The following is a 54,146-nucleotide window of genomic DNA, read 5'->3' on the forward strand; positions in this document are numbered from 1 at the left end:
GCGCGGCGGCGCGAACCGCCTCACCGGCTGGGTGCGCTGAGCGCCCGCCCGCCACGACACCGCGACGACACCACTCTGGAGCCAAGAATGCCGACCTTCCCCGCACCCCAACCCGTCCCGGTCATCGTGGACGTGCCCTTCGGCAACCTGCACGTCGTCGCCGGGGAGCGTGAGGACATCGTCGTCACGGTCCTGCCCGCCGACCCGGCCAAGTCCGGCTCCGTCCGCGCCGCCGAGGAGACCCGTGTCGAACGCGAGGGCGACGCCGTGACCATCACCTACCCGTCCGCGTGGAAGCAGTACGTCCGCCCGTTCGCGTCGGGCTCCGCCCTGGTCACCATTGAGCTCCCCGCCGGCTCGGACCTGAGCGGCAAGGCCGGCACGCTGTTCGCGGAGGGCAGGCTCGGCGACGTCAGCCTCACCCTCAACGGCGGCGAGGCCCGGATCGAGGAGGCCGCGCGCCTCGACCTCAAGGTCTCGGCCGGGGATGTCGTCGTCGGGCGCGTCACCGGCCCGGTGGTCATCAAGGCGAGCGCCGGCGCCGTGCGCATCACCGAGGTCGCCGGCGACGGCACGATCAAGGCCAGCAACGGCGCCACCGCCATCGGCGACGTCACGGGCTCCGTGGAGGTCGTGGGCGCCCACGCCGAGATCGCCGTGGGCCGCGTGCGCGGCGCCCTCACCGCCAAGTCCGCCCACGCAGGCATCCGCGTCGCCAACGTCGAGTCCGGCACTGTCACGCTCGCCACGGGCTACGGCGCCATCGAGATCGGCGTGCCGGAGGGCACCGCGGCCTGGCTGGACGTCACCTCGGAGCATGGCGCCGTCCGCAACCAGCTCACACCCACCGACGGCCCCACCGACGGCGAGGCCACCGCCGAGATCCATGCCAGCACCGCCTACGGCGACATCATCGTCCGCCGCCCCTGACGGACGCCCCAGAGCCGCACCCCAAGCGCCCGAGCACTGCGAGAAGGAGACCACCATGACCAGCGACCTCGCTATCGACGTGCGCGGCCTGCGCAAGTCCTTCGGTGACCAGACGGTGCTCGACGGCGTGGACCTCGCCGTCCGGGCCGGCTCCATCACCGCGCTGCTCGGCCCCAACGGCGCCGGCAAGACCACGATCGTGGGCTTGCTGTCCACACTGCTCAAGATCGACGCCGGCACGGCCCGGGTCGCCGGGCACGATGTCGTCGCGCAGCCCGAGGCGGTGCGCGCCGCCATCGGCGTCACCGGCCAGACATCGGCCGTCGACGACCTGCTCACCGGGGTGGAGAACCTGCGCCTCATGGCCTCGCTGCACCACCTGGGCCGCCGGCCAGGGCGTGAGCGCGTCGACGCGCTGCTCGCGCAGTTCGGCCTCACCGACGCCGCCCGCAAACCGGTGTCGACCTGGTCGGGCGGCATGCGGCGCAAGCTCGACCTGGCGATGACGCTCGTCGGCAACCCCGCCGTCGTCTTCCTCGACGAGCCCACCACGGGCCTGGACCCGCGCAGCCGCCGCACCCTGTGGGACGAGGTGCGCGCCCTCGCGGCGGCGGGCACGACGATCCTGCTCACCACGCAGTACCTCGAGGAGGCCGACCGGCTCGCCGACCGCGTCGCCGTGCTCGACGGCGGGCGCATCGTCGCCGAGGGCACGTCCGTCGAGCTCAAGTCCGCGCATGACGCGGGCTCGCTCGACGACGTGTTCCTGCGCCTCACCGAGCCCGCCGCCGAACTGCCCGCCGAGACCGCACCGAAGGAGCTGGCCTGATGACCACCGTCACGATCGCGCCCACCGGGGCCGCCTCGGGCGCCCGCCCACTGGCCGACACTGCCGCCATGCTGCGCCGCAACCTGCTACGCGCGGTGCGGTACCCGGGTCTGACGAGCTTCACCGTCGCCATCCCGGTCATCCTGCTGCTGTTGTTCGTCTTCGTGTTCGGCGGGGCCTTCGGCGCCGGGGTGGCGCCTGGTGTGACTCCCGGCGCGGATGGGCGGGCGGCCTACCTGGACTACATCACCCCGGCCATCCTGCTGTTCGCTGTGGTGGGCGCGGCGCAGAGCGTGGCGATCTCCGCCTCGATGGACGCCACCAGCGGCATCATGGCCCGGTTCAAGACGATGGCCATCTCGCCCGGCTCGGTGCTGGGCGGGCCGGTGCTGGGCACCGTGGTCCAGGCGCTCATCGCCGTCGTCGTGGTGCTCGGCCTGGCGATGGCGCTCGGCTACCGGCCGGACGCCGGGCCGGCGGGCTGGCTGGCGCTGGCCGGGCTCGTCGCGCTGGTGGCCTTCGCCTTCAGCTGGCTCTGCGTGGCGATGGGGCTCTCGGCCAAGTCGGTGGAGACGGCCTCGAACACCCCGATGATCCTCACGGCGCTGCCGTTCCTGGGCAGCGGATTCGTTCCGGTGGAGACCATGCCGGCGGGGGTGCGCTGGTTCGCCGAGTACCAGCCGCTCACCCCGATCATCGAGACGACGCGCGCGCTGCTCACCGGCGCCGCCCTGGATGGGGCGACGACGGCGCTGACGCTGGGGTGGTGCGTGGTCATCACCGGCCTGGGGTATGCCTGGGCCCGGTCGCTGTACCGCCGCGAGCGCCGCTGAGCCGTCTGACCCGGGCTACTGGCAATAGTGTGTGACACACACTAATGTCGTCGACATGGGTGAGCCAGGGGGTTTCGAGACGCACCGCCAAGAACTGCGTCGCGGCACCGTGGTGCTCGCGTGCCTGCGGATCCTGCGCACACCCGGATACGGCTACGGGCTGCTCGAAGACCTCTCCGCGCGCGGCTTCGAGATCGACGCGAGCACCCTGTACCCCCTGCTGCGCCGACTCGAGAAGCAGGGCTGCCTGACCAGCGAGTGGGACACCGGAGAGGCCCGGCCGCGCAAGTTCTACCGCACCTCCGCAGCGGGGGACCGCCTCGCCGACACCCTGACCGCCGAATGGCGCGCCCTGGCCCAGGCCATCGACGCGCTGGCTGGCTGACCCGGAGAGCCGAGATGACCCCCGAGCCGATCACCCACGACGCGTACACCGACCGCTACGTCGAGGCGGCGACGGCATCGCTGCCCGCCGACCAGCGCGCCGACCACGCCGACGAGTTGCGATCGTCCATCCGCGACCAGATCGACGCCCGCGTCGAGCAAGGCGACGAGCCAGCCGCCGCCGAGGTGGCGGTGCTCAACAGCCTCGGCGACCCAGCCGTCCTCGCCGCTGGCTACGCCGCCCAGCCGCTGCGCCTGCTCGGCCCGCGGTGGTACCCGACGTGGCGGCGAGTCCTGCGGGTCATCCTCTGGAGCACCCTGCCATTCGTGGCGCTGGGGGTGGCGATCAGCCTTGTCGTCGAGGGCAAGCCCTTCTGGCCGGCCGTCGGGCAGGTGGCCGGCATCACGCTCACCACGGCAGCCTGGATCTTCACCATCACCACGCTCGTCTTCGTCAGGCTGGACCGGGCCGACGCGCCCGTGGGGCCGTGGACGGTCGACTCCCTCCCGGCCCGCGACCCGCATGAGGGGATCCCGTCCGGCCGTGCCGAGCGGGCCGTGGGCATCGTCGCGGTGGCCCTGGCCGTGATCGGCCTCGTCGTCGCCACCATCCCGTGGGACGTCCCAGAGGCCGGGCGGATGTCAGTGCTGGACCCGGCGCTGCTGCCCTGGAGCGTGATCCTCGGCCTGGCGCTCGTCATCGCCGGGGCGCTCGTCACCGCACGGGCGCGGGCGCTCGGGCGGTGGACCACCGGCGCCGCCGCACTGAACGCGGTGATCGCGACGGTGTGGGCGGTGCTCGTCATCGGCCTGACGGCGGGCGGGCGGCTCTTCGACCCGGCCTTCGTCGACTTCCTCGGCCTCGACCTCGACGCGCAGCGGGTGAGCGCGGTGTGCTTGGTGGCGGGCGTGGTCGCGCTCGCCGGATGGGCGATCGTGGACGGGTTCCGCAGGGCCCGCCGCCGCTGAGTGCCCGGAGGCCACCTGGCCAGCAGCATCCTGCGTGTGCTTGGGGTCGAGCTCGAACTCAGCCCCGCCACCGACCTCGACGCCGTCAGGGCCGGGCGGTATGCCCTGGGTGACGACGTCGAGCTCACTCCCGGGGCTGGTGACTGGCTTGAGCGTTGGCAGCGCATCAGGATCGTCGGCCCTGAGCGGCGTGCGTTGCCCGGACGCCGTGCCGACGTCGCTTTCCGCGCCGCGCGTCTGGCCCGGCTGACCTCCCGGCCGGGCGCTGTCGACTACACGCCCCGCGTGTGGGCGGGGTCGTGGTCGCTGACATCACCCAGGTCGTCATCGATTCGCCCGAAGCGCAGAAGGTTGTGAATCACAGCGCTAGTTGGCGGTGTTCCGGCAGAGGTCCTTGACGGGGCCTCATGCGCTCGGCGCCTGATCGCCGAGGTTGTTCTGGTGCACGGGAGGGCTGGGGTCAGGCGTCGAGGTGCGCCAGGAGCGTGGGGATGAAGTGGCGATGGTGGTGGAAGACGCCGCCGTGGCCTGATTCCGGGTAGATGACGAGGGTGCTGTCGGGGATGCGGGCGTGCATGTCGCGGGACAGTGCGGTGGGGACCATGCGGTCGTGGTCGCCGTTGGCGATCAGCGTCGGCGCCGTGATCACGGCAAGGTCCTGCGGCTGCTGGCGGCCCCAGGCCTTGATGCTGGTGATCTGGCGACGGAATGCGGTCAGGGTGATGGGGTCGTTGCGGTCCATCACGCGTTCGCGGATCCTTGCGAGGTAGTCCTTCGCGGCGGCCTTACCTGCGGGCGTGCGGGGGAAGAAGAGGAGCTCTTTGACGTCGGTGCGGGCGAGCGCGGCGCGGACCATGTCGACGTAGATGTAGGCGGCGCCGGTGGGGTGGTCGATCCCGGCGCCGCCCGCTGGCCCGGTGCCGGTGAGGACGAGTCTCCGCACGAGTCCGGGATCGTCGAGGGCGACTTGTTGCGCGACGAACCCGCCGAGCGAGAAGCCGAGCAGGTCGATCCTGGTGAGGCCGAGCGCAGCGACGAACGCGCGCGCGGCGTCGGCCATGCCCTGGACGGTCAGGGGGACGGCGCCGGTCGATCCGCCCACTCCGGGTAGGTCCACGGCGATGACGCGGCGACCGGCGGCCAGGGCGTCGACGACGCGCGGGTCCCACTCGTCGAGGGTGGCGCTCAGGTGGGTGAGGAGTAGGACCGGTGTCCCTGCGTTGGCGCCGAGCTCGCGGTAGGCGAGGGTGTTGCCGGCGACGCCCAGGTGGAGGGTGGGGGCGGTGACCCAGGTCGTGGCGCGTGCTGCGCCGCCGACGGTCTCGCGGGTGCGATGGCTCGTCGGGATGGCGGGTGTGTCAGGCATGGTTGGCGCCCTCCGCGGGGGTCGTGGTGACGAGGATCTTGCCGCGAGTTCGACCAGCGAGGAGTTGGTCGAGTGCGGCCAGGGTGTCGTCAAACGGCAGGACGCGGTCGACGACCGGACGCAGGACGCCGTCATCGACGAGCCCGGCAGTCGCGGCCAGGGCTTCGCCGTCGGGCTGGATGAACAGGAATCGGTAGCGCACGCCGAGGCGCCGGGCCTGCCGCCGCAGGCGGAGGCTGAGGACGGCGAGTACGGCCTTGACGACCCGTCCCGCGCCGGCTTGATCGGCCAGGTGCGGGTCGGGCGTCCCGGCGATGCCGACGACGAGGCCGCCGCGACGCAGGACGCGGAGGGAGCGGGTGGTGATGTCGCCGCCCTGGGTGTCGACAACGATGTCGACGGGGGTGTCGGCGAGCCGGTCGACGAAGTCCTCGCTGCGGTAGTCGATGACAATCTCGGCGCCCAGAGCTCTGACGGCGGCGGCGCTATCGGCCGATGCAGTCGTGGCGACGGTGGCGCCCAGGTGCTTGGCGAGCTGGATCACGGCCGAGCCGACCCCACCGGCCCCGCCGTGCACGAGGACGGTCTGCCCCGGCTGGATCTGACCGAGGGTGACGAGCGCCTGCCATGCGGTCAGGGCGACGACGGGCAGGGCAGCGGCGTCGACGAGAGGGATGCTCGACGGGGCGGGCGCCAGGGCGGCGGCGTCGACGGCGACGACCTCGGCCCAGGTGCCCATTCCCACGACGCCCGTGTAGCCGTACACCCGGTCACCGGGGCCGAAGCCGGTCACGCCCTCGCCGACGGCGATGACCTCGCCGGAGAGTTCTCCACCCATGACCTTGGGCAGGTCGAGGGGGAAGACGGCCTTGAACTCGCCGGTGCGGGTGCGCTCGTCGGCGTGATTGACCCCGGACGCGGCCATCCGCACAAGGACCTCGTGCGGGGCGGGCGTCGGCTCGGGCATCTCGACCGCCCGGAGCGGCTTTCCGTACGTCTCCAGGATGAAGGCCTGCATCGTGCCTCCTCGGGCCGACCGATGCCAGCCAAGTAGTTGCATTGTGTTACTGCTCGATTCCAGCGTAGGGTGAGTGATCACGAAGTGCAACTACCCGGATGGAGGGCGATGATCTCCGAACCGCGATCGTCGTGCCCGATCAATCGCAGCCTGGAACTGCTCGGCGATCGGTGGAGCCTGCTGATCTTGCGTGACATCGCCTTGCACGACCGGCGGTCCTTCCGCGAACTGCTCACCGGCAGTCAGGAGGGCATCAGTGCGCCTGTCTTGTCACGCCGCCTGGCCGACCTCGTCGATCAGGGCCTCCTGACGAAGGCCGAGACCACCCGTGGCAAGCAGGGCAGATACTCGCTCACTGAACGCGGACTGGCGACGATGCCGCTGCTCGTCGAGCTCGCACACCTGGGAGGGCGACTCGACCCTTCCACCCGCGCCCATGCGCCCGACATCGGCGATGCCCCCAGCGCGATCGAAGCGGCCGTCTCCGCCCTGCGCGCGGCGCACATCGGCGCCTGACGCGCGGCAGCGTCTGTGCCGGCCATACAGAGCAACGGATCGATCACAGCTGATCGAACGCATCCAGAAGGCATCTGAGGTGGCCCGCATCATGGATCGGGAGTCGACACAGCTTGGGCCCACGCGTGTGCCGCAGCTGGTTGTCCCCGAGGTGAAGAAGAGGCGCAAGAAACAGAGTCAGCCGGACGGCGCGGCCTAGCCGACGCGGGCCAGCCGCCGCTCGCGCCGGGCAGCCTGCTCGGCCGGGTCGGGCACCGGCGCCGCGTCGAGCAGGGTGCGCGTGTAGTCGTGGGCCGGGTCGAGCAGCACCTGGCTGCGCCCGCCGAGCTCGACGATGCGGCCGCGGTGCATCACGGCGACGCGGTCGGCGAGCTCGTCGACGACTGCCAGGTCGTGGCTGACGAACAGGCACGCGAAGCGCAGCCGCTGCTGGATCTCCCGGAACAGCTCCAGCACGGTGGCCTGCACCGACACGTCCAGGGCCGAGGTGGGCTCGTCGGCGATGAGCAGCTCGGGGTCCAGGGCGATGGCGCGGGCGATGGCGACGCGCTGGCGTTGGCCGCCGGAGAGCTCGTGGGCGTAGCGGGTGGCCCAGGCGGCGGGCAGCTCCACGCTGTCCAGCAGGGACGCGACGCGCTGGGTGAGCGCCTCGCCGCGCAGCCCGGCGTGCACGCGCAGCGGCTCGCCGATGGACTCGCCGATCGTGTACCGGGGGTTCATCGACGAGGCGGGGTTCTGGAACACGACGCCGATGCGGCGGCGGGCCTTGCGCTCGGCGGCGCGGCTGCCGGCGCCGAGCCGCACGCCCACCACGTCGACAGTGCCGGAGGTCAGCGGCGCCAGGCCCAGCGCGCAGCGCCCCAGCGTCGACTTGCCCGATCCGGACTCGCCCACCAGGCCCAACATCTCGCCGGGCTGGATGTGCAGGGTGACGCCGTCCACGGCCCGCACGGGGCGGCCGCGCTGGCTGCGGTACTCGACGACCAGGTCCTCGACGGACAGCACGGGGCGCTCGCGGGCGTCCGCGGCGGACTCGCGCTCCGGGGCGCCGATGCGCGGCACCGCGGCGAGCAGCGTCTGGGTGTACGCGGCCTGCGGCGCCGAGAAGAGCGCTTGCACGGGGGCGGACTCCACGGCCTCGCCGTCGCGCATCACCACGACCCGATCCGCGAGGTCCGCGACGACTCCCATGTCGTGGGTGATGAGCACGATCGCGGCGGAGGTGCGGGCCCGCAGGCGGCGCAGCACGTCGAGCACCTCCTGCTGGACTGTCACGTCCAGCGCGGTGGTGGGCTCGTCGGCGACCAGCACCTCCGGGTCGCAGGCCAGGGCCATCGCGATCATCACGCGCTGGCACTGCCCGCCGGAGAGCTGGTGCGGGTAGAACTTCAGGCGCTCCGCCGGATCGGGCAGCTCGACCATGCGCAGCAGCTCGATGGCGCGCTCGCGGCGTTCGGCGCGCGTCAGGTGCGGCAGGTGGCGGCGCAGCATCTCGCGCAGCTGGAAGCCGATGGTGAAGACGGGGTCCAGGGCGCCGACGGGGTCCTGGAAGATCATCGCGATGCGCCGCCCGCGCACGCCGGACAGGGCGCCCGGGGCCATCGCCAGCAGATCCTCGCCGCCGAGCAGCGCACTGCCGGTGACCGTCGTGTTGCGGGGCAGCAGGCCCAGCAGCGCCATCGAGCTGACGGACTTGCCGGAGCCGGACTCGCCGACGATGGCCAGCACCTCGCCCGGCATCAGGTCGTAGCTCAGGCCCCGCACGGCGTGCACGTCGGGGGAGCGGCCGCCGTCCACCCGGAACGTGACGTCGAGGTCCCGCACGGACAGCACGGGCGCGGCGGGGGTCGTCTCGGTCACGGCTCTCCTCGGGTGGGCGCGGGCGCGGCGTCGGCGCTGTCCTCGTCGTCGGGGAGCGCGTCGCGGTACGCCTCCCAGTCGGCGAGCATCTTGCGGTGGTAGCCCGCCAGCCACGTCATGTAGTTGCGGGCGTTGGTGAGCCGGCGGCGGGGCGGGTGGTCGTCGTCGGAGTCGAGCGTCGCGAAGCCGGTGGTGATCGCGTCGGAGAGCCGCACCAGGTAGGCGCGCTCCCCGGCGAGGAAGCCGCCCCAGATGTCGTCCTCGACGCGGAAGTAGTGGCTGCGGTCGCCGGGGATCATGTGCCGCTTGAGGAAGCCCGCGTCGCAGAGCCGCCGGGTGGACGTGGACACTGCGCCGGCGCTCGCGCGCAGCAGCGAGCCGATCTGCGCGCTCGACAGGTACGGCACGTCGATGATCATCAGCAGCCCGATGACCCTGCCCTCCATGCGGGTGCTGTGCATCCCCTCCCAGGCGAGCCCGAACTCCTCGACGAAGCGTTGTGACGCCTCGTCGAGGGTGGGCTGCTGGGAGGTCGCGGAGGGTGTCGTCTCTGTCACACGCTCACCTTAGAAGTGGCGACATGCAGCATGGAGGGCCGTCGCCGCAGGAACTCCTCGACCGGCCAGCTCGTCATCCCGCCGAAGCGCACCGACGCGATGGAGCCGTCGGCCGCGCGCTCCAGGCGCACCAACTCGCCGGAGCCGCCGAAGCCGGTCTGGGGATGGATGCGCAGCGTGTCGGGGCCGACGACCTCGAGCTCCTCGAAGGCGCCCAGCGGATCGGCCAGAGAGGGACGCAGCGCGACGACGCGCCCACCGAGCACCGTGAGGTCGAGCAGTCCCCACAGGTTCGCGAAGCGGCCGGTGTACGACTCCAGCGGGGGCAGGCCGTCGGGGTGGGCGGCCGGGGTGTGGCCGGGGCGCGGGGCGAGGGCCGCGTCGATGAGCTTGACCAGGGCGGTGGCGATCTGGTCGGCCGGGCCGTCCACCGCGTTGGTCAGGACGCTCACCACGAGCTTGTCCTTCGGGTCGATGTAGGTGCGCGTGATGTGGCCCGGGTAGCCGCCCGAGTGCCCGATCATCGGCCGGTCGCCGACCTTGCGGACCTCCATGCCGACCCCGTACCGGCCGACCTCCTCGCCGTACGCGGACACCACCGACTCGAGCCGCTGCATGAGCCGCTTGGAGTCGTCGCTGAGCAGGCGGGTGTCGCCGAACCAGTGCGCGGCGCCGTACTCGGTGAGCTCGGACGCGGTGGAGTAGAAGCCCGTGGCGGCGGCCATCACGCGGGTGTCCACATGCTCGATGACGTCGCGCTCGTTCGTGCCGAACAGCAGCGCGGTGTGCCCGGCGGCGTACTCGTCGGCCCGCGCCGGGTCGTACTCGGCGCCCGTGCGGGTCAGGCCCAGCGGCTCGACGATGTGCGTGCGCGTGTACTCGTCGAAGGTCTGCCCGCTGACCGCCTCGATCGCGAGGCCCAGCAGCGAGTACCCGACGTTCGAGTAGTGGAAGTGCTCGTTGCGGGCGTAGATCCGGCCGTCGGCCACGATGTCCGCGATGAGGGTCGCGCGGTCCGGGAACGGGTACTCGAGCTGCCAGAAGTCGGCGTGCACGCCGTCCCGGATCACGCCCGACTGGTGGCCCAGCAGCTCGCGGATGGTCGCGGCGGCGATGGGGGAGCCGCCCTCGACGAGCTCGGGGACGTACTGGCCGATGGGGTCGTCGAGCCGGATCTTGCCCGCCTCCACGAGCTGCATCACCGAGGTGCCCGCGAACGTCTTGGAGTGCGACGCGATGCGGAACAGGTGGTCGGTGCGCAGCGGGGTCCCCGTGACGGCGTCCGCGACGCCGACGGCGAGGTCGAGCACGAGCTCGTCGCCCGAGCGGATCGCGACCTGCACGCCGGGCACCCGCTGGTGCAGGGCCTGCGCCTCGACGAACTGGGCGAGGTACCCGGCGGCGGCGCGGATCGTCTCGGTCTGGGTCATGGGAAGCACGCTCCGGGGGTTCGGGGTGGGGGCCGGCCGGCTGTGGTCAGCGGCCCTTGGGGTCGAGGGTGTCGCGCAGGATGTCGCCGAGGGTGATCATCGCCAGCACCGTCACGGTGAGGAACAGGCTAGGGAAGATCAGCATGTGCGGGGCCGTTTGGAAGTAGGCCTGTGCGCTGGACAGTTGCAGCCCCCACGAGATCGACGGGGCTCGCAGCCCCAGGCCGAGGAACGTCAGGGTCGACTCCGAGACGATCACCGCCCCGACGCTGATGGTGGCGACGGCCAGCACCGGGCCGATCGAGTTGGGCAGCACGTACCGGGTGATGATGCGGGCGTCCGACAGGCCCATCGCGCGGGCGGCGTCCACATAGTCGGCGCCCCGCACCGAGCGCACCGAGCTGCGCACCAGGCGGGCCATCGTCGGCCAGGAGAACAGCGCGAGGACCAGCGCGACGGTGACGGTGGAGCGCGAGCCGACACTCGTCAGCACGACGACGGCGCCCAGCAGGAACGGGAACCCGAGGAACACGTCGGTCAGCCGCGAGATGAGCCGGTCCGCCCAGCCGCCGCGGTACCCGGCGAGGGTGCCGAGCACCAGGGAGACGGCCAGCGCGACCCCGGTGCACAGCAGCCCCACGCTCAGGGAGTTCCGCGTGCCGAAGATGACGTTCGCGTACACGTCACAGCCCTGCAGGTCGGTGCCGAACACGTGCTCGCCGCCCGGGCGCAGGGCGCTGTCGGTCAGCTGGCACGCGCGCGGGTCGGGTTGGCCGAACCAGCCGGCGAAGAACGACGGGAACAGCGCGATGAGGCCCAGCACGCCCAGCACCGACGAGCAAATCCAGAACAGCGGCCGACGGCGCAGCGTGCGCCACACCGAGCGGTGCGCGCCGTGCTCGACGGGCTCGGCGGGCTCAGCAGTGGGGGCCGCCGTCTCGGTGGCGGCGACGAGCTCACTCATGGCGGATCCTCGGGTCGAGCACCGTGTGCAGCAGGTCGACGATCATGTTCGTCACCAGGAACACGATGATGAGCGCGGTGGACACCCCCACGACAGTGGGGCCCTCATGCGCGCGGATGGCCTGGAAGAGCATCTGCCCGACGCCGGGCAGGTTGAACACGCCCTCGATGACGACGGTGCCGCCCAGCAGGTAGCCGAGGTCGATCGCCAGGTAGGTGAGCACCGGGATCGCGGAGTTGCGCATGACGTGCACCCCGACCACCTGGCGGCGCGGCAGGCCCTTGGCCCACAGCGTGCGCACGTAGTCGGAGTGCAGCGCGTCGACCACGGAGCCGCGCATCAGCCGGGCCACAGACGCCAGCCCGAAGATCGCCACGCAGAACGCGGGCAGCAGGTACGCGGTGGGCCAGCCGGTGGACGTGCCCGCCACCGGGAACCAGCCGAGCTTGACGCCGAACACGAGCTGCGCGGACACGGCCACTACGAACACCGGGATCGACGAGGCGAGGATGGTGCCCGCGAGCACCAGGTTGTCGCCGATGCGGCCGCGGCGCAGGCCGGCGAAGAGGCCGAGCGCGATGCCCAGCACCACCTCGATGCCCCAGGCCGTGAGCGCCAGCGTGGCCGTCACGGGCCATCGGGCCGCCATCTTCTCCCCGACGGACTGGCCGGTGAAGTTGGTGCCCAGGTCGCCCTGCAGCAGGCCGCCCATGTAGTGCAGGTACTGCTGCCACACCGGCAGGTCCAGGTGGTACCTCTCCCGCAGCGCCGCCACGACGTTCGCCGGCAGGGGGCGATCGCCGCCCAGGGCCGCGATCGGGTCACCGGGGAGGGTGAACACCATCGCGTAGATGATGAACGTGACCCCCACGAACACCAGCGCCAGCTCGGCGAACCGGCGCGTGAGGTGCCGCGCGGCAGTCATCCGGCGTCCTCCTCGCGGGCCGCCAGGCAGCGGGCCAAGGCCAGCGCGGCGCCGAGCTGCACGCCGACCAGCCGGTTCACGTCCAGCACCTCGAGGCCTTCGACGGCGTCCGCCTCGGCGGTCCAGGCGTCGTACACCTCCGCCATCCGCTCGCGCAGCCGCCGCACGCGCGCTGTCGCGGTGCCGGCTGCCACCTCGGCGTCGAGCGCGCGCAGCAGCATGCCGCCGTAGCGCAGCCGGAAGCAGCGCACCAGGTCGTCGTTGCTGAACACCTCGGCGACGGTGGCGGGCCTGTCGCACTCGGGCCGCTCGGCGCGCATCCGCTCATGGCCGCCGATCACGGACATCATCGGCACGAACGCCTCGCTGGCCCGCAGGAACGGGCTGCGGATGGTGAGGTCTGGGGCGGCCTCGTCGAGGATGCCCCCGAGCACGGCGCCCATCTCTTCCAGCCCGGCGGCCTTGGCCAGCACCACGTCCCGGTAGGCCGTGTCAGTGGCGGTGTCGTCGTCGGCAGCGGGGTGCGACCAGTAGGGCAGCTCCGCCACCAGCGAGACGGTGCCGTGCCTCGACGCGTACGCGCTGGACGACTCCCCGCCCACCGACCCCGTGGGGTCGACGCCGAGCTCCTCGAGGTAGTCGTACTCCCCGGCGGTGGACAGCATGCCGAACACGGCGGGCGCGATGGCCTGCAGCGCGGGGGACTCCGGCTCACCGGTGTCCAGCGGCAGGCCCAGCCCGGCCGGGATGGCGTGCAGGGCCTCGACGGCGCCGGGCACGTCCTCGCTGAGGTAGTAGTAGACGCCGCCCAGCTCCGCGTTGTGCAGCGACACCATCATCTGCGGCTTGACCTCGTCGATCACCCGCATGAGCGCCTGCGTCTCGGGGAGCACCTGGTCGAACCAGGCGTCCTTGTGCGCGAAGGGGAAGGTCCACTCGACCTGCTCATTGGGCGCCGGGCGGTAGAACTGGCGCGCGTACACGGTGCGCCGCGTCGGGTCGCCGTACCAGCCCTCGTTGAGCCGGGTGCCGTCGGGGTCGATGCACGGGATCAGGTGCCAGGTGGCGTCGAAGGACTCGCGCAGCGCGTCGTCGTCGCACAGCAGCGCCGCCAGGTGCTGGAGCATCCGGAAGCCGATGGGCTCGTTCGGGTGCACGCCGGCGAACAGCAGGTGCTGTCGGCGCCCGTGGCCGATGCTGACCATCGGGATCGGCTCGCCGAGCCGCGAGGTGCCGATGCGCCGTGACGAGGCGATGCCCGGATGCGCCGCGACGAGGTCGTCGAAGGACGCCAGGAGCGCGTCGACGGTGGGGAAGTCGTGCATGGGGGGGACCTGGTGGGTCCGCCCGAGGATGTCCTCGAGCGAACCCACCGCGGTGGTGCTGGTGCTCATGGTGCTCAGGCGCCCTCTGCCAGGATCGTCTGCGAGTAGTTCGGGTTGCCCGCGGCGGAGGTGTTGAGCTTCGCGACGCGCTCCGAGGTGACGAACGAGTAGGCCTCGAAGAAGAGCGGCGGAGCGGGGAACTCCTCCATGATCCGCTCCTGGACCACGGCGTAGGCCGACGCGGCCTCGGCGCCGTCGACCTGCGCGTCGGCGGCGGCGATCAGGTCGGCGACCTCGGGGTCGTACCAGGGGATGCAGTTGGTGCAGCCGCCACCCTCGACGAAGAAGACGCGCAGGGTGTTCTGCTGGCTCGGGTACAGGGCGCCCCAGCGGGAGAAGTACGGGCCGGTGGCCAGGCCGTTGAGGCGCGTCTCGTAGAACTCGGCCCAGTCGGTGCTGGGCGTGGCCACGGCGTCGACGCCCAGGTTCTGCCGGAGCTGGTTAGCGATGGCCGTGTACAGCTCGTCGAGGCCGACGCCGCCCGGGTAGTAGACGTTCATCGAGCCGGTGAAGCCGCCGGCCTCGGTGAGCAGGGCCTTGGCCTTCTCCGGCTGGTACTCGCACAACTCGCCGCAGATGCCCACCGGGGTGCCGGGCTCGATCGCGGGGGTGAAGGCTGTGGCGGGGGTGAAGAGCCCGCCGTAGACGACCTTGTTGATCGTCTCGCGGTCCAGCGCCATGGAGATCGCCTTGCGGACGCGGATGTCCTGGTAGCGGGGGTCCTGGAGGGGCAGGCCCAGGAAGGAGATGCCGGGCGCCTCGAACGAGTAGACGTGATCGGCGCCGAAGTCGGTTGCGGACTGCGCCATCTTGTTCGGCGGGAGGCCCGCGACGTCGATGTTCCCGGCGAGCACGTCGGTGTACGCCGTGGCGGTGTCGGCGTAGGGCACGAAGGTGATCTGGGAGACGGTGGGGGCATCGCCCTGGTAGTCGGCGTAGGCCTCCAGGATCAGCGGCTCGTTCTCCACGAAGTCGTTCGTGAGGGCGAACTTGCCGTTGCCGACGGGGTGCCGGTTGTACGCCTCGAAGTCGTCGAGGGCGCTCGCGGGCATCGGGTACATGGCCGTCTGGCCCTGCGACACCTGCATCGGGAACTGGCTGTCGGGGCCCAGCAGGGTGACGGTGAAGGTGGTCTCGTCGACGACCTTGAGGCCCGACATCTCGGTGGCCGGCTCGCCCTCGGTGACGTTGAGGTCGGCGTAGCCCACGACGTTGGCGAGCTGGCCGGAGTTCTCGAACGCGTTCGGGCCGTAGGCCACGGCGTTCCAGGAGTCCACGTAGGCCTGCGCGGTGACGGGCGTGCCGTCGTGGAAGGTCCAGCCCTCGCGCAGCGTGATCGTCCAGGTGATGGCGTCCTCGGTCTCGATGGACTCGGCCTGGACGTAGGTGAGGGTGCTGTCGGCGTCGACGAAGGTCAGCGGCGCCCAGACGGCCATGTTGAAGTCGTAGGCCTCGATGTTCCGGCCCGGGATGAGCTGGGTGGCCGGGCTGATCGCGACGCTGATCGCGGCGCCGTCGGCGCCGGTCGAGGTGGGGTCGGCATCGCTGCCGCCGGTGCTGCAGGCGGCGAGGGCGAGCGATGCCGCGAGGGCGCCGGCCGCGAGCCGCAGGCTCATGAGTCTCATGGGTCCTCCGTGGGGGGAGCGGACAGGTCCGCCGCGATAGGTCGCTTCCCACGGGGGTGAGTGGGTTCATGCCGGTCGGGGGAGGGTGTTCCCCGGGTCGCTGCCGTTCAGCCGTGCTGCGGTCAGGCAACCGTGACAGCCGGTTACTCGTCAATAGAGAACATAGCGAAACTTCAATATGAAATGAACTCTTAACGCTGTGGTGACGTGACCGGCCGCCCCGACCTGATTCGATGGGCCCGTGATCCACACCGCTGAGTACGCCTTCGAGGACGAGGCCCGCCTGCGCGAGCTCATCCGGCAGCACGGCTGGGCGCTCCTCGTGAGCGCCGCCGACGACGGGATGGTCGCCTCCCACGTCCCGGTGCTCCTCGACGAGGACGAGCCCGGTGACAGCCTGGTGATCGTCAGCCACGTCGGGCGCCCCGACGAGGTGCTGCACCAGATGGGCTCCGGCCGCGAGGTGCTGCTCGTCGTCGAAGGCCCCTACGGCTACGTGTCGCCCAGCTGGTACGACTACGGCCCCGCCGTCCCCACCTGGGACTACGTCAGCGCGCACCTCTACGGGCGCCTCGAGCTGCTCGACGCCGACGAGACCTACCGGGTGCTGTCCCAGACGGTGGACCAGTACGAGAAGCCCCTGCCCGATCCCGTGCTGCTGCCCGACGTCGCCGAGTACGCCCAGCGCACCGCGCGCGGCGCCGCCGGATTCCGGATCCGCGTGACCCGCTGGCAGGGGAAGGCCAAGCTCAGCCAGGACAAGCCACGCGCCGTCGTCGAGCGCGTCGTCGCCGCCCTCGAGGACGACCCCCACTACGCCAACCCCGTGCTCGCCGCCGCCGTGCGCGAAGAGCTGGGCCGCCGGGGTGAGGGCGCATGAGCGCCACCGCAGAGGCGGGCGCGCTGCTGCTCGCCGGCGCGCGGCTCATCGGCCGGGACGAGCCCGTGGACGTGCTGCTGCGCGACGGGCGGATCGCCGCGCTCGGCCCGGCGGGCTCACTGCCCGTTGGCGCCGGATCGGCGGAGCGCGTGGACCTCGACGGGCGCACCCTCATGCCCGGCCTGTGGGACGCGCACACCCACCTCACCCAGTGGGCGCTGGCCCGCGAGCGCCTCGACGTCTCCGCCGCGACCTCCGCCGCGCACGCCGTGCGCCTGGTCGTCGAGCGCCTTGCCGACCGGCCGCCCCGCCCCGGCACGGCCCTGATCGGCTACGGGTTCCGCGACGGCCTGTGGCCCGACGCCCCGACGTCCGCGCTGCTCGACGCGGTGGCCGGGTCGACGCCCGTCATCCTCGTCTCCGGGGACCTGCACTGCGCCTGGCTGTCCACCGCGGGCCTGGCCTACCTGGGGGTGGGCGAGCACCCCACGGGGTTGCTCCGCGAGGACGAGTGGCTGCCCGTGATGGGCGAGGTCGACCGGGTGGCTGACGACGTCGCCGACGCGCTCGTCGCCGAAGCCCTGCGTGACGCCGCCACGCTGGGGATGGTCGGCGTGGTCGATCTGGAGATCGCCGACAACGTGGACGCCTGGCGCCGCCGGGCCGCTGTGGCCGCCCCCGCCACCCGGGTCCGCGCCGGGGTCTGGGAGGCGTACCTCGACCACGTGCTGCGCGAGGGCCTGCGCACGGGCGACCCGCTCACCCCCGACGGGCTCGTGACGCAGGGGCCGTTCAAGGTCGTGACCGACGGCTCCCTCAACACCCGCACCGCCTACTGCCACGACCCCTACCCGGGCGCCTCGGGTGAGCACCCCCACGGCATCCTCGCGGTGCCGCCGGAGCAGCTCGTCCCGCTGCTCGAGCAGGTCAGCCGCCACGGCCTGCGCGTTGCCGTCCACGCCATCGGCGACGCTGCCAACACCCTCGCGCTGGACGCATTCGCCGCCACGGGCGCGCGCGGGGCCATCGAGCATGCGCAACTGCTCAGCGCCGCCGACGTGCGGCGCTTCGCCGAGCTCGACATCGTGGCCAGCGTGCAGCCCGAGCACGCGATGGACGACCGGGACGTCGCCGACCGGCACTGGGCCGGGCGCACCGACCGGGCCTTCGCCTTCGGCGCCCTGCACCGCGCCGGTGTGCGGCTGGCCCTCGGGTCGGACGCGCCCGTGGCGCCGCTGGACCCGTGGACCGCGATCGACGCGGCCGTGCGCCGGTCCCGCGACGAGCGCGAGCCGTGGCATCCCGAGCAGGCCATCGACCTCGACGCGGCACTCGCCTCGTCGGTGGACGAGCAGCCCCTGGGGTTGGCTGTGGGCGCCCCGGCGGACCTCGCCGTGCTGGACGAGGACCCGCACCACCGGCTCGCCCGGGCCGGAACGGTGCGCGGGCTGCCCGTCGCCGCCACCCTCGTCGCGGGGCGGTGGGCGCACCACGCGCTCTGACCCGGAGCCGTGCCAGAGTGGGCGTTGCGGCCCACGGACCGCCCCACCCCGGCACGGGGTCGTCGCTCGAGGACGAGGAGCACGATGGACGAGCTGCTGCTGACCAGGGCCCGCATCGCCGGCACGTCCCCCGACGGCGCCCGGGTGACCCGGCCGCACGGCGAGCCCCTGGACCTGCACGTGCGCGACGGCAAGATCGCCGCGATCGGCCCCGGCCTGGACGCGACAGTGCGGCCCGAGGTCGAGCGGGTCGACCTGGAGGGCCGCGTGGTGCTGCCGGGCCTGTGGGACGCGCACGTCCACCTCGCCGAATGGGCCCTGACCCTGCGCGAGCACGCCGACCCCGCCGACGCCGCCGTCAGCCTCGGCCCGGAGGCGCTCGACGCCCTGATCGCCGAGGCGGCCCAGGCAGCCGCATCGCGCGGCGTCGTGGGCGTGGTCGACTTCGACATCGCCGACAACCTCACCGCCTGGCGTCGCCGCATCGCCGCCGGCCACCGCCGCCTGCGTGTCGAGGTCGCCGTGTGGCCCGGCCACCTGGACCGCGTCGTCGCCGAGGAGCTGCACAGCGGCGACGTGCTGGTCGGCACGGACGGCCTGCTCACCATGGGCTCGCTCAAGATCGTCGCCGACGGCACCCTCAACTCCCGCACCGCCTACTGCTTCGACCCGTACCCCGGCCTCGACGGCGACAACGCCCGGGGGGTGCTGTCCGTCGCGCCGGGGGAGCTGTGGCTGCTCATGGCCCACGCGCACCGCAAGGGCCTGCGGTGCGCGATCCACGCCATCGGCGACGCGGCCACCGCCGTGGCCCTCGACGCGTTCGAGGCGAGCGGCGCCCGCGGCAGCATCGAGCACGCGCAACTCGTCGACCCGGACGACATCCGCCGCTTCGTCGACCTCGGCATCGTCGCCTCTGTGCAACCGGAGCACGCGATGGACGACAGGGACAAGGCCGACGAGGCCTGGGCCGGGCGCACCGACCGGGCCTTCGCCTTCGCGTCCCTCGCCGCCGCCGGGGTGCGGCTGGCCCTGGGCTCCGACGCGCCCATCGCGCCGCTGGACCCGTGGGCGGCGATCGCCGCCGCCGTCACGCGAGCCCGCGACGGCCGCGAGCCGTGGCATCCGGAGCAGCGCGTCGACCTGGAAACCGCCCTCGGCGCGTCGGTGCGCTCGCGGGTGGAGCCCGGCCACGTCGCGGACCTGGCAGTGCTCGACATCGACCCGTGGGTGGCCGCGGACCTGCGCGACATGACGGTGGCGGCCACCCTTTTGGGCGGGCGCTGGACCTGGCAGGCGTCGTGATCCGGGACCCGGGCGCTGTGCCCGCCCACCTGTCCACCCGCCTCCCTGTGCCCGATGTGCCGGATGTCGCAGCGGGCGAGCCGATGCGCGCCGTGGTCGTCACCGCGCACGGGGCGCCCGCCGAGGTGCGCGACGTGCCACGCCCCGTATGCCCGCCGCACGGCGTCATCGTGCGTGTCGCCGCCACCGGCGTGTGCCGCAGCGACTGGCACGCCTGGCAGGGCCACGACCCCGACGTCACGCTGCCGTTCATCCCCGGCCACGAGTTGGCCGGGACCGTCGTCGAGGCCGGGCCGGACGTCGACGAGTGGACCCCCGGCGACGTGGTGACCGTGCCGTTCGTGTGCGCCTGCGGCGAGTGCGACGCCTGCCTGGCGGGCGAGCACCAGGTGTGCGAGCGACAGGCCCAGCCGGGCTTCACGCAGGACGGATCCTTCGCGCAGTACGTCGCGCTGGACCACGCCGACGTCAACCTGGTCCGGCTGCCGCCCGGCCTGTCGCCCGTCACGGCGGCGGCGCTCGGCTGCCGGTTCGCCACCGCCTACCGTGCGGTCACCGTGCACGGGCGGGTCCGGCGCGGGCAGTGGGTGGCCGTGCACGGCTGCGGTGGCGTGGGCCTGTCAGCCGTGATGATCGCCGTGGCGGCGGGCGCCCGGGTGGTGGCCGTGGACGTGTCGCCCGAGGCACGCGCGGCGGCGGCCCAGTTGGGCGCGGAGGTGACGATCGGGCCTGACGACGCCAGCCCCGTCAGCCAATCCGATGCCGACGCCAGCGCAGATGCCGTCGCCGACGCGGTGCGGACCGTCACCGGCGGCGGCGCCCACGTGTCCCTCGACGCCCTCGGCTCCGCGCAGACGGCCCGCGCGTCGGTCATGGGCCTGCGGCGCCGCGGACGGCACGTGCAGGTGGGTCTGCTGCTCGACGGACCGACCCCGCTGCCCATGGGCCGCGTCGTCGCGTGGGAGCTCGAGCTCTACGGCAGCCACGGCATGGCCGCCCACGAGTACGCGGCGATGCTGGCGCGGATCGTCGCCGGTGAGCTCGACCTGGACCGCCTGGTGGGCACGGTCATCCGACTCGACGACGTGCCGGCCGCGCTCGCCGCGATGAGCGGCCCGCCTGCGCATGCGGGCATGACCGTCGCGGTGCCCTGAGGCAGCCGAGGTAGCGTCGTCCGACGTGACCGAGACGCGCACGCTGAACGACCCGAGCCTGCTGGACCACCCGACCCTCATCGTCGCCGCCGTCTGCTTCCAGGACGCCGACGGCCGCATCCTCACCGTCCGCAAGCGCGGCACCTCGCATTTCATGCTGCCCGGCAAGCTCGAGCCCGGTGAGGCGCCCGACGAGGCCGCCCGGCGCGAGATCCACGAGGAGATCGGCATCCGCCTCGACCCGGCAGACCTGACCCTGCTCGGCACCTGGCGCACCGATGCCGCCAACGAGCCCGACACCGACCTGGTCGGCACCGTCTACGTCGCCCCGCTGCGCGACGAGCCGGCCGCCGCCGCCGAGATCGCCGAGCTGCGCTGGGTGCGGATCGTGGACGGCGACGCCGACGACGGCAGCCCGTTGGCGCCGCTGCTGCGCGAGCGCGTGGTCCCCGCCCTGGCCTCGCTCGCCTGAAGGAGGCGTCGGGCGCTGGCCTGCGCGGCGCGGGGTCAGTGGCCGGGCGCTGTGACGCAGCCACCGTCGGCGATCTGCCCGGTCGCGTCCACCTCGGCGCCCCCGTCGCTCGCCGAGCCGACGAGGCAGCCACCGGGCACGGAGATGATCACCGTGACCACTGTGAGGTCGTCGATGTGCTTCTCGTCCGCGAAGATCTGCCGCTCCTCGAAGCCCGCGTCCTCCAGGGACCGGGTCACCGTCACCGTCCCCAGGTCGGCGGCGGGGACCCCGGCGAGCGCCTCCTGCGCCACCTGTCGACGGGGCTCGAGGCTGTCCCGCTGCTCGTCCGTGAGGGCGCGCCGCTGGCGGTAGGCGTCGTTCTGCCGCATTGCCGCGTCGACGTCGTACGGCACGCAGTCCGTGGGCGTCGGCTCGCCCTCGATCACCGGGCAGATGCCCGTGAGTGTGGGCGTCGGCCCCGCCATGTCACGCCCCGCCGCGCCTGATGTCGCGAGGCCCGCGCACCCGCCCAGCATGAGCACGGCGAGGGCGGCCGCCGCGGAGGTGGCGGGGATGCGAGGGGCGGACCACTGCAGGGGCCTCATCTCCCTGATGATGCGCGGTCGTGGGCCGCGGGGCACGCGCTCGCGCCGTACCGAGACGCAGTCGTGACCCCGGCCCGCTCGCGGCGGGCTGCCGTCGGTGGAATCTGCCCGAGCCCCGGACACTGGGCCGACCTCGTGGGATGACTCGGTACCCTGGGACCGCCCCCTCCGCCGCGAAAACAGGAGCCACCACCGTGGGACGAGTCGTCGTCGATGTGATGCCGAAGCCCGAGATCCTCGACCCGCAGGGCAAGGCCGTCGCCGGCGCGCTGCCGCGCCTGGGATTCGGCCAGTTCACCTCTGTCCGCCAGGGCAAGCGGTTCGAGCTCGAGGTCGACGGGCCGGTGACCCCGGAGGTCCTGGCCGCCGCCGCGGAGGCCGCCGCCACCGTGTTGTCGAACCCGGTCATCGAGGATGTCGTGCGCGTCGCGGACAGCGAGGCCGACGCCGCCGGGACCATCGCCAGCGAGGGCCTCGCCTGATGGCGCGCATCGGGGTCGTCACATTCCCCGGCACGCTCGACGACCGGGACGCCGCGCGGGCGGTCCGGCTCGCGGGGGCCGAGCCCGTCGCGCTGTGGCATGCCGAGCGTGACCTGCAGGGCGTCGACGCCGTGGTGCTGCCCGGCGGCTTCTCCTACGGCGACTACCTGCGCGCGGGCGCCATCAGCCGGTTCGCGCCGGTGATGGACTCGATCGTGGACGGCGCGAACCGCGGCCTGCCCGTGCTGGGCATCTGCAACGGCTTCCAGATCCTCACCGAGGCGCACCTGCTGCCCGGGTCGATGATCAAGAACGACCACCTGCACTTCATCTGCCGCGAGCAGACGCTCAGCGTGGAGAACGCCGACACGGCGTGGACGCGCGAGTACACGGCGGGGGAGCGCATCACCATCCCGCTGAAGAACCAGGACGGCCAGTACGTCGCCGACGAGGCGACGCTCGACGAGCTCGAGGGCGAGGGCCGCGTGGTGTTCCGCTACGACGGCTGGAACCCGAACGGCTCGCGTCGCGGCATCGCGGGCATCTCCAACGCGGCGGGCAACGTGGTGGGCCTCATGCCGCACCCCGAGCACGCCGTCGAGGCGGGCTTCGGCCCGGATGGCGCGAACGGCCCCCGCACGGGCACGGACGGCCTGCGGTTCTTCACGTCGGTGCTGCACTCGCTCGTCGGCTGATGGCGACGGACGGCCGCACCGCACATCTGTCCGCCGCCACCCTGGCCGAGCCGGGCTCCACGCCCGGCCACACGGTGGAGCTCGTGTCGTGGGACGACCCGGCTGCCGCCGCGCTGCGCACCGCCCAGCAGGCCGAGCTGCGCGACCGCTACGGGGACGACGACGCCGGCCACGACATGACGGGCGACGACATCACCGCCATGGTGCTGTTGCGCGCCGACGGCCAGCCCGTCGCCTGCGGCGCGATCCGCGACGTCGCAGCCGCGCACGGCCGGGGCGTCGGCGAGGTCAAGCGCATGTTCGTGCTGCCCGAGCACCGCGGCCGGGGCTATTCGACCCTCGTGCTGGAGGAGTTGGAGCGGTTGGCCCGCGAGCAGGGCTGGCGCCGGCTGATCCTGGAGACCGGCGTGCTGCAGCCCGAGGCCATCGGCCTGTACCTGCGCGCCGGGTACGTCTCGATGGAGAACTTCGGCGAGTACGCCGACGTGCTCGACTCCCGGTGCTTCATGAAGAGTCTGCGCGCCCCCGCCCGTGAGCCCTCGACCCGGACTCCCGGGGCGGTGTCCGTGGAGCGCGTCGCCTGGGATGACGCGGTGGCGCGTGACCTGCGCAAGCACATGTGGGCCGACAGCCTGCGGCGCTACCCCGAGATCTTCGACGCGATCGAGCTCGAGGGCGGCGTCGACCTCGACGACCAGCGCCAGGGCGTCGGCATCCTCGCGACGATCATCGCGCGCCTCGACGGCAGGCCCGTCGGGTGCGCCACGCTGCGCGCTGCCCGCGAGGGCTACCCCGCGGGGTCGGGCGAGGTGAAGAAGGTGTTCGTCGACGAGGCGACCCGCGGCGCCGGGGTGGCCCGCGCGCTGCTCGCCGCACTCGAGGACGACGCCCGACGCCACGGGCTGACGAGCCTGGTGCTGCAGACCGGCACCCGGCAGCCCGAGGCCGTCGGCCTGTACACCTCGCTCGGCTACCGGCCGATCCCGCCCTTCGGCGCCTACGGCGACGACCTCTACTCGCTGTACTTCGGCAAGCCCGTCTGACCCGGCGGGGTCTGGCTCTGGGCTAGGACGTCGCCTTGTCCTCCCCGGCCAGGGCCTCGCGGACCAGCGGCGCGACGACAGTGCCGTACAGCTCGATGGCGCGCATCGTGTGCTCATGCGGCAGGGCGCCCTGGGAGACCTTGAGGTCGAACCGGTCGAGCCCGAGGGTCTGCGCTGAGCGGACGATCTTCGCGGCGACGGTGGTGGGGGAGCCGGCGTAGAGCGCGCCGTCGGGGCCGGCGGCGGCCTCGAACGCCTCCCGGGTGGGCGGCGGCCAACCGCGCTCGCGTCCGATGCGGCCCACGTAGACCCGGTAGTGCGGCCAGAGCTGCTCGAGGGCCTCCTCGTCCGTGTCGGCGATGTGCCCGGGGGAGTGCTGGCCCACCAGGCCAGGCCCGGTGCCGAGCTGGGCGAGGGCCCGGTGGTAGAGCTCCACGAACGGCCGGAACCGGACGGGCTCGCCGCCGATGATCGCCAGCATGAGCGGCAGCCCGTGGCGGGCCGCGCGGATCACGGACTCGGGGCTGCCGCCCACGCCCACCCAGGTGCGCAGCCGCCGCCCGTGCTCGATGGGCGGGTAGACGTGCTGGTCGGTGAGCGCCGAGCGGGTGTTCCCGGACCAGGTGACCGGGCCGCCGTCCAGCAGCCGCGCGAACAGGTCGAGCTTCTCCTCGAACAGCTCCTCGTACTGCGATAGGTCCAGCCCGAACAGCGGGAACGACTCTGTGAAGGAGCCTCGGCCCACCGTCACCTCGGCGCGTCCGCTGGAGACGGCGTCGAGGGTGGAGAAGCGCTCGAAGACCCGCACCGGGTCGTCGGAGGACAGCACGGTGACCGCCGAGCCGAGCAGGATGCGCTCGGTGCGCCCGGCGATGGCCGCGAGCACCACCTCCGGCGCGGAGATCGCGAAGTCGTCGCGGTGGTGCTCGCCCACGCCGATGGCGTCCAGCCCGGACTGCTCCGCGAGCACGCCCTGCTCCACGACGTTGCGCAGCACCTGCGCCTGGCTGAGCAGTGTGCCGTCGGGCCCCTGCGTGACGTCCCCGAACGTGTCGATGCCGAGCTCGATGGCCATTGCCGCCTCCTGGTGGTCGTGTGCAGGGGGAACGGCCCGGGGCCGTCGCCTGTTCCTGAGGTGTCTCGTATCCCGGATGCACCCTTCCCCGTGGGTATGTCCCGTCCGTACCGTGTGCGTGCCCATCCAGAGCGACTGAGAGACCTGGCTCGCCGACGTCGCAGCAACCCCGGCCGCATCCCGCGCGGCGAGGGTGCTCCCGCCAGGACCGATGGAGGTCCACCGTGCGCAACCCGAGCAGCGTCCACAGCTGTCGTTGTTGTCCAGCCTGACGCCAGGCCGCCCGCAGCGCGCGGGCACATGACCCTCCGCTGACCCCGCGGTCAGCTCACCGCGCGTCTCGCGCTCACCTGCGACCGGCCCGTTCGGGGGCACGCCGCCCACAGCCCTCCGTCCGCCGTGGCCCATTCGGTCCGCGTCGGTCGGCATGGCGGGGCTGTGGCCAGGACGTCGCCCGATGCACGATCCCGCACCCTCCATCCGCGCCGGCCCCGTCGGCGCACCCGTCAACAAGGGGTACCCATGTCCGAGTCCCGTCCGTTCCACCTCGCCGTCGAGCTCGACGGCGCCGGCCGTCACCCCGCCGCTTGGCGGCTGCCCGATGCCGATGCCGCGGGCCTGCTGACCGCCGCCCACTGGGCCGAGCTGGTCCGCACGGCGGAGCGCGCCGGCGCCGTGTTCGTGGTGCTGGCTGACTCGGTGACGCCGCCCAGCTCGGCTGCGGACGTCGTGCAGGCCCGGCTGGACGCGACGGGGGTGGCGGCACTGCTCGGCCCGCTGACCTCGCGCATCGGCATCGTGCCCGTGGTCCCGGTGACCTACTCGGAGCCGTTCCACGTGGCCAAGGCGGTGGCCACCGTGGACCTGGTGAGCCAGGGCCGCGCCGGGTGGCAGGTGGACGTCGCGGCCCCCGCCGGGACGGGCGCCGGTGACGTGCAGGCCGCGCAGTTCCACGGCCGCTCGGCTGCCCGGGCGGCGGCGCAGTGGACCGAGGCGGCCGACGTCATCGAGGTGGTCCGCCGGTTGTGGGACTCGTGGGAGGACGACGCGATCGTGCTCGACGCGGCGACGGACAGGTACATCGACCGTGACCGCGTCCACGACGTCGCGTTCACCGGCACGACCTTCTCGGTGGCCGGCGCCTCGATCACCCCGCGCTCGCCGCAGGGGCAGCCGCTGGTCGTGGTGCGCGGCGACGTGCCCTACGCGCTGGGCGTCGCCGTGGCCGGCGCCGACGTGATCCGCATCGCGGCCCAGGACGTGAAGGAGGCGGGCGCCCTGGTCGCGCAGGTGCGGGCCGCCGTCGCGGGCTCGGGGCGGCCTGCCCGATCGGTCAAGGTGCTGCTCGACGTCGAGACGCTGCTCGGGCGTGACGAGGTCGCGGCGCGCGAGCGGCTCGTCGAGCTCGACCACCTGGCCGGGCGGCCGTATGAGCCCAGTGGCCTGCATGTGGTCGCGGGGGCGGACCGCGCCGCCGACGCGCTGGCGGATGTCGTGGACCTCACCGGCGTCGACGGGTTGGTGCTGCAGCCGCTCGCCCACGCGGGCGACCTCGCGGTGCTCGCGGAGGAGGTGTCGCCCCGGCTGCGCGAGCAGGGCCGGCTCGTCGACCTCCCCGCGAAGGCCGGGCCCGAGGCTCCGCGCACGTTGCGTGACGCGTTCGGCCTGGACCGGCCCCTGAGCCGCTACACGCTGGCCCGCTGAGCACCGCCCACCCTCGACCCGAAGGACTTCCGATGCCTAAGCAGATCCACCTCGCCGCGCACTTCCCCGGCGTCAACCACCACACCGTGTGGACGGACCCGTCTCACCGCCCCGAGACCCAGACCGCGTTCGCGTCCTTCGAGCACCTGGCCCGGACGGCCGAGCGCGGCAAGCTCGACTTCCTGTTCCTCGCCGAGGGCCTGCGGCTGCGCGAGCAGCGCGGGCAGCTCGTGGACCACGATGTGGTGGGCCGCCCCGACACGTACACGGTGCTCGCGGCGCTGGCCGGCGTCACGACGCACCTGGGCCTGGCGGGGACCATCAACGCCACGTTCAACGAGCCGTATGAGCTGGCCCGCCAGTTCGCCACCCTCGACCACCTGTCCGCGGGGCGGGCGGCGTGGAACGTGGTGACGTCGTCGGACGCGTTCCACGGCGCGAACTTCCGACGCGGCGGCTACCTCGACCACGCCGACCGCTACGAGCGGGCGCGTGAGGTCGTCGAGGCGGCGCGCGCGCTGTGGGACGCCTGGGCGCCCGATGCCCTGGCGGCCGACCCGGCCTCCGGTGTCTACGCCCGCGACCGCTCCATCGGCCTGGTCCGCACGGGCGGCCGCCTGGTCGATATCGAGGCGCGCCCCACCCTGCCCCGCTCCCCGCAGGGCCACCCGGTGATCCTGCAGGCTGGAGACTCCGACCTGGGCCGCGAGCTCGCCGCGCAGGTCGCTGACGCGGTGTTCTCCCGCCACGGCAGCCTCGAGGACGGCCAGGCGTTCTACGCCGACGTGAAGGGCCGCCTGGCGCGGTACGGCCGCAGCCCGGATGACCTCAAGATCCTGCCCGGCGCCTCCTTCGTGCTCGGCGACACCCCCGCCGAGGCCGAGGAGCGCCTCCGGGAGATCCAGCACCAGCAGGTGCGACCGGCGGTGGCCCGCGCGTTCGTCGAGCAGCTCTGGAACCGCGACCTGTCCGACTACGACGTGGACGGCCCGCTGCCGGAGATCGACCCGCTCGTCGAGGCTCCGTCGATCACCCAGGGCCGGGCGTCCTTCTTCAAGGACCCCCTCGCCATCGCCGCGACGTGGCGGGCGCTCTCCGAGGAGAAGGGCCTGAGCATCCGCGAGATGGTCATCGAGGTCGTCGGGCGGCAGTCGTTCGTCGGCACCCCGCAGCACGTCGCGGACGAGATCGACAGGTACGTGCAGTCCGACGCGTCCGACGGCTTCATCCTCGTCCCGCACCTGACGCCGCACGGCCTCGACGAGTTCGTGGACCGCGTGGTGCCCCTGCTGCAGGAGCGCGGCTCATTCCGCACCGAGTACACGGGGACCACGCTCCGCGACCACCTGGGCCTGCCCGCCGCGGAGCGCTTCGGCAGCACCCTCGACGACGTGGACGCGCCCGACGAGGCGCTGACCGCCTGACCGTCATCCCCACCACCTGAGCATCACGACAGACCCGAGCATCACGACTGAGAGGCCTGACATGACCGCCACCGACATCTCCACCGACCTCGACCGCGCGGCCTTCGCCGCCGAGTGGGAGGCTTGGCACGCCGCCCGCGAGGAGTACTTCCGCGCCCCGCACGGCTGGGTCGCCATCACGGCCCTGCACTGGCTCGCCGCCGACGCTGTGACGTTGGACGGCGTCCCCGGCCGCTGGTCCAGCGTCGACGGAACGGTCCGCATCGAGGCCGCCGCGTCGGACGGCATCACGCTGCCCGACGGGTCGACGGCGGACGGCGCCGCCGAGCTGGCCCCCGTCGAGGGCGCCCCCGGGCTCGCCGTCCGGGCCGGTGACCTGCTGCTCGAGGTCGCTCGCCGCACCGGCCACGACATCGTCCGCGTGCACGACCCGAAGGCCAAGCAGCTCACCGAGTTCGCTGGCATCCCCACGTTCGCGCCCGATCCGGCCTGGGCGGTCCAGGCCCGGCTCGACCGCTACGACGCGGCCCAGACCATCACCACCGGCGCCGTGGTGGACGGCCTGGAGCACCACCACACAGCCATCGGCACTGTGGCGTTCACGCTGGGCGGCATCGACCAGTCGCTCATCGTGTTCGACGGCAACCACGGCGCCAGCATCCTGTTCCGCGACGCGACCAGCGGCGTCACCACCTACCCGGGCGCCCGCACCCTCGCCCTCGGCCCCGTCGCCGAGGACGGCACGCTCACCCTCGACTTCAACCGGGCGGCCAACCTGCCGTGCGGGCTCACGCAGTTCGCCACCTGCCCGGTGGCGCCTGCGGAGAACACCCTGACGGTGGCCGTCGAGGCGGGGGAGAAGTGGGTCGCCGGCCGGCGCTGACCCTGCGGCCCGCCCCGCGCATCAACAACTTGTTGACAACGGTGTGTTGATTGTCGGAGGGTGGGCGCGTGCCCACTGACGATCACACCCAGGCCGCATCGGCCGACCAGAGCCGCGCCGTCCTCCACGCCGCCGGGGCCACGGGCCTGCCGCCGCGCCCGTGGCAGCACCCGGGGCAGCCGCTCGCCGACCTCGAGCTCGTCAGGCACGCCGCGTGGCTGGCCAGGAACCCGGAGGTGGAGGCCGAGGTCCTGTCGGCGGGCCTGCGCCTGCTCGAGTCAGCGCGGGCGGAACTGGACCAGATCGAGGCTGGCCTGCTGTTCGCTGCCCGCGCCCGTGGCATGACCTGGCCTGAGCTCTCTGAGGCGCTCGGCCTCCGGTCGCCGCAGGCCGCACAGCAACGGTTCGGCCGCATCACCGACCGCGTCGTCGGTGGCCGAGCCACGTGAGCGGCATCGTCCCCCTGGCGGAGTCCGGCGAGCGGTGCGGCCGCAAGGCCGCCACCCTCGGGCGGCTCATGCGAGAGGGCTTCGCGGTCCCTCGGGGATTCGTGGTCGCGAACCCCGGGGACAGCCGCTGGCGACGAGGTCTGGGGCAGGCGCTAGCGGGGCTGAGGCCGGGCCCGTACGCCGTCCGCTCCTCCGGTCTCGGCGAGGACGGCCTCACCGCCTCGTTCGCCGGCCAGTTCCACACGACGCTCAACGTCCCGGCGGCGGGCGTCGCCGACGCGATCCTGTGGTCTGCCGCCTCCGGGTCCACCGTCGCGGCCAGGGCGTACGCGTCGCGGCTCGGGCAGGCGGTCGCGGACGTGGCGCCGGTGCTGGTCCAGCAGATGGTCCAGCCCGACGTGGCGGGTGTGCTGTTCACACGCCACCCGGTGACCGGCGCCGACCAGGTGGTGATCGAGGCGGTGGACGGCCTCGGCGATCGGCTCGTGAACGGCGAGGTGACGCCCGGCCGCTGGATCGTCGGGGAGCACGGCATCGTCGAGGCTCCCCGCTCAGGCGCGCTGCTCACGGAGCAGCAGGTGGGGGACTTGGTCAGGCTCGGGTGGCAGATCGAGGCGCGCCTCGGCGCACCCCAGGACATCGAGTGGGCAATCGAGAGGACGCAGGTCTGGGTGCTCCAGTCACGTCCGATCACCCCCAGCGGCGGCTCCCGCGCGGATGACGAACGACCGGTCGCCGACCCGATCCTGTCCGGGATCGCGGCCAGCCCAGGCCTGGCGACAGGCCGGGTGTCGGTCGTGCGCGGACTCGACGACTTCGCCGAGTTCCGCGAGGGCGACGTGCTGGTCTGCCGCGCGACCTCACCCGCCTGGACTCCCGTCCTGGCACGCGCCGCAGCCGTCGTCACCGAGACCGGCGGTCTGCTCTCCCACGCAGCCATCGTGGCCCGAGAGTTCGGCGTCCCGGCCGTGGTGTCGGCCGACGACGCCACCGCCCTGCTGGCTGGACACGCCACGGTCCTCGTCGACGGGAACCACGGAACCGTCGCCCAGCCCTTTGAGAGGCCGACCTGTGACTGATCGCCCAGACCCGCTCCTGCAGGTCCTCCACACCGTCCGCACCCTCGGTTACGCCGACGTGCCCCGCATCGCCGCCCGCGCGGGCCTGCCCGAGGACTCGACGGCCGAGCACCTCGCCGACCTCCAGGCCGAGGGCGCCGTCACCCGATCGGCCTTCGCAGGCGATTCCGGCTGGTCGCTGACCGAGGCGGGCAAGGCCCACGGCGAGCACCTGCTGGCCCAGGAACTCGACGCCCGTGGCGCCCGCTCCGCCGTCGAGGCCTGCTACCGCGACTTCCTGCCCCTCAACGACGTCGTCGCACGGGCCTGCTCCGACTGGCAGCTCGCCGAGCTCGGCATCGGCGGCAAGCCGGTGTCTCTCGAGGAGACAGTCGCGGAACTACGTCGGGCCGCCGACGCCTGGGAATCTATCGAGGCCCGCCTGGTCCGCGAGGCCGACCGGTTCGCCGGATACTCCGACAGGTTCTCCAGCGCACTCGCGCACGCGGAGCACGACCCACGCTGGATCACCGGGACCGACCTCGACTCCGCGCACCGCGTCTGGTTCGAGCTGCACGAGGACCTCATAGCGACCCTCGGCCTCACGCGCTGACGCGCATCGGGTGAACGGCGAAGGCCCCCAGGAATCCCTGGGGGCCTTCGACTTCTGAGTAGCGGGGACAGGATTTGAACCTGCGACCTCTGGGTTATGAGCCCAGCGAGCTACCGAGCTGCTCCACCCCGCGTTGGTGAGATCAATCTACGTCATGTTCCGGGCGCCCCGGTCCACGGAGGCGTCTGGCGGATGTCGGCGTGACATCTGCCGTGTTGTGGGTAGGATCGCCGCGTGTCCCTGCGGAAGTGTTGTCGCTGAGTTGACGACCTCGCGCGCCTGAGCGGCCCCCGGCCCCGGCAGCGCACCCGCAAGACGCCCCTTGAGGATCAGCTCGTGACGACGCTCACGCTCTCCCGTCCCCTGCACAACTCGCCCGCGACCTCCCGTGTCGCGTCAGCCGTCGCGGCGCCCGCCCCGATGCCGCTCACCGGCCTGGGCCAGTCCCCGTTCGCGGTGGTCGGCGCGCTGCCCGCGGGCCCCGATGGCCGGCCGCCGGTGGTCTTCCGCGGCGACACCGGCTCCGACGCGACGCTCCTGCTCGCCGCCGCGCGGGCCGATGTGGTGCGCGTGGGCTTCTCCTCCGACGCCCCCGACCGTGCCGCGATGGCCGCGTTGGTCGCGGAGGTCGAGGAGGAGGTCGCGGCTGTCGGCCGCCGCCGCGCCGACGTGACGGTGCTGCTGGATGTGGAGGTCGTGGTCGTCGCCGACGAGGCCGCCGCGCAGCGCAAGTCCCAGCAGCTCGCGTGCTTGGACGCGATGGCGGGCGTGGCCTGGCCGGTCGCCGCCACCCGTGTGGTGGCGACGGCCGACCAAGCTCCCGTGGTCGCGGCCCGCTTGGCGCAGGAGGTCGGCGCGGACGGCGCCTACGTCATCCCGCTGGCGGGCTCCGCCGATCTGCTGGCGGCCGTCAGCCGAGTTGGCTGAGGGCCTGCGACAGGTCGTCGATGAGGTCCAGCGGGTCCTCGAGCCCGACGGACAGCCGCACGGTGGACTCCGCGATGCCGACCTTGGCGCGGCCGGCGGGGCCGAGCTTGCGGTGTGTGGTCGTCGCGGGGTGCGTGACCAGGGACTTCGCGTCGCCGAGGTTGTTGGAGATGTCGACGATGCGCAGCGCGTCGAGCACCCCGAAGGTGAGCTTCTTGGCGACGTCGGGCGTGGCGCCCTCCGGCACGGCGAGGTCCAGGGTGACGACGGTGCCGCCGCCCGTTTGCTGTCGGAGCGCGAGCTCGTGCTGCGGGTGGGACGGCAGGAACGGGTAGCGCACCTGCGCGATGCCGGGATGCTGCTCGAGCCAGGTCGCGAGCTGGAGGGCTGAGGCGGCCTGGTGGCGCACCCGCAGCGACATCGTCTCCAGGCCCTTGAGCAGCACCCACGCGTTGAACGGGCTCAGCGACGGCCCGGTGTTGCGGATGAGCGTCTGCACAGGCCCGTGGATGTACTCCTCCGAGCCGAGGATCGCGCCGCCGAGCACGCGGCCCTGCCCGTCGATGTGCTTCGTCGCGGAGTACACGACCACGTCGGCGCCCAGGTCGAGGGGCCGCGAGAACACCGGGGTGGCGAACACGTTGTCCACCACGACCGTCGCCCCGGCGGCGTGTGCCAGCCGCGAGACGGCGGCGATGTCGACGAGGTCCTGCATGGGGTTGGACGGCGTCTCGAAGAACACCACGTCGGCGGGGGTGGACAGCGCGTCCTCCCACTGGGACAGCACGTGGCCGTCCACGTAGTCGGTGCGCACGCCCCAGCGCGCGAACAGGTCGTCGAAGATCGTCACGGTGTTGCCGAACAGGGCGCGCGCGGCGACGATCCGCGAGCCCGAGCTGACGAGCGCGGCCAGCGACGTGAACACGGCGGACATGCCTGACGCGGTGGCGTACGCCGCCTCGGCGCCGTCGATCAGGCGCAGCCGCTCCTCGAACGTGGAGACGGTGGGGTTGCCGTACCGGGAGTACAGGAACCGGTCGGACTCCCCGGCGAAGGCCGCCTCGGCGTCGGCGGCACGCTCGTACACGTAGCCCTGCGTGAGGTACAGCGCCTCGGACGTCTCGTTGAACTGCGAGCGCACGAGCCCGCCGCGCACGGCAAGCGTGTCGGGCCGCAGGGTGTCACGGGCGACGGAGCGGTCGTCCCAGTCGGCGGGCCCGGGGACGCGTCGGCCATCCGCGCCGTGCCGGTCGGCCGGCGTGGCGGCGCTCATGGCTGCCGCCACGGCAGGCCGGCGGCGCGCCAGCCTTCGAACCCGCGGTGCCCGTGCTCGTCGACGCCGCCCTCGAACCCCTCGGTGATGTTGAACGCCGGGCCGAACCCGGCCTCGGTCGCGGCGGCTGCGGCGTTGCGCGACCGCGCGCCCGAGCGGCAGAGGAACACCACGGGGCGGCCGTCGCCGGGCTGGAGCCCTGTGCGAGCCAGGTCGGCGACGAAGTCGGCGTTGATCTGCCCGGACGGGTAGCGGGACCACTCGATGAACGCCACGCCCTGGCCGAGGGTGCTCACGTCGGGCACGCCCACGAAGCGCCACTCGGCATCGGTGCGGACGTCGACCAGCACCGCGTGCTCGTCGTCGGCCAGCAGGTCCCAGGCCTCGCGGGGGGTCAGGTCCCCGGCGTACTGGTCGGCGCTCATACGAGCCTCGTCTCGGGCTGCTGCGGCTGCGGGAGCACGACAGCCTGCGCGACGATGACGCGCTCGCCGTCGAAGGTCGCGGCGGGGGAGCCGTGCAGCACGTACCCCTCGGCCAGGGCCGCGCTGACCCGCTCGCAGAACGTGCGGTCGTCGGGGCCGCTCAGCAGCCGGTAGCGGAGCCGCTCGGGCGTGCCGTCCTCGGGCGCGCTCGGGGCGGGAACAGGTGTCGTCATGTCGCCTCCATCGGTCCTGGCGGTAGCACCCTCGACCGGCACCGGGGGGTGCGCGCGGGTTGCTGCGGCGTCATCGAGCCAGATCTCTCGGCCGCTCTGGATGGTCCTGCGAGAGTACGCCGCACCGGCGGAAGATTCCAAGCACCGGACATCAGGCTCACCATGCGAGACGCGACGGCTTCCTGATGGCCGCCGTCAGCCCTGCCGTGCTTATCTTTGAACTCAAGGTCATGAGTGCCAGCGCACAGCCCCGGCTTGCTGGCCGGCAACCCTCCTCCGCGGTGGGGTGCCCCGGGTGACGACCAGGTCGTGCGCATGTCCGCGCACGGCAAGCGCGGGGGCTGGCTTGATCGCTCCCCCCACAGCTGTTGGAGGAGTGCCATGAAGTCCCTGACCACCGAGTCCGCCTCGTGTGTCGACGAGGCCATCGCGTCGGAGCACCTCCCGCTGCTCCCCGTCGTCGGAGCCTCAACCCAGGTCCCGCTCGTGGACGGCACCTCGCGCATCTACGCCAACCTGGACTACGCCGCGAGCGCCCCCGCACTGGAGGCCGTCGCGGCACGCGTCACCGAGGTGCTGCCGCTGTACGCCTCCGTGCACCGCGGCGCCGGGTACCTCTCCCAGGTGTCGACGGCCCTGTACGAGGCGTCGCGGCAGGCGGTGGGCCGGTTCGTCGGGGCCCGCGAGGACGACGTCACGATCATCACGCGCAACACCACCGACTCGCTCAACCTGCTGGCGGGGGTCGTCCCCGCAGCCGCCGACGGCGCCCCCGGCCGGGTGCTCGTGCTCGACTCGGAGCACCACGCCAACCTGCTGCCGTGGGCGCATGGCCCCGGCCGCGAGGCGACGGTGGTGGGCATCGCCGGGACAGTCGCCGGCACGCTCGACGTGCTCGCCACAGAGCTCGCGGCCCGTCCGTACGCCCTGGTGGCGGTCACCGGCGCGTCGAACGTCACCGGTGAGGCGCTGCCGCTGGAGGACGTGGTGCGGATCGCGCACGCCGCCGGGGCCCGGGTGGCCGTGGACGGCGCCCAACTCATCCCGCACCGCCGGTTCTCCCTCGCGGACACCGGGGTCGACTACGTCGCGTTCTCCGGCCACAAGGCGTACGCGCCGTTCGGCGCCGGGGTCCTCGTCGGGCGGCGCGACTGGCTGGACAGTGGCACTCCGTACCTCGCAGGGGGAGGCGCGGTGCGCGACGTCCGGCCAGATCGCACGCTCTGGCAGCCGGCGCCCGCCCGGCATGAGGCAGGCTCGCCGAACGTCATCGGCGCCGTCGCCCTCGCCGAGGCGTGCGACGCGCTCGCCGCCCTGCCCGACGGCGCGCTCGCGGCCCATGAGGAGGTGCTGCGCGCACGGCTCGTCGAGGGCCTCGAAGCGCTCGACGGCGTGGAGGTGGTGCGCATCTGGCCCGACTCCCACGACCCCGTCGGCGTGGTGACCTTCACCGTCGCCGGGCACGACCCCGGCCTGGTCGCGGCGTACCTGGCGGCGGAGTACGGCATCGGCGTCCGGGACGGGCGGTTCTGCGCGCACCCGCTGCTCTCGCGGCTCGGCGCGTCATCGGGCGCCATCCGCGCGTCGGTGGGCGTCGGGACGCCGGGGGAGGCGGTGGACCGGCTCATCGCCGGGCTGGCGGCTTACCTCGCGGCCGGGCCCCGCGCCCGGTACGAGGTGGTCGACGGCTGCTGGACGGTGGTCGACGACACCCGCCCGCTGCTGGCCGTGCACGGCCTCGACTCCCTCACCGCCACCGCCGCACAGGCCTGCGGGCCAGCGATCGACTGACGGCTCCCGCCCGGGGGCCTAGAACAGCCCGCCCTTGAGGGTGATCGACGCGATCAGGCCCGCAGTGCCCAGGACCAGGCCGCCGAGCGCTTGCTTCCGGCCGACGGGCGCATACCCGAACTGCGTCATCTGCCCGGCCCGCTGCAGGCCGAGCCCGGAGACGATCAGCGCCGCGATCGAGACCAGCAGCACCGGGTTCACCACGACGCTCACGGCGCCCAGCAGCAGCCCCGCGCGGGCCCTCGGGTTGCGCAGCACAGGTGGCGCGTACAGCGGTGAGACAGGGGATCCGGGCTGGTCCGGCTCGTGGGACGACTGCGTCATCAGACTGCTCCCTGCATAGGTGCGGAGCGCCGAGCGTAACCCGCCGGAACTAGGCGCCTGACCTGGTCGCCTGTCCCTCTATCGTCACGCCCGCAGGACGGCTAGTGTCCCGAGAATGACGGACAAAACGGACATCGACGTCGTCGTCCAGGTCGCTCAGCGGGTCGTCAATCTCAGGCGCGCCGTGCACTTCTACCAGCGACTCCTCGGCCAGCCCGCCGACGTGGTCTTCGACCCGTCCGGGCTCGCCCTGTTCGTGCTCGACCGGCTCCGCACCCGCCTGCTCCTCGACCGCGAGGCGGCGAGCTCCCTCGTCTACCTGCGCGTCGACGACGTGTGCCGAAGAGTCGAGGAGCTCCGCGCCGACGGGGTCGTCGTCGAGGGGGAGCCGTCAATCGTCTGCCAGAACGCCGACCCCGTGCTCGGCAAGGAGCGCCGCCACGAGTGGCGGGCGTTCGTGCGGGACACTGAGGGCAACACCGTCGGCCTCGTCAGCGCCGCGGCGGCGGGAGCCTGACGGGGCCATCCGCCAGCTACGCGACGACGATGCGGAGCTGGGCGGCCATCGCCGGCGCCAGCTCCATGAGCTGCTCCTGGCTGATCGTCGCCCCGGCCAGCCCTTCGAGGCCCTGAAGCCCGGAGAGGTCCGCCCCGCGCAAGTCCACCTGCGCCAACGTCGCGCGGGTGAGGTCCAGTCGCCCGATGCGGCACCCGTCGAAGGCCATCCGCGTGACCTTCGCCCCGCCCAAGTCGAGCTCGCCGATGACGCACCCGTCGAACCGCACATCCGTCAGCGCCGCGTCCCGCAGGTTCAAGTAGTCGATCTTGCCGCCGCGCACCAGCACACGCGTGAACGTCGAGGCGTACGCGGTCACCGCGCCGAGCCGGCAGTCCCGCAACTCGACGTCCCGCCAGATCGTGGTCGGCGCGTCGAGGCTCCCGGCGTGCACCTCCGTGAGCGTGCTGTCCGCGACCTGCCCGTGGCCCAGGCTCACGCCGTCGAGGCGGCATCCGGTCAACGCGCAGTCCATGAACCGCGAGTGGCGCGCGTCCTGGCCGGTGAGGTCCAGCCCGTCGAACGCGAGCGCCTCGTAGTCGCCCTCCTCCTCGAGCTGGCCATCGAACGGGGTCAGCGCGGGCAGGGAGAAGCGGGGCGCGGCGAGGGTCTGGGGGCGGCGACTCATGCCTTGAGCCTGCCATCTGGCTGGCTGAGGAGCGGGCGTCGCACCAGGCACCTCCTGAGGGAGAAGCGGTGAGGGGTCGGCATCGACGGGAGTAACCGACAAACTGGAAGCCACTTTCGTGGTTACAGTCGACGAATGTGGTGTGCATCTGTAAGTTAAAGGCGTGGATCGTCAAATGATGCGTTCTCGCCTCGACCGTCGCCTCGCTTGCTGGCGCGACCTTCCGCGGGATGCCTCAGTGCGCCCGCACGGGGGGTGGGTGCAGGCGATCCGCACAGCGCTGGGGATGAGCCGGAGCGATCTGGCCCGTCGGATGGGCGTCGCTCCCAGCACCCTCGTGGGCATCGAGGAGAACGAAGTCCGGGGGACGGTCCGCATGGACACCCTGGCGCGTGCAGCGGAAGCGCTCGATTGCGACCTCGTGTACGCCCTGGTCCCGCGGCGCTCGCTCGATGACACCGTGAACGCGCGCGCGGAGCAGGTCGCTCGACGTGAGCTCGCGCCGATCGTGAACACGATGCGCCTGGAAGCGCAAGGACTCGAAGGGGAGGACGCGCGCGACGCGCTCCGAGCGCTGGCGCGGGCGAAGGCGAGCCGCGCAGACCTGTGGCGCGATCCGCGATGAGTCTCACCGACGACGAGCCTGACGGTGCGACTCCGCTGACGGACGACGAGCGCAACGGGCTACGTCGGGAGTGGCTGTGGATCGCGACCCGTGCGGATCGCGACCTGGCAGAGCAGACCTCCATCATCGAAGGGCTCGCGCCCCTCAGGCGTCGGCACCCAGCCGCCGAGACGATCCTGACCGCTGACTACGTCCGCGCGCTGCACCAGCGGATGTTTGGCCAGGTGTGGAAGTGGGCCGGGCTGTACCGCCAGTCAGAGCGTAATATCGGCATCGATCCGCACCAGATCGCCATCGCCATCTCTGACCTCGTGGCCGACGCGGCGTGGTGGTTCGGTCCTCAGGTCACCTGGATCACGCCCGACGCTGCGCTGTGTCGAATCCATCACCGCCTCGTGGCGATCCACCCGTTCCCCAATGGCAATGGTCGCCACGCTCGTGAGTACGCGAACCTCCTGGCGGCAGCGGTGGGCCGGCCAGTATTCACCTGGGGCTCCGGTGCGGCACTGACTAACACCGGTCCCGACAGGCGCGCCTACATCGCTGCGCTGCGGGCGGTGGATCGCGATCCCGAGGCGCTGGGTCCGCTGGTCGAGTTCGCGCGCTCCTGACCGACAGGACGGCACCTGCCATCTGCCAGGCTCAGGACCGGGCGTCGCGCCAGGCCACCCACTGCTTGACGAGCGACATGTCGTAGTCGGGCCCGTCGGCGTCGAGCGTGACCAACGTGACCCCGGCATCGACCAGATGGTCGGCCACGTCGGACGGGGGTGTCCTGGCGGCGAACGAGCGCTCGATCTGGCTCGCGTCGCGGCCGACGTCCACGCCATGCTGGTCGAGGATCGCGCTCTTGCGCCGCAGCGTCTCGAGGTCCCCGAAGCTGTGCCACACGTCGGCGTGCTCGGCGACGACCCTCAGGGTCTTCCGCTCCCCGCCACCGCCGATGAGGATGGGGATCTGCCGAGTCGGCTGCGGGTTGGCCGCCGCCCACCGGGCCTTGATCCGCGGCAGCGCCTCGGCCAGCGCCGCGATGCGGGAGCCCGCCGTCCCGAACTCGTAGCCGAACTCGTCGTAGTCACGTTCGAACCACCCGGCGCCGATGCCCAGGATCAGCCGCCCACCGGAAATGTGGTCGACGGTTCGGGCCATGTCGGCGAGCAGGTCCGGGTTGCGGTACGAGTTGCAGGTCACCAGCGCGCCGATCTGCACGCGGCTGGTCTGCTCGGCCCAGGCGCCGAGCATCGTCCAGCACTCGAAGTGCTTGCCGTCCGGGTCCCCGTTGAGCGGGAAGAAATGGTCCCAGTTGAAGACGATATCGACGCCGGTGTCCTCGGCGCGCCGGACCGCGTCGCGGATCTGCGCGTAGTCGGCATGCTGCGGCTTGAGCTGGACGCCGATGCGCACCGGGTTGGTCATGAGGCGATCCTGGCGCCGGCGGGTCACATCCGCGCGTAGCGGGAGCGGACGAACGAGTAGGCGCCGTAGCAGGCCAGGCCGATGCCGACGGCGATGAGGGCAGCCACCCCGGCGGGCTGGTCCCGCAGATCGTGCAGCGCGCCGTCGAGGCCCTGCGCCTGCGCCGGGTCGGACGTGATGCCGGCGACGACGAAGGCGAAGCCGATCAGGGCCAGCGCGACGCCCTTGGCCACGTAGCCGAGCGTGCCTGCCTTCTTCACGGCGTTGCCGGCCTGACCTCGGGGGACGCCCCTCAGGTCCTCGAGGAACTTCTGGCGGATGCCCTTGATGACGTGGTAGACGGCGACGGCCAGGACGCCGAGGCCGACTGCCACGACGAGGGCTCGCCCGCCGGGGGCCTGCATCAGGCCGGCGGTCGCATCCTGCGTCTGGCCCTCGCTCGAACTGCCAGAGCCCATCGCGAACGCCGCAGCGCTCACCGCGAGCGCCAGGTACACGACGGCCTTGCCCGCCGACTTCGCACGGTCGGCGGCCTCACCGCGCCCGCGCAGCGCCTCGGCGGCCTGCCATGCGGCAAGGGCGAGCAGCGCGATAGCGCCGACCCACAGTGCGATGCCCCCGAAGGGCGTCTCGGCGATCTGGCGGAGGGCGCCGGACTGGTCGGCGCTCTCGCCGCCGCCTCCGAGCGCCACCTGGACGGCGATGATCCCGATGAGCACGTGCAGCACTCCGCTCACCGCGTATCCGCAGCGTGCGGCCAGCTCCCACGGCCGCTGCCGGGCAGTGGTCGCCGCCGCCGACGTCATGGCGCTCATCAGACCTCCTCCTCGCGGGCGGACCGTCCGCGCTCGCGGGGCCGATCGTGGCATCGAACGTGTCCATCGGCGACCGGAAGGTGGTGGTCTGCGGCGTACGCTCCGGCTGTGAGCGAGGACGTGCGCAACGTGCAGGCAGCCTTGGACGCGGTCGCTGAGCACTGGCAGCCGCACCGGCTGACCAGCGTGAACGACTACGACGTGAAGGTCGTCAAGCTGCTGGGCGAGTTCGTCTGGCACACCCATCCGGACACCGACGAGCTGTTCATGGTGATCAGCGGCACGCTCACCATCCAGCTCCGCGACCGGGACGTGGTGCTCGGCCCCAACGACGTCTTCGTGGTGCCGAGGGGCGTCGAGCACTGCCCCCGGGCGGACGCCGAGGTGCACGCCCTGCTGTTCGAGCCGCAGGGGACCGTCAACACCGGCGACGCGGGCGGCGACAGGACCGCGGCGGTCCGCGAACTGGGCTGAGCCCGCTCGCTTTACTCGACCGGGACCATCCGCACCGTCCCGTCGGCGTCGACTGTGAGGCCCGGGTTGTGGGCGATCTCCCAGCGCACCCCGCATGGGTCCTCGACGTAGCCGCTGTACCCACCCCACTCGGCGCGCCGCGGGGCCTTGAGCAACGTGGCCCCGGCGGCGACAGCCTGGGTGATGACGGCGTCGACCTCGGCCTCGGATGCGACGTTGTGCGCCAGCGCGATGCCGTGGGCGGTGGGCGCCGCATCCGGGGGCAGGTCCATGTCCTGCGCGAGCAACCCGGCGTCGAAGAAGCTGAGCAGCAGGCCGGGCGCCACCTGCACGAACAGCACGCTCTGCTCGGGCAGGTCGAGGGTGGGCGTCCAGCCCAGGCCGTCGACGTAGAAGCGGCGGGCGGCGGCGACGTCGCGCACGCCCACGGTCAGGAGGGTCAGTCGCTGGTCCATCGGCCGAGCGTGCCACTCGCCGCCCACACGGCGGCAGCCCCCGCCTGGCCGGACGGGGGCTGCTGGTCTGCGGCGCTCAGAGCGGGACGACGGCGCCGGTGAGGTGCGGCTTGCCGGAGCGGCGGTTCCAACCCGCGTAGGCGAATCCGCCGTCGCCGTCGGGCGCCACGCGGACGTCCACAGTGCCGGGCAGCAGCACCGGCTTGGCGAACTCCACGGTCCAGGTGAACGCGTCGCCACGCCCGGCGCCCACATCGGCCAGCGCGCGCGAGGCGGTGTACATGCCGTGCGCGATGGCCCGGGGGAAGCCGAGCGCCTTGGCGCTGAGCTTCGACAGGTGGATGGGGTTCTGGTCGCCGGAGACCGCGGCGTATCGGCGGCCGGTGTCGGCGTCGAGGCGCCAGCGGCCGGTGGGGAGCGGCGGGGTGAACGGCTCCCGGCGCCCGTCGTCGGACGACGCCGACGAGGCAGCCGACGCAGCGGACCCCGCGCCCGAGCCGGACGCGCCCAACCGCACGCCCTTCGCCAGGTACGTCGACACCCCGCGCCAGGCGAGCTCGCCGCCCAGCACGTCGTCGTCGGCCCCGGCGATCCGGACCTCCGTCACCAGCTCGAGCTGCGTGCCTGAGCGGTGCTCCGCGAGGCCTTGCGCCCAGGCGCGGATGTCGAGGCGGTCGCCCAGCAAGATCGGCCGGTACTGGTCGACCCGGTTGGCCAGGTGCACCATGCCCAGCAGCGGCAGCGGGAAGTCGGGCCGCACCATGACCGCCGTGGCCACCGGGAACGCGAGCACATGCGTGAACCCGGCGGGCAGCACGTCGGATGCGCTCTCGCCGAGCAGGTGCTGGTAGGCGGTCAGGTGCTCGGGGTCGGCCTGCACCCCGGCGACGACGTAGGCGACGTCCGGCAGTGCGCCGGGCGCGCGGCCCAGCCGCCGTTCCAGGTTGAGCCGTGCGGACGCGGCGACTCCCCGCCCGTAGAGCCTGCCGAGCGCCGGGACGCCGGGCAGCACCACCTCCGTCGGCACGCCGACGGGCGCGGTCACTGGCCCACCAGGTTCTGCCCGCACACCCGCAGCGTCTGGCCCACGACCCCGCCGGCCTGCGGCGACGCGAGGAACGCGACGGTCTCGGCGACGTCCACCGGCAGCCCGCCCTGCTGCAGCGAGTTGAGCCGCCGGGCGACCTGCCGGGTGACGGCGGGGATGCGGGCGGTCATCTCGGTCTCGATGAAGCCGGGGGCGACGGCGTTCGCGGTGCCGCCGAAGGCCGTGAGCAGCGGCGCGGTGGCCCGCACCATGCCGATGACGCCGCCCTTGGACGCCGCGTAGTTCGTCTGCCCGCGGTTGCCGGCGATGCCGGATGTCGAGGCGAGCGCCACGATGCGCGGGGCGTCGGTGAAGTCGCCGGACTCGAGCAGCGCCTCGTTGATCCGCAGCGGCGCGGCCACGTTGACGGCCAGGACCGGGTCCCACTTCTCCGTGGTCATGTTCGCGAGCAGCTTGTCGCGGGTGATCCCGGCGTTGTGCACCACGATGTCGAGCCGCCCGTGCCGGGTGAGCGTGTGGTCGAGGATCTTCTGCCCGGCGTCCTCGGCGGTCACATCGAGCTGCAGCGCGGTGCCGCGCACAGAGTTCGCCACGGCCACGAGCTGCTCCCCGGCGGCGGGGACGTCCACGGCCACCACCGTGGCGCCGTCGCGGGCCAGGGTCGTGGCGATCGCCGCGCCGATGCCCCGGGCCGCGCCGGTGACGACGGCGACGCGGCCGGCCAGCGGGCGGTCCCAGTCGGAGGGCAGCGAGCCCGCGTCGGAGTCGACGTGCAGCAGCTGGCCGTCGACGAACGCGGAGCGCGTGGACAGGAAGAACCGCAGGGCGCCCAGCGCGCTCGGCGCGGTGACGGGCACGCCATCGGCCACGACGACGCCGTTGGCGGTGGCGCCGCCGCGCAGCTCCTTGGCGAGTGACCGCAGCACCCCGTCGACGCCCTGCCGGGCGGCGGACAGCGCGGGGCCGATGTCGGCGGTGGCCGGACGCGAGATCGTCACGATGCGCGCGCCCGGCGCCAGGCCCTTGAGGGCGCTGGCCGCCGCGAGCATCGGCTCGGAGAGCTGGTCGGGGTGGGTGATCTCGGTGAGCACCAGCACGATCGCGGCGTGACGCTCGCCCGCTGTGGCGGTGCGGCGCACGTCGAGGTCCCAGCCGCTCTCCAGCCCGGTGTCGCCGAGCGACGTGCCGGAGAGCAGGTGCGCGATGGCGTCGGCGTCCGGGCCCGTGCCGAGCACCAGCACCGGCCCGGCGACCAGCGGCTGCCCGGGGCGGAAACGTCGGAGCTGGGCGGGGCGCGGCAGCCCGAGCTGCTTCGCGATCTTCTTCGTGACCCCGGAGTTGACCAGGTTCAGGTAGGTGTCGGTGCTCACGCCGCCTCCAGGATCGCTGTCAGTCCGAGGCCACCTGCGGCGCAGATGGAGATGAGGGCGCGCACGGGGGCGTCGGAGCCCTGCTCGGCCTTGCGCCGCGCGAGCTCCTTGGAGATCGTCGCGACGATGCGCCCGCCGGTGGCGGCGAACGGGTGCCCGGCGGCGAGCGAGGAGCCGTGCACGTTGAGCCGGGAGCGCTCGACCTTCCCGAAGGCGCTGTCGAGCCCGAGCCGGGTGCGGCTGAACTCCTCGTCCTCCCAGGCGGCGAGCGTGGTGAGCACTGTGGCGGCGAACGCCTCGTGGATCTCGACGTAGTCGAAGTCGTCGAGCGTCAGGCCGTTGCGGGCGAGCAGCCGGGGCACTGCGAACACGGGCGCCATGAGCAGCCCGTCCACGCCGTGCACGAAGTCCACGGCCCCGGTCTCGGCGTCGACGATCGAGGCCAGCGGCGTCAGGTCGTGCTCCGCGGCCCACTCGTCGGAGCCGAGCAGCACGGTGGAGGCGCCGTCGGACAGGGGCGTGGAGTTGCCCGCCGTCATGGTCGCCTCGGCGTCCAGGCCCAGCCCGAACGTCGGGCGCAGCTTGGCGAGCTTCTCGAGCGTGGTGTCGGGGCGCAGGTTCGCGTCCCGGGTGAGCCCGCGGAACGGGGTGACCAGGTCGTCGAAGAACCCGGCGTCGTAGGCGGCGGCCAGGTTGATGTGGCTGGCGTACGCGATCTCGTCCTGCGCCTCGCGGGTGATGCCCCACTCGGCGGTGGTGATGGCCTGGTGCTCGCCCATCGACAGGCCGGTGCGGGGCTCGTTGGTGCGGGGCGCGGCGGGCGCGAGGTCCTTGGGGCGGATCGACGCGGCCGCGGCGAGCTTCTGCGGGAGGGTCTTGGCGCGGGACAGGTCGAGCAGCGCGCGGCGCAGCCGGTCGCTCACCGCGATCGGCGCGTCGGAGGTGGTGTCGACCCCGCCGGCGATGGCCGACTCGAGCTGGCCGAGCCGGATCTTGTTGCTGAGGCTGACGATCGTCTCGAGGCCCGTCGCGCAAGCCTGCTGCATGTCGTAGGCGGGCGTCTCGTCGCTGAGCGCGGAGCCGAGCACCGCCTCGCGGGTGAGGTTGAAGTCGCGGCTGTGCTTGAGCACGGCGCCGGCCGCGACCGAGCCGATCCGCTCGCCCTGGAGGCCGTACCGGGCGACGAGCCCGTCGAGCGCGGCGGTCAGCATGTCCTGGTTGCTGGCGTGCGCGTAGGGGCCGCCGGCTCGCGCGAACGGGATCCGGTTGCCGCCGAGGACGAGCGCGCGCCGGGGGCCGGAGCCCGCCTCGGGGGTGCTCGTCTGCTGTTCGCCTGCCGAGGCGCGGGTGCGTGTGCTGGCCATGGGCGTTCCTCTCGCGTCGTCGCTGAGCCTGAGATGCCGTGCCTGAGTTGCCGTCGTGCTGTGCCGGCACGTATGGGGTTCAGCGTGCCCTGGCCTGGGACCTGTGGCCCAGGGGAAGAATCCCAGGCGGTGATATGTGTCCGAAACCCACAGTACCTGATACCTTCGGTTTCGTGAGTCAGATCACACCTGCCCCGTCGACGGCGACGGGCGCCACACCGGCTCTGCTGCGGCAGGCGACAGGCGCCGCCGCCCCTTCCACGCGCCCCGGAGACCGGCCCACGCCGGCGATCCTCGGCCCCGACGCCCTGCCCGACACCTCGCCTGACGGCCGCTCGACCCGCTGGGCGGACCACCGCGAGACCCGCCGCGCCGAGTTCGTCCGCGTGGCCCGCAAGACCGTCCACCACCAGGGCCCGGACGTCTCGATGGAGGAGATCGCGGCCGCCGCCGGCACCTCCAAGTCGATCGTCTACAGGTACTTCGCGGATAAGACCGGCCTGCAGATCGCCGTCGCCGAAGCCGTCGTGCTGCAGATCCAGGGCGCGCTCGAGGGAGTGCTGCGCGTGGCGCCCACTCCCCGTGAGGGACTGCGCGCGATGGTCGCGGTCTACCTGGAGATGATCGAGTCCTCCCCGCACGTGTACGCGTTCGTCACCCGCGACGGCTCAGTGGAGTCCGGCGGCCCGCTCGGCCACTTCCTGGACTCGGTGACCCACCTCGTCGCGGCGCCGTTCCTGCGCGGGCTCACCGACGAGTCCGGCTCCGCCGTCCGGCCCGACGACGACGCCCGGGGCGCCGCCGAGACCGAGACCGACGCCGAGGCCACCCAGCGGGCGCTCGTCGAGGCCTGGGCCGCCGGCGCCGTCGGATTCGTGCGCGGAGCCGGCGAGCGCTGGCTCGCGCAGCGCGGCCAGCCCGGCAACCCCGACCGCGAGGCCGTCACCGCGCAGATCTCCGCCTGGCTCTGGGCCGGCCCCGTCGGGCTCGTCGCCCGCGAGCGCGGCCGCACGCCCACCACCACCTCCCCGCAGCCCCCGCAGCACGCCGAGTCCGACACGTTCTCGACCGAGGAGTCCCGATGACCGCCAGCTCCGCCCGTCCGGCCCGCGCGATCCCGTCCGACGACCCCACGGTCGACGTCGAGGGGCTCGCTGCCATCCTGCTCGGCCCGTACGCCGAGCTCCGCCGCCAGGCCCGCGCCGTCGCAGGCGACGAGCGGTTCCAGCGGATCGAGGGCCTGAGCCTCGACGAGCACCGGGCCCGCGTGCTCGACCAGCTGCGCACCCTGGCCCGCGAGGCCGATGTGCTGCGCGCGTTCCCCGCCGCGCTGGGCGGCCGTGACGATCACGGCGGCAGCCTCTCCCGGTTCGAGGAGCTGGTCGTCGCCGACCCGTCGCTGCAGATCAAGGCGGGGGTGCAGTGGGGGCTGTTCGCCTCCGCGATCCTGCACCTCGGCACCGCCGACCACCACCAGCGGCTGCTGCCCGCGGCGATGAGCGTGGACGTCCCCGGCGCGTTCGCCATGACGGAGACCGGCCACGGCTCGGATGTCGCGAGCATCGGCACCACCGCGACCTACGACCCGGCGACTGAGGAGTTCGTCATCCACACGCCGTTCCGCGCGGCGTGGAAGGACTATCTGGGCAACGCGGCGCTGCACGGCACCGCCGCTGTCGTCTTCGCCCAGCTCATCACCGCAGCCCCGGGCGCGCCGGCCGTCAACCACGGGGTGCACGCGCTGTATGTGCCGCTGCGCGACCCGCAGACCGGGGAGTTCTTGCCCGGCATCGGCGGCGAGGACGACGGGCTCAAGGGCGGCCTCAACGGCATCGACAACGGCCGCCTGCACTTCGACCAGGTCCGGGTGCCGCGCGCCAACTTGCTCAACCGGTACGGCGACGTCGCGGCGGACGGCACGTACTCCTCGCCCATCGCCAGCCCCGGCCGCCGGTTCTTCACGATGCTCGGCACCCTGGTGCAGGGCCGCGTCTCCCTCGACGGCGCCGCGGTGAACGCCGCCAAGGTGGGGCTCGTCATCGCGGTGACGTACGGCAATGAGCGCCGCCAGTTCACCGGCGCCTCCGACACCGAGGAGACGGTGCTGCTCGACTACGCCGAGCACCAGCGCCGACTGCTGCCGCTGCTCGCCGACACCTACGCGGGGTCCTTCGCCCATGAGGCGCTGCTCGCCAAGTTCGACGACGTGTTCTCCGGCCGCGAGGACACCGACGAGGCGCGCCAGGACCTGGAGACCCTCGCCGCGTCGCTCAAGCCCGCCTCGACCTGGCTCGCCCTCAAGACGCTCCAGACGGCGCGGGAGGCCTGCGGCGGCGCGGGGTTCCTCACCGAGAACCGGCTCACGTCGCTGCGCGCCGACCTGGACGTCTACGTGACGTTCGAGGGCGACAACACGGTGCTGCTGCAGCTCGTGGCCAAGCGGCTGCTCGCCGACTATGGCCGCGAGTTCGCCAAGTTCGACGCGGGCGGCGTGGCCAAGTTCGTCGCCGGGCAGGCCGCGTCGGCGGCCCTGCACCGCACCCCGCTGCTGCGCGCCGTGCAGACCATCACCGACGTGGGCGATGCCCGCCGCTCCGCCGGGCAGCTCCGCGACGCGGACACCCAGCACGCGCTGCTCGCCGACCGGGTCGACACGATGGTCGCCGACGTCGCCCAGGCCCTACGCCCGGCGACCAAGGCGCCCCGCGAGCAGGCAGCCGAGCTGTTCAACGAGCACCAGCACGAGCTGATCGAGATGGCCCGCGCCCACGTGGACCTGATCCTGTGGGAGTCCTTCACCGCGGGGATCGAGCAGGTGGAGGACCCGGGGACCAAGCGCGTGCTGGTCTGGCTGCGCGACCTGTTCGGCCTGTCGGTCATCGAGCGGAACCTCGCCTGGTACCTGATCCACGGGCGCCTGTCGGCAGGCCGCGCGCGCACCGTCACCTCGTACATCGACCGGCTGCTGCGGCGGCTGCGCCCGCATGCGCAGGAGCTCGTCGACGCGTTCGGGTACGGGCCCGAGCACGTGCGCGCGCCCATCGCCTCCGGCGCCGAGCGGGAGCGCCAGGACGAGGCGCGGGCGTACTACCGGGCCCAGCGGGCCTCCGCCGACGCGCCGCTGCCGGAGAAGCAGTCGCCCGCGGCGAAGATCGCCAAGACGCCGCCCGTGACGGAGACCGCGAACCCGATCGGCGACGCCATCCCGGCGGAGGCGACGCCCGCCTGACGGCTCCAGCCCTGGCAACGGCCCCGCGCGAGACATGCGCGGGGCCGTTGCCGCGCCCTGCCCGGCGGCTGCGCCTAGCCTCGAAGGAGACGCCAGTGCCGTCACCCGCAGGAGGCTGAGAGATGAGCGAGCCAGCGATCCCCGGCATCGACACCACCATCCCGCCGAGCGGGCCCGGCTGCGTCGAGTGCTTGCAGTCCGGCGGCTGGTGGTTCCACCTGCGGCGTTGCGCCGAGTGCGGCCATGTGGGGTGCTGCGACTCGTCGCCGGCCCAGCACGCCACCGGGCACAACCACGACACCGGCCACCCGATCATCCAGTCCTACGAGCCGGGCGAGGAGTGGTTCTGGGACTACCCGCGTGAGGGCTTCTTCCAGGGGCCGCCGCTGGCCGCTCCGACGCACCACCCGACGGACCAACCCGTCCCTGCCCCGACGGCGAACGTGCCGCCGAACTGGATCGAGCTGCTGCACTGACCCCTGATGGACGGCTGGCCTCAGTCCACGCCCAGGGCGCGGCGCAGCGCCTCGTGGTGCGCCTCGATCCACTCGGCGTCATCGCGCCAGTAGCCGCCGTGTCCCTCGTCCCACAGCCGCGCCCACGGCTGGGCGCCCGTGCGATGGCCGCCCTCCAGCAGGTCGAACATGCTCCACGCGCGGGGGGCCAGCAGGTCCGCCAGCCGGGTGCGCCCGGCCTCGTCGAGTCGGTAGCCGTCGGCGAGGGCGCGCAGCGCGTCACCCGACGCGGACGGCCCGGGGCCGCCTGGCGACAGTGGGATGAAGCCGTGCGCCGCATAGGCCAGGTCCCAGCCGCGGGTGCCGGGCCCGCAGCCATCCCAGTCGATGAGCACGAGCCGATCGTCGGCCAGCACCAGGTTCCATGGCGCCAGATCGTGGTGGATGACCAGGTCAGTGCCGTCGGGGGCGATGACTGTGTGCCACTGCGCGTCCGGTGGCGGCGCCCAGCCGTCGAGCGCGTCGTGCAGGTCCCGGGCCACGCGTCCCACCTCGCGTAGGTCCGGCGGCGTGACGCCCGGGCGCGTCGGGTGCGCCATCGGGCCGGGGATGAAGTCCACGACGTGGCGGCCCTGATCGTCCAGGCCGTGGGAGCGCGGCGCGTGGGCGAAGCCGACCTCCGCCAGCCGCTCCAGCACCGCGTGGACGGCGGGCGTCCACGGGCCCGCCGTGCGGCGCACGGTGTCGCCGACGCGCACCACGCCGGCTGTCGTGTTGCCGCCGGTCAGCGGGGTCTCGTGGTCCACCCGGGCAGTCTTGGCGCGGGCGCGCCCCGGGTCAACGGGATTCGCGGGCGGTCAGGGCAGGCGGGGCACGGCGGCGAGCAGCCGCTGGGTGTACGGGTCCTGGGGGCGGGTGAGCACCTGCTCGGTGGTCCCGGCCTCGACGACGCGCCCGTCATGCAGCACGACGGTCTCCTCGCAGAGCTGGCCGACCACGGCGATGTCGTGGCTGACCAGCACGAGCGTCAGGCCCAGCTCGGCGCGCAGGCGGCGCAGCAGGTCCATCACCTGCTCCCGCACGGACACGTCCAGGGCGCTGACCGGCTCGTCGCCCACCAGCACCGACGGCGAAGGCGCCAGCGCGCGGGCGATGGCGATGCGCTGCCGCTGCCCGCCGGAGAACTGCGCCGGGTACCGGGTCGCCGCGTCGGGCTCCAGTCCCACCCAGCCGAGCACCTCGGCGACGCGCGCGCGGCGGTCGCCGGGGATGCGCAGCGAGCGCAGCGGCTCGGCGATGACGTCCCCGACGGTCATCCGGGGGTCCAGCGAGGAGCGCGGGTCCTGGAAGACGATCTGCACGTCGCGCCGGAACCGGCGCACGGCGGCCCGGTTGCGGTGGGCGAGCGGCTCGCCGCGGTACCGGACCTCCCCGGTGGTCGGCCGGTCGAGGGCGAGGAGCAGGCGCAGCAGCGTCGACTTGCCGGCGCCGGACTCCCCGACGATGCCGACGCTGCGCCCGGCGTGGACGGCCAGGTCCACGCCGGCCAGCGCGGTGGTGGCCCGCGGCCCGGAGCCGTACGAGCGCCCGACGCCCACGAGCTCGAGCAGTGGGGCGCCCGTCGGAGTCGTCAGCGCAGGCCCGGGCACGGTGTCGAGGCCAGATGCGGTGCTCACAGCGCCTCCTGTGTGAACGGCAGCCGGGTCACGGCACGGGCCGCGTCGATGAGCTGGCGGGTGTACGGGTGGGCGGGGGCGGCCAGCGCGTCGGCCACGGTGGTGGACTCGACGACCCGGCCCTCGCGCATCACCACCAGGTCCCGCGCGACCCGCGCGACCACCGGCAGGTCGTGGGAGACGAAGACGAGGGTGACGCCGGTGCGGTCCACGAGCTCGTCGAGCAGGTCGAGCACCTCCGCCTGGACGGTGACGTCGAGGGCGGTGGTCGGCTCGTCGGCCAGCAGGACGCGCGGCTCGCACGCGAGCGCCATCGCCAGGGCGACGCGCTGCCGCTGCCCGCCGGAGAGCTGCCACGGGTACGAGCCGAGGATCCGCTCGTAGTCGTCGAGGCGCACCATGCGGCACAGCGCCGCCGCCTGCTCGCGGGCCTGCGCGCGCGAGTGCCCGCGGTGCAGGCGCAGCGGCCCGGCGATCTGGCGGCCCACGGTCATCAGCGGGTCCAGGGCCGTGAGCGGCTCCTGGAACACCATTGCGATCTGCGCGCCGCGGATGCGGTCGAGCCTGCGGCTGGGCAGCGTGAGCAGGTCGACGCCGTCCAGCAGCACCTGGCCCGTCGTCGTCATCCCGTCGGGCAGCAGGCCCAGCACGGCCAGCGCGGTCATCGACTTGCCCGATCCGGACTCGCCGATCACGCCCAGCCGGCCGCCAGCCTCGACGGACCAGCTCACGGAGTCGAGCAGGGTGCGCCCGCCAGATGTGCGGACTGTCAGGTCGCGGACTTCGAGGAGGCTCATCGGTCACCTCGCAGGTTCGGGTCGTTGCGCTCGCGGAGGCCGTCGCCCAGCAGGTTGAGCCCCAGCACCGTGGCCACCACGGCCAGGCCGGGCAGGATCGCGCCCCACGGCTGCACCAGCATCGTGGCCTGCGCCTCGCGCAGCAGCCGCCCCCAGGATGCCTGCGGCGGCGGGGCGCCGAGCCCCAAGTAGGACAGCGACGCCTCGGCGAGGATCGCGGAGCCGGCCAGCAGCATGACCTGCACCAGCAGCGTGGGGCTGATGTTCGGCAGCACGTGCCGCCGGAGGGCGCCCCACCAGCCGGTGCCCGACGCCTTCGCGGCTGTCACGTAGTCCTCGCGCAGCACGCGCGCGGTGTTGACCCGGGTGACCCGCGCGATGACGGCCGATCCGGCGATGCCGATGGCGGCGATCGCCGAGGTGAGCGACGCGCCGCGCACGGTGACGATCAGCATGGCGAGCAGCAGCGTCGGGAAGGCGATGAGCAGGTCCACGACGTTCACCAGCGCCACGTCGAGCCACCGGGTGGTCGCGGCGGCGAGGATGCCCAGCGTCAGGCCCAGCACCGTGGCGATGAGCACCGAGGCCACGGCGACGACCATGGCTGCCTGCGCGCCGCCCATGAGCTGGCTGAGCAGGTCGCGGCCCAGCCGGTCGGTGCCGGCCCAGTGCTCGGCGGACGGGCCCGCGAGACGGGGGCCGCTGCCGGTGGCGTCGAGGGCGTACGGGGTCCAGAACGTCGCGACCACGCCGACCAGTGCGACGAGTCCGACGAGGACGGCGCCCACGATCAGCGACGGGCTGCGGCGGCGCGCGGCGCGACCGGCGGCGAGGGCCGGAGCGGGGGCGTCGGGCCGGGGGCCGGACAGGTCGTCGGGGGTCAGCGCCGCCCCGGCGGTCAGGTCGGTGCTCATCGGGCCGCTCCCCTCGTGGCCGCGGCGCCGCGCAGCCGCGGGTCGATGGCCTGCTGCGTCAGGTCGATGAGGAAGTTCACGAGCAGCACGACGGCCGTGATGATCAGCACGAGCGCCTGCACCACGGGCAGGTCGCGCGCCTGCACCGAGTCGAGCAGCAGCGCGCCGAGGCCGGGCAGCGCGAAGACGTTCTCGACCACGACGGCGCCCAGCAGCGACGTGGCCAGCTCGATGCCGAGGATGGCGACCACCGGCACAGCGCCGTTGCGCAGCCCATGCCGCGCGAGCGCCCGGGTGCGGCTGTACCCGAGCGAACGGGCCGTGCGCAGGTAGTCCTGGTCCAGCACGTCCAGCGTCGCCGAGCGCACGTAGCGGACCATCACCGACGACATGGCGATGGCGACGGTGACGACGGGGAGCGTCAGCGAGCGGATCGCCGCCGCCGGGTCGGACCACCCCTGCCGGGGGAAGCCGCCCGGGGGCAGCACCCCCGCCTTGAGGGCGAACACCCACACGAGCATCACGCCCACCCAGAACACCGGCACCGCGACGCCGAGCTGGGCCACCGCGGAGACGGCCACGCCCACGACGCCGCGGCGCCGCACCGCCGCGATGATCCCCAGCGGCACAGAGATGAGCACGGACAGCACGAACGCCGCCAGGCTCAGCGGGAGCGTGACGGGGAGCCGTGCCGCGATGAGGTCGGCCACCGGCATCCGGGACACGAAGGACGTGCCCAGATCGCCGGAGGCCAGGCCCGTCACCCACTGCCAGAGCTGTGCGCCGACCGGCTGGTCGGTGCCGAGCTCGCTGCGGAGCTGCGCGAGCTGGTCGCTCGTGGTCCCGACGCCCAGCGACGTGCCGGCGGCGTCGCCCGGCAGCAGCCGCAGCACGGCGAAGACGACGACGCCCGCGATCGCGAGCGAGACCAGCAGCGCCAGCGCGCGCTGCAGCAGGTGACGGGCCATCAGCAGCTCAGCCCTCCCGGACGATGTCGGCGACGTAGAAGGACTCCGTCACCTGGTCGATCGGGAAGCCGCTGATGTCGGAGCGGGCCACGCGGATCTGCGGGTCGAGGTACAGCCACGCGGACGGCGCCTCGAGGCCGATGGTCTCGTTGACCTTGCGCAGCAGCGCGACCTGCTCGTCGGTCGTCGCGGCCTGGTCGGCGTCGGCGACCCACTGCTGGACGTCGGCGTTGTTGTAGCCCCAGTAGAAGTCGGGGTTGGCGTACCAGACCAGGTCACGCGGGTTCACGTGGCCCATCAGGGTGGTCTCGTAGTCCTTGTCCGTGTAGATCTTCTGGTACCAGGTCGCGTCGTCGATCGGGTTGAGGTTCAGCGTGACGCCCACGGCCGCGAGGTCCGCCTTGATGAGCTGCACGATCGTCTCGTTGTTGTCCCCGGCGACGTAGTCGAGGGAGAACGCCAGGTCGGTGACGCCGGCCTCGGCGAGCAGGGCCTTGGCCGCGGCCGGGTCGTACGCGTGCACATCAGCCTGGTCCACGAACCAGTCGTCGGTGGGCGGCACCATCGAGCCGATGACCGTGCCGTAGGAGTCCCACACGGCCGAGCGGATCTTGTCGCGGTCCAGCGCCTTGTACAGCGCCTGGCGCACCCGCACGTCGGAGAACGGCGCGATGCGGTTGTTGAACGTCCAGATCTGCTTGGTCGTCGACGTGCCCTCGGTGATCGTGAAGTCGGGGTTGCCCTCGAACTGCACGAGCTGGTCGGGGGAGTCCTCCGCGATGACCAGGTCCAGGTCGCCGGTGAGCAGCGCGTTGTTCAGCGCCGTCGTGTCCTTGAAGAAGCGGAACGTGACGCCGATGTTCTTGGCCGGCTCGCCCCAGTAGTCGTCGAAACGCTCGATGGTCAGGTGGTCGCCCTGCGTCCACTCGGCGAACCGGTACGGGCCGGTGCCGTTGTCGCTGGTCAGCTCCGTGTCGCCATCCTTCACGATGGTGACGGACGCCAGGTAGAACGGCAGCGCCTGGCTGCGGCGGGCCAGCGTGAGCACCACTGTGCCGTCGTCGGGCGTGGCGATGTCCTGGATCACCGACAGGTCGGCCTTGCGGGCGCTCTTCGACTCGGGCGCGATGGCCTGCGAGATGCTCCACGCGACGTCAGCCGAGGTGAACGGCGTGCCGTCGTGGAACACGACATCGGTCTGCAGGTGGAACGTGAGCGTCAGGCCGTCCTCGGACGCGTCCCAGCTCTCGGCCAGCGTCGGTATCACGGCGCCGTCGACGTCCACCGAGGTCAGGCCCTCGAAGACGTTGCGCGTCATGGTCTGGGAGACGCCGGAGGAGCCGCCGACATTGCGGACCAGCCCGGTGGGCTCGTTCGTCGAGCCGATGACGATCTCGGCCTCGGAGGCGCCGGGCGTGGAGCCGCCGGCGTCAGTGGAGCCGGAGCCACCACCGCACGCCGCCAGC

Annotated in this window: 57 protein-coding genes, 1 tRNA gene, 1 pseudogene and 2 riboswitches (2 of these 61 running past the window's edge); of the genes and pseudogenes, 30 read left to right on the forward strand and 29 right to left on the reverse strand. The window is 73.0% G+C overall.

All coding sequences use genetic code 11. The features are described 5' to 3' along the window. The 6 genes in view from QUV83_RS06340 to QUV83_RS06365 are tightly spaced (at most 55 nt apart) and all read left to right on the forward strand, a layout consistent with a single transcriptional unit that may run on beyond the window. Positions 1-40 carry the 3' portion of a toxin-antitoxin system HicB family antitoxin gene (locus tag QUV83_RS06340; protein WP_289563353.1) on the forward strand. Its footprint begins 491 nt before the window's first position, so only the last 40 of its 531 coding nucleotides appear in the window; its start codon lies beyond the left edge, outside the window; its stop codon occupies positions 38-40. Between the two features lie 47 nt (positions 41-87). Continuing rightward, positions 88-930 carry a DUF4097 family beta strand repeat-containing protein gene (locus tag QUV83_RS06345; RefSeq protein ID WP_289563354.1) on the forward strand — a complete coding sequence of 281 codons (843 nt, stop codon included), beginning with the start codon at positions 88-90 and terminating at the stop codon, positions 928-930. Positions 931-985: 55 nt separating this feature from the next. After that, positions 986-1,759, forward strand: a complete 774-nt coding sequence (locus QUV83_RS06350; RefSeq protein WP_289563355.1) for an ABC transporter ATP-binding protein — start codon at positions 986-988, stop codon at positions 1,757-1,759. Next, positions 1,759-2,592 carry an ABC transporter permease gene (locus QUV83_RS06355; RefSeq protein WP_289563356.1) on the forward strand — a complete coding sequence of 278 codons (834 nt, stop codon included), beginning with the start codon at positions 1,759-1,761 and terminating at the stop codon, positions 2,590-2,592. The genes QUV83_RS06350 and QUV83_RS06355 overlap by 1 nt, the downstream gene beginning before the upstream one ends. Positions 2,593-2,647: 55 nt before the next feature. Further along, positions 2,648-2,977, forward strand: coding sequence for a PadR family transcriptional regulator (locus tag QUV83_RS06360; protein ID WP_289563357.1), 330 nt, complete (start codon positions 2,648-2,650; stop codon positions 2,975-2,977). Between the two features lie 14 nt (positions 2,978-2,991). After that, complete coding sequence (locus QUV83_RS06365) at positions 2,992-3,945, forward strand: permease prefix domain 1-containing protein (protein WP_289563358.1); 954 nt, start codon at positions 2,992-2,994, stop codon at positions 3,943-3,945. A gap of 460 nt (positions 3,946-4,405) precedes the next feature. Here QUV83_RS06365 and QUV83_RS06370 read toward each other — a convergent pair whose 3' ends face one another. Together QUV83_RS06370 and QUV83_RS06375 are read right to left on the reverse strand one after the other, a co-directional pair. Beyond that, complete coding sequence (locus QUV83_RS06370) at positions 4,406-5,311, reverse strand: alpha/beta fold hydrolase (RefSeq protein ID WP_289563359.1); 906 nt, start codon at positions 5,309-5,311, stop codon at positions 4,406-4,408. After that, positions 5,304-6,329, reverse strand: a complete 1,026-nt coding sequence (locus QUV83_RS06375; RefSeq protein WP_289563360.1) for an NADP-dependent oxidoreductase — start codon at positions 6,327-6,329, stop codon at positions 5,304-5,306. Before QUV83_RS06375 ends, QUV83_RS06370 begins: the two co-directional genes overlap by 8 nt. A 108-nt stretch (positions 6,330-6,437) precedes the next feature. Between QUV83_RS06375 and QUV83_RS06380 the strand changes: the two genes are divergently transcribed. Continuing rightward, entirely contained in the window at positions 6,438-6,845 is a 408-nt protein-coding gene (locus tag QUV83_RS06380) for a winged helix-turn-helix transcriptional regulator (protein ID WP_289563361.1), read from the forward strand. Between the two features lie 195 nt (positions 6,846-7,040). On the opposite strand, the gene QUV83_RS06385 is transcribed toward QUV83_RS06380, so the two are convergent. From QUV83_RS06385 to QUV83_RS06415, 7 genes are read right to left on the reverse strand one after another with little or no spacing between them, the layout of a single operon-like run. Continuing rightward, on the reverse strand, positions 7,041-8,705 hold the full coding sequence (locus QUV83_RS06385) for a dipeptide ABC transporter ATP-binding protein (protein ID WP_289563362.1): 1,665 nt from the start codon (positions 8,703-8,705) through the stop codon (positions 7,041-7,043). Continuing rightward, positions 8,702-9,262, reverse strand: coding sequence for a GbsR/MarR family transcriptional regulator (locus QUV83_RS06390; RefSeq protein WP_289563363.1), 561 nt, complete (start codon positions 9,260-9,262; stop codon positions 8,702-8,704). The genes QUV83_RS06385 and QUV83_RS06390 overlap by 4 nt, the downstream gene beginning before the upstream one ends. Then, positions 9,259-10,692: a serine hydrolase domain-containing protein gene (locus QUV83_RS06395; RefSeq protein ID WP_289563364.1), complete on the reverse strand. Its 1,434-nt coding sequence runs from the start codon at positions 10,690-10,692 to the stop codon at positions 9,259-9,261. The genes QUV83_RS06390 and QUV83_RS06395 overlap by 4 nt, the downstream gene beginning before the upstream one ends. Before the next feature lie 46 nt (positions 10,693-10,738). Then, positions 10,739-11,656, reverse strand: coding sequence for an ABC transporter permease (locus tag QUV83_RS06400; protein WP_289563365.1), 918 nt, complete (start codon positions 11,654-11,656; stop codon positions 10,739-10,741). Continuing rightward, positions 11,649-12,581, reverse strand: coding sequence for an ABC transporter permease (locus tag QUV83_RS06405; RefSeq protein WP_289563366.1), 933 nt, complete (start codon positions 12,579-12,581; stop codon positions 11,649-11,651). Before QUV83_RS06405 ends, QUV83_RS06400 begins: the two co-directional genes overlap by 8 nt. Then, positions 12,578-13,975: a M14 family zinc carboxypeptidase gene (locus tag QUV83_RS06410; RefSeq protein WP_289563367.1), complete on the reverse strand. Its 1,398-nt coding sequence runs from the start codon at positions 13,973-13,975 to the stop codon at positions 12,578-12,580. The genes QUV83_RS06405 and QUV83_RS06410 overlap by 4 nt, the downstream gene beginning before the upstream one ends. A gap of 5 nt (positions 13,976-13,980) precedes the next feature. Continuing rightward, positions 13,981-15,591: a peptide ABC transporter substrate-binding protein gene (locus QUV83_RS06415; RefSeq protein ID WP_289563368.1), complete on the reverse strand. Its 1,611-nt coding sequence runs from the start codon at positions 15,589-15,591 to the stop codon at positions 13,981-13,983. A 241-nt stretch (positions 15,592-15,832) separates the two neighbouring features. Here QUV83_RS06415 and QUV83_RS06420 point away from each other — a divergent pair, with 241 nt between their 5' ends. From QUV83_RS06420 to QUV83_RS06440, 5 genes are all read left to right on the forward strand, one after another. Next, on the forward strand, positions 15,833-16,471 hold the full coding sequence (locus tag QUV83_RS06420; protein WP_289563369.1) for an FMN-binding negative transcriptional regulator: 639 nt from the start codon (positions 15,833-15,835) through the stop codon (positions 16,469-16,471). After that, positions 16,468-17,973 (forward strand): amidohydrolase, encoded by a 1,506-nt coding sequence (locus QUV83_RS06425; RefSeq protein WP_289563370.1) that lies wholly within the window; start codon positions 16,468-16,470, stop codon positions 17,971-17,973. The genes QUV83_RS06420 and QUV83_RS06425 overlap by 4 nt, the downstream gene beginning before the upstream one ends. 84 nt (positions 17,974-18,057) lie before the next feature. After that, positions 18,058-19,278 carry an amidohydrolase family protein gene (locus QUV83_RS06430; protein WP_289563371.1) on the forward strand — a complete coding sequence of 407 codons (1,221 nt, stop codon included), beginning with the start codon at positions 18,058-18,060 and terminating at the stop codon, positions 19,276-19,278. A gap of 83 nt (positions 19,279-19,361) precedes the next feature. Further along, entirely contained in the window at positions 19,362-20,432 is a 1,071-nt protein-coding gene (locus QUV83_RS06435) for an alcohol dehydrogenase catalytic domain-containing protein (RefSeq protein ID WP_289563504.1), read from the forward strand. Positions 20,433-20,457: 25 nt separating this feature from the next. Next, positions 20,458-20,904 (forward strand): NUDIX hydrolase, encoded by a 447-nt coding sequence (locus QUV83_RS06440; protein ID WP_289563372.1) that lies wholly within the window; start codon positions 20,458-20,460, stop codon positions 20,902-20,904. A 35-nt stretch (positions 20,905-20,939) separates the two neighbouring features. Here QUV83_RS06440 and QUV83_RS06445 read toward each other — a convergent pair whose 3' ends face one another. Then, a complete protein-coding gene (locus tag QUV83_RS06445) occupies positions 20,940-21,491 on the reverse strand; it encodes a hypothetical protein (protein WP_289563373.1) in 552 nt (183 codons plus the stop codon). Between the two features lie 194 nt (positions 21,492-21,685). Between QUV83_RS06445 and purS the strand changes: the two genes are divergently transcribed. The 3 genes from purS to QUV83_RS06460 are packed head-to-tail and all read left to right on the forward strand — an operon-like array spanning position 21,686 to position 23,711. Continuing rightward, positions 21,686-21,973 carry a phosphoribosylformylglycinamidine synthase subunit PurS gene (gene purS / locus QUV83_RS06450; RefSeq protein WP_066586585.1) on the forward strand — a complete coding sequence of 96 codons (288 nt, stop codon included), beginning with the start codon at positions 21,686-21,688 and terminating at the stop codon, positions 21,971-21,973. Then, a complete protein-coding gene (gene purQ, locus QUV83_RS06455; RefSeq protein ID WP_289563374.1) occupies positions 21,973-22,668 on the forward strand; it encodes a phosphoribosylformylglycinamidine synthase subunit PurQ in 696 nt (231 codons plus the stop codon). Before purS ends, purQ begins: the two co-directional genes overlap by 1 nt. Beyond that, positions 22,668-23,711, forward strand: a complete 1,044-nt coding sequence (locus QUV83_RS06460; RefSeq protein ID WP_289563375.1) for a GNAT family N-acetyltransferase — start codon at positions 22,668-22,670, stop codon at positions 23,709-23,711. The genes purQ and QUV83_RS06460 overlap by 1 nt, the downstream gene beginning before the upstream one ends. A 22-nt stretch (positions 23,712-23,733) precedes the next feature. Here the strand turns inward: QUV83_RS06460 and QUV83_RS06465 are convergent, their stop codons facing one another. Then, positions 23,734-24,786 (reverse strand): LLM class flavin-dependent oxidoreductase, encoded by a 1,053-nt coding sequence (locus QUV83_RS06465; RefSeq protein ID WP_289563376.1) that lies wholly within the window; start codon positions 24,784-24,786, stop codon positions 23,734-23,736. A gap of 522 nt (positions 24,787-25,308) precedes the next feature. Here QUV83_RS06465 and QUV83_RS06470 point away from each other — a divergent pair. From QUV83_RS06470 to QUV83_RS06495, 6 genes are all read left to right on the forward strand, one after another. After that, positions 25,309-26,490 carry an LLM class flavin-dependent oxidoreductase gene (locus QUV83_RS06470; RefSeq protein WP_289563377.1) on the forward strand — a complete coding sequence of 394 codons (1,182 nt, stop codon included), beginning with the start codon at positions 25,309-25,311 and terminating at the stop codon, positions 26,488-26,490. A gap of 32 nt (positions 26,491-26,522) precedes the next feature. Continuing rightward, positions 26,523-27,914, forward strand: a complete 1,392-nt coding sequence (locus tag QUV83_RS06475) for an NtaA/DmoA family FMN-dependent monooxygenase (protein ID WP_289563378.1) — start codon at positions 26,523-26,525, stop codon at positions 27,912-27,914. A 61-nt stretch (positions 27,915-27,975) separates the two neighbouring features. Further along, a complete protein-coding gene (locus QUV83_RS06480; RefSeq protein WP_289563379.1) occupies positions 27,976-28,797 on the forward strand; it encodes a DUF1684 domain-containing protein in 822 nt (273 codons plus the stop codon). 68 nt (positions 28,798-28,865) lie between these two features. Then, positions 28,866-29,246, forward strand: coding sequence for a hypothetical protein (locus QUV83_RS06485; RefSeq protein ID WP_289563380.1), 381 nt, complete (start codon positions 28,866-28,868; stop codon positions 29,244-29,246). After that, a complete protein-coding gene (locus QUV83_RS06490) occupies positions 29,243-30,325 on the forward strand; it encodes a PEP/pyruvate-binding domain-containing protein (protein WP_289563381.1) in 1,083 nt (360 codons plus the stop codon). Before QUV83_RS06485 ends, QUV83_RS06490 begins: the two co-directional genes overlap by 4 nt. Next, entirely contained in the window at positions 30,318-30,917 is a 600-nt protein-coding gene (locus QUV83_RS06495) for a hypothetical protein (RefSeq protein ID WP_289563382.1), read from the forward strand. Before QUV83_RS06490 ends, QUV83_RS06495 begins: the two co-directional genes overlap by 8 nt. A 59-nt stretch (positions 30,918-30,976) precedes the next feature. Here the strand turns inward: QUV83_RS06495 and QUV83_RS06500 are convergent. Next, positions 30,977-31,050 (reverse strand) — tRNA-Met (locus QUV83_RS06500). Positions 31,051-31,253: 203 nt separating this feature from the next. On the opposite strand from QUV83_RS06500, the gene QUV83_RS06505 reads away from it, so the two are divergent. Continuing rightward, on the forward strand, positions 31,254-31,844 hold the full coding sequence (locus QUV83_RS06505) for an LLM class flavin-dependent oxidoreductase (protein ID WP_289563383.1): 591 nt from the start codon (positions 31,254-31,256) through the stop codon (positions 31,842-31,844). Here the strand turns inward: QUV83_RS06505 and QUV83_RS06510 are convergent. From QUV83_RS06510 to QUV83_RS06520, 3 genes and pseudogenes are all read right to left on the reverse strand, one after another. Continuing rightward, a complete protein-coding gene (locus QUV83_RS06510; RefSeq protein WP_289563384.1) occupies positions 31,828-33,117 on the reverse strand; it encodes an O-succinylhomoserine sulfhydrylase in 1,290 nt (429 codons plus the stop codon). The two genes, QUV83_RS06505 and QUV83_RS06510, sit on opposite strands and share 17 nt — an antisense overlap. Then, complete coding sequence (locus tag QUV83_RS06515) at positions 33,114-33,542, reverse strand: rhodanese-like domain-containing protein (protein ID WP_289563505.1); 429 nt, start codon at positions 33,540-33,542, stop codon at positions 33,114-33,116. The genes QUV83_RS06510 and QUV83_RS06515 overlap by 4 nt, the downstream gene beginning before the upstream one ends. 29 nt (positions 33,543-33,571) lie before the next feature. After that, positions 33,572-33,775, reverse strand: a pseudogene (locus QUV83_RS06520) (DUF1737 domain-containing protein); the annotation flags it as partial. 4 nt (positions 33,776-33,779) lie between these two features. After that, a riboswitch (SAM riboswitch) is annotated at positions 33,780-33,882 on the reverse strand. A gap of 119 nt (positions 33,883-34,001) precedes the next feature. Then, positions 34,002-34,116, forward strand: a riboswitch (SAM riboswitch). Positions 34,117-34,156: 40 nt separating this feature from the next. Here QUV83_RS06520 and QUV83_RS06525 point away from each other — a divergent pair. Beyond that, the gene (locus QUV83_RS06525) at positions 34,157-35,566 is read left to right on the forward strand and encodes an aminotransferase class V-fold PLP-dependent enzyme (RefSeq protein WP_289563385.1); all 1,410 of its coding nucleotides are present in this window, start codon (positions 34,157-34,159) and stop codon (positions 35,564-35,566) included. 18 nt (positions 35,567-35,584) lie between these two features. Here QUV83_RS06525 and QUV83_RS06530 read toward each other — a convergent pair whose 3' ends face one another. Further along, positions 35,585-35,890 (reverse strand): hypothetical protein, encoded by a 306-nt coding sequence (locus QUV83_RS06530; protein ID WP_289563386.1) that lies wholly within the window; start codon positions 35,888-35,890, stop codon positions 35,585-35,587. Positions 35,891-36,005: 115 nt separating this feature from the next. Here QUV83_RS06530 and QUV83_RS06535 point away from each other — a divergent pair, with 115 nt between their 5' ends. Further along, positions 36,006-36,407: a VOC family protein gene (locus QUV83_RS06535; protein WP_289563387.1), complete on the forward strand. Its 402-nt coding sequence runs from the start codon at positions 36,006-36,008 to the stop codon at positions 36,405-36,407. 16 nt (positions 36,408-36,423) lie between these two features. Here QUV83_RS06535 and QUV83_RS06540 read toward each other — a convergent pair whose 3' ends face one another. Continuing rightward, positions 36,424-37,074 (reverse strand): pentapeptide repeat-containing protein, encoded by a 651-nt coding sequence (locus QUV83_RS06540; RefSeq protein WP_289563388.1) that lies wholly within the window; start codon positions 37,072-37,074, stop codon positions 36,424-36,426. A 178-nt stretch (positions 37,075-37,252) separates the two neighbouring features. Between QUV83_RS06540 and QUV83_RS06545 the strand changes: the two genes are divergently transcribed. Together QUV83_RS06545 and QUV83_RS06550 are read left to right on the forward strand one after the other, a co-directional pair. Then, on the forward strand, positions 37,253-37,699 hold the full coding sequence (locus QUV83_RS06545) for a mobile mystery protein A (RefSeq protein WP_289563389.1): 447 nt from the start codon (positions 37,253-37,255) through the stop codon (positions 37,697-37,699). Beyond that, positions 37,696-38,310: a mobile mystery protein B gene (locus tag QUV83_RS06550; protein ID WP_289563390.1), complete on the forward strand. Its 615-nt coding sequence runs from the start codon at positions 37,696-37,698 to the stop codon at positions 38,308-38,310. The genes QUV83_RS06545 and QUV83_RS06550 overlap by 4 nt, the downstream gene beginning before the upstream one ends. Positions 38,311-38,341: 31 nt before the next feature. Here QUV83_RS06550 and QUV83_RS06555 read toward each other — a convergent pair whose 3' ends face one another. Together QUV83_RS06555 and QUV83_RS06560 are read right to left on the reverse strand one after the other, a co-directional pair. Beyond that, positions 38,342-39,115 (reverse strand): LLM class F420-dependent oxidoreductase, encoded by a 774-nt coding sequence (locus tag QUV83_RS06555; protein WP_289563391.1) that lies wholly within the window; start codon positions 39,113-39,115, stop codon positions 38,342-38,344. Positions 39,116-39,138: 23 nt separating this feature from the next. Then, entirely contained in the window at positions 39,139-39,930 is a 792-nt protein-coding gene (locus QUV83_RS06560; RefSeq protein WP_289563392.1) for a DUF1206 domain-containing protein, read from the reverse strand. A 108-nt stretch (positions 39,931-40,038) separates the two neighbouring features. On the opposite strand from QUV83_RS06560, the gene QUV83_RS06565 reads away from it, so the two are divergent. Then, a complete protein-coding gene (locus tag QUV83_RS06565) occupies positions 40,039-40,404 on the forward strand; it encodes a cupin domain-containing protein (RefSeq protein WP_289563393.1) in 366 nt (121 codons plus the stop codon). A gap of 11 nt (positions 40,405-40,415) precedes the next feature. On the opposite strand, the gene QUV83_RS06570 is transcribed toward QUV83_RS06565, so the two are convergent. From QUV83_RS06570 to QUV83_RS06585, 4 genes are all read right to left on the reverse strand, one after another. Next, on the reverse strand, positions 40,416-40,859 hold the full coding sequence (locus QUV83_RS06570) for a VOC family protein (protein ID WP_289563394.1): 444 nt from the start codon (positions 40,857-40,859) through the stop codon (positions 40,416-40,418). Positions 40,860-40,935: 76 nt separating this feature from the next. After that, positions 40,936-41,904, reverse strand: a complete 969-nt coding sequence (locus QUV83_RS06575; protein WP_289563395.1) for a MaoC/PaaZ C-terminal domain-containing protein — start codon at positions 41,902-41,904, stop codon at positions 40,936-40,938. Continuing rightward, positions 41,901-43,277, reverse strand: a complete 1,377-nt coding sequence (locus tag QUV83_RS06580; RefSeq protein WP_289563396.1) for a 3-oxoacyl-ACP reductase — start codon at positions 43,275-43,277, stop codon at positions 41,901-41,903. Before QUV83_RS06580 ends, QUV83_RS06575 begins: the two co-directional genes overlap by 4 nt. After that, complete coding sequence (locus QUV83_RS06585; RefSeq protein ID WP_289563397.1) at positions 43,274-44,641, reverse strand: acetyl-CoA C-acetyltransferase; 1,368 nt, start codon at positions 44,639-44,641, stop codon at positions 43,274-43,276. The genes QUV83_RS06580 and QUV83_RS06585 overlap by 4 nt, the downstream gene beginning before the upstream one ends. Before the next feature lie 173 nt (positions 44,642-44,814). On the opposite strand from QUV83_RS06585, the gene QUV83_RS06590 reads away from it, so the two are divergent. From QUV83_RS06590 to QUV83_RS06600, 3 genes are all read left to right on the forward strand, one after another. After that, a complete protein-coding gene (locus QUV83_RS06590) occupies positions 44,815-45,726 on the forward strand; it encodes a TetR/AcrR family transcriptional regulator (protein ID WP_436231891.1) in 912 nt (303 codons plus the stop codon). After that, a complete protein-coding gene (locus tag QUV83_RS06595) occupies positions 45,723-47,870 on the forward strand; it encodes an acyl-CoA dehydrogenase family protein (protein ID WP_289563398.1) in 2,148 nt (715 codons plus the stop codon). The genes QUV83_RS06590 and QUV83_RS06595 overlap by 4 nt, the downstream gene beginning before the upstream one ends. A gap of 122 nt (positions 47,871-47,992) precedes the next feature. Beyond that, the gene (locus QUV83_RS06600) at positions 47,993-48,346 is read left to right on the forward strand and encodes a UBP-type zinc finger domain-containing protein (protein WP_289563399.1); all 354 of its coding nucleotides are present in this window, start codon (positions 47,993-47,995) and stop codon (positions 48,344-48,346) included. A gap of 20 nt (positions 48,347-48,366) precedes the next feature. Here the strand turns inward: QUV83_RS06600 and QUV83_RS06605 are convergent, their stop codons facing one another. From QUV83_RS06605 to QUV83_RS06630, 6 genes are all read right to left on the reverse strand, one after another. Beyond that, on the reverse strand, positions 48,367-49,131 hold the full coding sequence (locus QUV83_RS06605) for a phosphotransferase (protein ID WP_289563400.1): 765 nt from the start codon (positions 49,129-49,131) through the stop codon (positions 48,367-48,369). 51 nt (positions 49,132-49,182) lie between these two features. After that, positions 49,183-49,935: an ABC transporter ATP-binding protein gene (locus QUV83_RS06610; protein WP_436231893.1), complete on the reverse strand. Its 753-nt coding sequence runs from the start codon at positions 49,933-49,935 to the stop codon at positions 49,183-49,185. A 62-nt stretch (positions 49,936-49,997) separates the two neighbouring features. Continuing rightward, positions 49,998-50,798, reverse strand: a complete 801-nt coding sequence (locus QUV83_RS06615; protein ID WP_289563401.1) for an ATP-binding cassette domain-containing protein — start codon at positions 50,796-50,798, stop codon at positions 49,998-50,000. Further along, positions 50,795-51,712 (reverse strand): ABC transporter permease, encoded by a 918-nt coding sequence (locus tag QUV83_RS06620; RefSeq protein ID WP_289563402.1) that lies wholly within the window; start codon positions 51,710-51,712, stop codon positions 50,795-50,797. Before QUV83_RS06620 ends, QUV83_RS06615 begins: the two co-directional genes overlap by 4 nt. Further along, positions 51,709-52,680, reverse strand: coding sequence for an ABC transporter permease (locus QUV83_RS06625; protein ID WP_289563403.1), 972 nt, complete (start codon positions 52,678-52,680; stop codon positions 51,709-51,711). The genes QUV83_RS06620 and QUV83_RS06625 overlap by 4 nt, the downstream gene beginning before the upstream one ends. 7 nt (positions 52,681-52,687) lie before the next feature. Further along, positions 52,688-54,146, reverse strand: partial view of an ABC transporter substrate-binding protein gene (locus QUV83_RS06630; protein ID WP_289563404.1) — the 3' portion only. Its footprint extends 53 nt past the window's final position; only the last 1,459 of its 1,512 coding nucleotides appear in the window; the start codon falls outside the window, past its right edge — the gene reads right to left on this strand; its stop codon occupies positions 52,688-52,690.

Source organism: Cellulomonas cellasea, from assembly GCF_030372105.1.
GTDB lineage: Bacteria > Actinomycetota > Actinomycetes > Actinomycetales > Cellulomonadaceae > Cellulomonas_A > Cellulomonas_A cellasea_A.

Excerpts from the sequence above, each read along its gene's own strand:
- QUV83_RS06345 (WP_289563354.1), top strand. The coding sequence starts at position 88 with ATGCCGACCTTCCCCGCACCCCAACCCGTCCCGGTCATCGTGGACGTG.
- QUV83_RS06350 (WP_289563355.1), top strand. The coding sequence starts at position 986 with ATGACCAGCGACCTCGCTATCGACGTGCGCGGCCTGCGCAAGTCCTTC.
- QUV83_RS06355 (WP_289563356.1), top strand. The coding sequence starts at position 1,759 with ATGACCACCGTCACGATCGCGCCCACCGGGGCCGCCTCGGGCGCCCGC.
- QUV83_RS06360 (WP_289563357.1), top strand. The coding sequence starts at position 2,648 with ATGGGTGAGCCAGGGGGTTTCGAGACGCACCGCCAAGAACTGCGTCGC.
- QUV83_RS06365 (WP_289563358.1), top strand. The coding sequence starts at position 2,992 with ATGACCCCCGAGCCGATCACCCACGACGCGTACACCGACCGCTACGTC.
- QUV83_RS06370 (WP_289563359.1), bottom strand. The coding sequence starts at position 5,311 with ATGCCTGACACACCCGCCATCCCGACGAGCCATCGCACCCGCGAGACC.
- QUV83_RS06375 (WP_289563360.1), bottom strand. The coding sequence starts at position 6,329 with ATGCAGGCCTTCATCCTGGAGACGTACGGAAAGCCGCTCCGGGCGGTC.
- QUV83_RS06380 (WP_289563361.1), top strand. The coding sequence starts at position 6,438 with ATGATCTCCGAACCGCGATCGTCGTGCCCGATCAATCGCAGCCTGGAA.
- QUV83_RS06395 (WP_289563364.1), bottom strand. The coding sequence starts at position 10,692 with ATGACCCAGACCGAGACGATCCGCGCCGCCGCCGGGTACCTCGCCCAG.
- QUV83_RS06400 (WP_289563365.1), bottom strand. The coding sequence starts at position 11,656 with ATGAGTGAGCTCGTCGCCGCCACCGAGACGGCGGCCCCCACTGCTGAG.
- QUV83_RS06405 (WP_289563366.1), bottom strand. The coding sequence starts at position 12,581 with ATGACTGCCGCGCGGCACCTCACGCGCCGGTTCGCCGAGCTGGCGCTG.
- QUV83_RS06410 (WP_289563367.1), bottom strand. The coding sequence starts at position 13,975 with ATGAGCACCAGCACCACCGCGGTGGGTTCGCTCGAGGACATCCTCGGG.
- QUV83_RS06415 (WP_289563368.1), bottom strand. The coding sequence starts at position 15,591 with ATGAGACTCATGAGCCTGCGGCTCGCGGCCGGCGCCCTCGCGGCATCG.
- QUV83_RS06425 (WP_289563370.1), top strand. The coding sequence starts at position 16,468 with ATGAGCGCCACCGCAGAGGCGGGCGCGCTGCTGCTCGCCGGCGCGCGG.
- QUV83_RS06430 (WP_289563371.1), top strand. The coding sequence starts at position 18,058 with ATGGACGAGCTGCTGCTGACCAGGGCCCGCATCGCCGGCACGTCCCCC.
- QUV83_RS06435 (WP_289563504.1), top strand. The coding sequence starts at position 19,362 with ATGCGCGCCGTGGTCGTCACCGCGCACGGGGCGCCCGCCGAGGTGCGC.
- QUV83_RS06445 (WP_289563373.1), bottom strand. The coding sequence starts at position 21,491 with ATGAGGCCCCTGCAGTGGTCCGCCCCTCGCATCCCCGCCACCTCCGCG.
- purQ (WP_289563374.1), top strand. The coding sequence starts at position 21,973 with ATGGCGCGCATCGGGGTCGTCACATTCCCCGGCACGCTCGACGACCGG.
- QUV83_RS06460 (WP_289563375.1), top strand. The coding sequence starts at position 22,668 with ATGGCGACGGACGGCCGCACCGCACATCTGTCCGCCGCCACCCTGGCC.
- QUV83_RS06465 (WP_289563376.1), bottom strand. The coding sequence starts at position 24,786 with ATGGCCATCGAGCTCGGCATCGACACGTTCGGGGACGTCACGCAGGGG.
- QUV83_RS06470 (WP_289563377.1), top strand. The coding sequence starts at position 25,309 with ATGTCCGAGTCCCGTCCGTTCCACCTCGCCGTCGAGCTCGACGGCGCC.
- QUV83_RS06475 (WP_289563378.1), top strand. The coding sequence starts at position 26,523 with ATGCCTAAGCAGATCCACCTCGCCGCGCACTTCCCCGGCGTCAACCAC.
- QUV83_RS06480 (WP_289563379.1), top strand. The coding sequence starts at position 27,976 with ATGACCGCCACCGACATCTCCACCGACCTCGACCGCGCGGCCTTCGCC.
- QUV83_RS06510 (WP_289563384.1), bottom strand. The coding sequence starts at position 33,117 with ATGAGCGCCGCCACGCCGGCCGACCGGCACGGCGCGGATGGCCGACGC.
- QUV83_RS06515 (WP_289563505.1), bottom strand. The coding sequence starts at position 33,542 with ATGAGCGCCGACCAGTACGCCGGGGACCTGACCCCCCGCGAGGCCTGG.
- QUV83_RS06525 (WP_289563385.1), top strand. The coding sequence starts at position 34,157 with ATGAAGTCCCTGACCACCGAGTCCGCCTCGTGTGTCGACGAGGCCATC.
- QUV83_RS06530 (WP_289563386.1), bottom strand. The coding sequence starts at position 35,890 with ATGACGCAGTCGTCCCACGAGCCGGACCAGCCCGGATCCCCTGTCTCA.
- QUV83_RS06535 (WP_289563387.1), top strand. The coding sequence starts at position 36,006 with ATGACGGACAAAACGGACATCGACGTCGTCGTCCAGGTCGCTCAGCGG.
- QUV83_RS06540 (WP_289563388.1), bottom strand. The coding sequence starts at position 37,074 with ATGAGTCGCCGCCCCCAGACCCTCGCCGCGCCCCGCTTCTCCCTGCCC.
- QUV83_RS06545 (WP_289563389.1), top strand. The coding sequence starts at position 37,253 with ATGCGTTCTCGCCTCGACCGTCGCCTCGCTTGCTGGCGCGACCTTCCG.
- QUV83_RS06550 (WP_289563390.1), top strand. The coding sequence starts at position 37,696 with ATGAGTCTCACCGACGACGAGCCTGACGGTGCGACTCCGCTGACGGAC.
- QUV83_RS06555 (WP_289563391.1), bottom strand. The coding sequence starts at position 39,115 with ATGACCAACCCGGTGCGCATCGGCGTCCAGCTCAAGCCGCAGCATGCC.
- QUV83_RS06560 (WP_289563392.1), bottom strand. The coding sequence starts at position 39,930 with ATGAGCGCCATGACGTCGGCGGCGGCGACCACTGCCCGGCAGCGGCCG.
- QUV83_RS06570 (WP_289563394.1), bottom strand. The coding sequence starts at position 40,859 with ATGGACCAGCGACTGACCCTCCTGACCGTGGGCGTGCGCGACGTCGCC.
- QUV83_RS06585 (WP_289563397.1), bottom strand. The coding sequence starts at position 44,641 with ATGGCCAGCACACGCACCCGCGCCTCGGCAGGCGAACAGCAGACGAGC.
- QUV83_RS06595 (WP_289563398.1), top strand. The coding sequence starts at position 45,723 with ATGACCGCCAGCTCCGCCCGTCCGGCCCGCGCGATCCCGTCCGACGAC.
- QUV83_RS06600 (WP_289563399.1), top strand. The coding sequence starts at position 47,993 with ATGAGCGAGCCAGCGATCCCCGGCATCGACACCACCATCCCGCCGAGC.
- QUV83_RS06615 (WP_289563401.1), bottom strand. The coding sequence starts at position 50,798 with ATGAGCCTCCTCGAAGTCCGCGACCTGACAGTCCGCACATCTGGCGGG.
- QUV83_RS06620 (WP_289563402.1), bottom strand. The coding sequence starts at position 51,712 with ATGAGCACCGACCTGACCGCCGGGGCGGCGCTGACCCCCGACGACCTG.
- QUV83_RS06625 (WP_289563403.1), bottom strand. The coding sequence starts at position 52,680 with ATGGCCCGTCACCTGCTGCAGCGCGCGCTGGCGCTGCTGGTCTCGCTC.